Raw genomic sequence first — 56,049 nt, forward strand, 5'->3', positions numbered from 1 at the left:
TCGGCATTGCGCCGGTAGATCCACACCGCATCACCGCGCGAACGCCGATGCAGGAAGCCGTTGCGGTATTCGTAGGACGTTGGCGCATCATCCGGCGGAATCAGCGCGATCAGCCGTCCGACTTCGTCGTAGCGGTATTCGGTGACCGCACCTAACGCATCCTGCTCGGCGATCAAGCGTCCGGCAGCGTCATAGGCCTTGAGCTGCTCACCGCCGTCAGCCTCGACCTTGCGCACCAGCCGCGCGCGCTCGTCGTGGACGTAAACCTCTTCGGTGCCATCGACGTAATGCACCGCGACGCTGCCGTCGTCCGCCCAGACGTAACGGGTGTTCATCTGCGAGAACGACGCCCAGTGGCGCACACAACGAGCGGATTTCCCCGCGCGCTCCCACTCCCAGAAGAAACTCGCCCCGCCGGTGAGCTGCCGCTGAAGAATCACGTGGGCGTCGTCGTAGTCGTAACGTTCGCTGTCGCCGACCGCGTTGGTCGCTTCGATCAAACGTTGCTGCGCGTCGTAGCGATAGCTGGCGAGGGTCTGTTCGGTGAGCCAAGGCTCGGCAAGGTTCTGCGCCGGATCAAAACGCTGGTAATCAACCGTGACCAGGTGAGCCCGCTCATAGCGCAACAACAACGAGCGTCCGGCCCCGTTGTCCAGTCGCTGAATCCTGTCAGACCGATCGCGCTGCACGGTCAGACGATTGCCATACGCATCACTGATCGCAGTCAGCCGCCCGGCACGAAAGTGATAAAACCGCGGCGCTTCACCTGCCAGCGCGAGGATCAACTCCTCCGGCGCGTCCCCAAGAAAAATCGCCGCCCGCGACAGGCTGTTGTGAATCGCCGGGCGCTCGCCATTCGGCAGCGGAAACCGCGTACGGCGGTTTTCATGGTCGACCCAAACAACACAATCGCCCTCGAACTCCAGCCGATGCGCCAGCGAATGACTCCAGCCAAACCCCAGCCCGACATCGAGCTCAACCGCACTGCTGCGATACAAACGGGTGAACTCGAACGGCAACACGCCATCGAGCACCGCATCGGTCAGGGTCAGCAGTTCCTCGCCGGTGACCATCGACACCGGGCAGCCGTTGGTGCAGGTGAGGGGCACGCAATCGGCGCTGTCGCCGTTGGGGTTTTTCGCCTGATCCGGTGAGTCGTCGTGACGCTCGTCTTTCTTCAACAAGGCGTTGCGCCTGGCATCCCAGCGCAATTGCATCCGGCCCTTTTTCACCCCGGCTGCGATGCCACGGGCGGCAACGGTTTTGTACTGGTCGACGTATTTGATGAAGCCCTCGACGATGCCGAACATCGCCTTCACCAAACGCACCACAGCCGACAGCAATTGCACGGCACGGTCCGCCAGACGCAGCGTCAGATAAGCGATGCCGGCGCCACCACTGACGAAGGTTAAAACGACGCTGATCAACACATCGATGAGCAACTGCACCATCATCATCGACGCCACTTCAGCGGTTTTGCCGGCGATCTCGCTGGGCGGCAACATTTCCAGCCACAGGCTGGATGTGCGCAGCAATAAACACAGCGCAGCTTCGTCACTGACCAGCAGTTGAAGCTTTTCCATGACATCGGGAGCCGTCGCTGCCAGTTTCATCAACTGCGCGGCACCGTCACCCAATCGCTCGGCGAACGCCCCGGGATCCTTGAGAATGTCCGAGAGCAGGCCAATGCTGTCCCACACGCCCTCGATCGCCGCCCAGCTCCCGGCGAGCATGCCGTTGCCCGCCGCCGTCGCCACCGACTGCAACCACTGCGGCTTGAACCCCTGCCACTCACTGCGCAGCCAGCCATCCAGCTCGGCGCTCAGGCCGTCATAGGCTTTGAACAGATCCTCGACCTGATTGGAGGTGACCTTGCTGTGCACCAGCACCCGATAGAACTTGCCAGGTGTTCCTTTGAATGAGCCCTTGCCATGCGCATCTAGGGTAACGGGCGTGGTTTCGCCGCCGTCCATGGCGATCACATCGACCACGATGTTGCCCAGCGGAATGTCGTAGACCGATTCGAATTTGCTTTCGATCAGCATCGGGCCGTTCTTTGGGCACTGGACGACACCGGAGAAAAATTCGCTGTCGCTGCTGCTGACGGCAGTGCTATCGGAGCCGAAGCGAATGATCCGCTCCATGCCCATCAACGACGGCAGATCCGCCGCGTGACTGACTTTATCCGCCGCTCGACTGGCCCAATGCTTGAGCTGCTCGCGGTAGAGGCTGAGGGTGCCGGGAAAACTGTCGAGTGCTTGCTCGATGCGGGTGACGGCGTCCATCAGCGCACGCGGGTGTGCGAAGTGGACGGAATAAGCAGGTCAAACATGAGCGTTCCCTCGCGCAAAAATTAGGCGCGGGAACTGTGCGGGGGATCAATCAGGAAAGAAGTCAGGCAAGTAGGCGATGGCTGTAGGACTAATCTGTAAAAACCAGTTCGTAGATAAACAGGTGCGCGAAAACGCAAACGTGGCGTGAGGAAAACCTCACGCCACGTTTATTAGAGCGGACATAAATGGATTTACTGCGTTGAATCCCGAGCACTCAGTTCTTTCAATTTGAGCTCAGCCAACGGATGCCCGGCCTTGGCGGCCATGCCCCACCATCGGGAGGCCTCCGCCGGGTCTGGCGCCTTGCTCGGCGTACCGGCGAGGCTGATGACGCCGACCTGATAAGCCGCTTTGCCATCACCCGCCAAGGCGGCCAGACGCAGCAAGCGCACGCCCTCCTCGCGCGCGCCCAGGCCAACACCGCGAAAGGTCAGGATGTGCCCATAGAAGCTTTGCGCACCGACATCGCCAAGATTGGCCATGCGCGCAAACTGCCCTTCAAGCCAGCGCCAGCCACGTGGCTGACGGACAAACCATGACCAGTGAAACAACCGGCGGGCCAGCCAGTAACTGGCCCGCGCCTTGAGTCGTAAAAACACTCAGGCCTCCGCCGATTCCGGGTACTCGTATTCGAAAACTCTGACCACTTCCGAGGCATGCCAAGAGGCGGCAGCAACGCCGTCGGAAGGCCCGGAAAAACGTCCCAGGCGTTCAACACACTCAAAAAAACCGGTGCGTGGTAAACGGCTGGCACCCTGGCTGATCACCAGCGAACTGCGCAGGGGTTGTTCAGCCTTGGCGTCCAGCGCCGCCAGATGCTCGAGTGCTGCGGTCAGAGTCTGCATCGCCGGCGTCGGCAATTGCAGACGTTCGAGCAAGGCCCGATAGGTCAGCAGATGGCGCTGGCGTCGCGCCTGATCCAGTTCCCCGAGCAGTCCGTCCCAATGTTGACGACTGATGCGTACGCTCACGATTCATCCCTCCAACCTGGCACCGTCAGTTCCCAGGCCAGGCTGCGACGAATCGCGGCGTCAGGCAGACGCTCGCCACTTTCGATCATGGCCAGATAAGACGGGCTGATGCCTACCGTGCGGGCCAACGCCTCGATGGCGATGCCCTTCCCTTCGCGCAAACTGCGTAGTTGATCCAGACCTGGAAGAATCGGGTCTGATGTTGCCGCAATCGGCGCTTTAGCCGGCTGCGACGGTGTTTCGTTGATCCCTGCTGCTTTCAGTAGAGCCTGATATTGAGCCCAAGGTAGAACCGCGTATTCGGGCTCGCCATCGCGTGCAATTATCTGAATATCCATGACTACCCCGTAGGACAACAACACTTAGCGAGTCGGCACTTTTCCCTAGAAGTGTAATCCTAACAGCGGCCAAGGTCGCGGGGGGTATCTATCTACAGGAAGACTTAATGAATCAGGGCTTTTTCGGCCCCTGAAGTTGCAGTTGTTCAGGGGTATCGGGCAGGCGTTCGACCACGGCGAGTTTTTCCGGTTGCTGACGGTTGCGCCAGAGGCGGAAGGCATTGAGCTCATCGTCGAGGGTTTTCATCAGCCAGGCGAGGACGGCGATGTCATCGAGCATGCCGAACACGGGGATAAAATCCGGTATGGCGTCCACCGGGCTGAGGAAATACATCAGGCCCGCCACCACCGACACCAGCGCTTTGCCACTGATCGCACGGTACTCACCGCGCCAGTAAGCCAGGCACAGCGCCTGCAGCAAGCGCAGGTCATCCTTCAGCTTGCCGAGACGATTGCCTTGCGCCGCACCTTTGCTGGCCACCGCAAACAGCAGCATCGGCAAGCGTCCACGGGCCAGCAGGCGGCCAGCGAGGGGCAGGAATCGAGCGAAATTCCACGGAGCTTTCATCTATTCCTCCCGTTGAAATGTTATCCACACAAATTGTGGATAACCTTGTGAACAGAGCTGCATTTCAGCGCCAAGAGCCCCGTTTTATAAGGGCTGCGCTCAGATCGGGCGTTTTTTACTCACATAAAAAACCCCAAGATTTCATTGACTTGGCGGTTCAGGGCGGCTAGCGCCAGGAGCCTCAAAGCTATGACTCCCCTGACCGGCGTCGGTTCGCTCTGTTTACCCTTGCCATCCTCCAGATGCAACAACGCCCCGCATAAGCGAGGCGTTGTTGTCGAAACCGATGTGCTTACTTGGCAGCAGCGGCGTCTTCTTTGGCTGGATCCTTGATGGCCAGCAGTTCCAGGTCGAAAACCAGAACCGAGTTGGCCGGGATTGCCGGGCTTGGCGATTGAGCGCCGTAAGCCAGATCGCTAGGGATGTACAGTTTGTACTTCTCGCCAACGTGCATCAGTTGCAGACCTTCAACCCAACCCGGGATCACGCCGCTTACTGGCAGATCAATCGGGCTGCCGCGCTCGACGGAGCTGTCGAATACGGTGCCGTTGGTCAGCTTGCCGGTGTAGTGAACGGTCACTACGTCAGTCGGCTTGGGCTGTGGGCCGTCGGCTTTCTTGACCACTTCATACTGCAGGCCGGAAGCGGTAGTCGTTACACCCGCCTTCTTGCCGTTTTCTTCGAGGAATTTCTTGCCGGCAGAGGCCGACTCTTCGCTCATCTTGGCCATACGCTCTTCAGCACGCTTTTGCAGCGCGGCGAAAGCTTCGACCAGTTCTTCATCTTTCAGCTTCTGTTCTTTCTTGCCGACGGCATCTTCGATGCCCTGGGCTACTGCTTTGGAGTCCAGATCATCCATGCCTTCCTGAGCCAGGCTCTTGCCCATGTTCAGGCCGATACCGTAGGAAGCTTTTTGCGCCGGGGTTTTCAGCTCTACGCTGGTCTGCGAATCACAACCCGCGAGGACCAGGCTAACCAGGGCTACCGCCGCCGCCAACCGATGCTGTTTCATGCTATTTCCTTGTTCATGCGCCGAAAGGGCAATCGAGTAAAGCCGCGAGCTTATCAGGCCGCCACGACCAATGGCTACCGGCATGAGAGCAGTAAAGCGGCGATAAGTTCAGGGATTAAAACGCATTGGGGCAAAGGCACGATGAAGCTTCTGTCATCTTGCCTGCGAATAAATTGCCCGCCATGCCCGCAACAACTGGCGTAATGGCCACTTGCCGCACAGGGCCCGGCTCAGGCATAACAGCGGAACAATTCGACAAGGATGTTTATCTTGCGCCTCCTATTCCGTGTGCTGACCCTGATCGCGCTGCTGCTGGGCCTTATCCTCGCAGTGGTTTTGTACTACGTCGCCAACCCGAAGTTGCCGCTCTACGACCCCGTCCAACAGGTGCACTACCTGAATCAATGGACGGATGAACAACGGCAGACCTACTACTTCACGCCGCAAGGCACGCAAGTCAAAGGTTTGCGTTACGAGTGGTTTCAGGCGCTTGAACTGCCGTTCTCCGAACAACGTTTCGCCGCCCCGGACTACCTCGCACGCTTCGGCTTTTTGGTCGATCCGCAACAGAAGGCCACGCCCGAAAACCCCGGCAACCTGCCGGTTGGTTTTGCCCGGCACCAAAACCCCGGCAGCGCAGAGCAGTACCTCGATATAACGTGCGCTGCGTGCCACACCGGCGAACTGCGCTTCAAAGGCCAGGCCGTGCGCATCGACGGCGGTAGCGCGCAGCATGTATTGCCTTCAAGTGTTCCTACATTACGCGGTGGCAGTTTCGGACAGGCTTTGGTGGCAAGTCTCACCGCGACTTACTACAACCCGTGGAAATTCGAACGCTTCGCCCGAAACGTGTTGGGCAATCAATACGAGGCGCGCCATGAGCAACTGCGCAAGGACTTCAAAGACTCGCTGAACACCTTTGTGAAGGTTGCCTGGAACGACACCCATCGCGGCCTCTATCCGACCGAGGAAGGCCCGGGGCGCACCGACGCGTTCGGGCGCATCGCCAACGCCACGTTCGGCGACGCGATCTCCGCTGCCAATTACCGCGTTGCCAATGCGCCGGTGGATTACCCGCAGTTGTGGGACATGTGGACTTTCAATTGGGTGCAGTGGAACGGTTCGGCGCAACAGCCGATGGCGCGCAACATCGGCGAAGCCCTGGGTGTTGGCGCGACGTTGAATTTCTTCGACGCCAACGGCCAGCCGTTGCAGGGTGAAGAGCGTTATGCCTCAAGCGTGCGCGTGCGTGATCTGCACAAGATCGAAGAAACCCTGCAAAAACTTCAGCCTCCCGCCTGGCCGGAGGAACTGCTGGGGGCCATCGACAAACCCCTGGCAGCGAAAGGACGCTCGCTGTTCGCGGAAAACTGCGCTGGCTGCCACGTCCCGCGAAAAACCCAGGAAGGCCAGCGTTGGGTGCAACACCTGCACATGTTGCCAGTCGATGTCATCGGCACTGATCCGAACGCGGCCACCAACATCGCCAACCACCGTTTCGACCTGACAGCCTTGCAATGGGACGTCACAGAGCTGGAAAAAATGGACGTTAAACTGCACCCGAAGCCCAAGGAGCCGTTGGATTTGAGTCAGCTCTCGGTGGCCAAAGGGCTGGCTTACGTCACCGCATTCGTCGAGAACCGGGCTTATCGCGAGGCACAGGTGACGCCCGAGGAGAAACCGCAACTCGACGGCTTCGGCCTGCCCATCGGCGTTCGAGAAAAAGTCGCGTACAAGGCACGTCCATTGGCCGGCGTCTGGGCCACCGCGCCGTTCCTGCATAACGGCTCGGTGCCGAGTATTTATCAGTTACTGTCACCGCAGGATGAACGCGCCACCACCTTCTATAAAGGCACCTTCGAATACGACCCGCGCCACCTGGGTTATCGCACCGAAGCCTTTACCAATGGATTCCTGTTCGACACGCGCATCAGCGGCAATCACAACAGCGGTCACGAGTTCCGCACCGGCGAGCGCGGCAAGGGCGTGATCGGTCGCTGGTTGCAGCCCGAAGAGCGCTGGGCACTGCTCGAATACCTGAAAGTCCTCGGCGGCCCATTGGAGGCGAAATTGCCATGATCTTGCCAACCTTCAAGAGAGAACTGCCGCTGTTGGCCCGCATCTGGCTGTGGCTGGGCCGCTTGCTCGGCAAAACCCTGCTGATTTTGCTCGCTCTTGGCCTGATCGGTTGGGCCATTGCCACCGCGTGGTTTGCCTGGCAGCACCGTGGGCCGGTTTCGGCCGTAGAGCAGGTTCCACCGGGCGAAGCGGCGATGACTCAAGACGTGATTCAGACGGCCGTGCGCATTGTCGATCAACATCGCGAAGGCACGCGTTATTTACGTGATGCGCACGCCAAGGCGCATGGTTGCGTCAAAGCGCAGGTGCAAGTGTTGCCGCAACTGGCGCAATCACTGCGCCAAGGGGTCTTCGCCGAGCCTGGAAAAACCTGGCAGGCGATGATTCGTCTGTCCAATGGCAACGCCTATCCGCAGTTCGACAGCCTGCGCGATGCTCGGGGAATGGCGATCAAATTGCTCGATGTGCCGGGAAAACCCCTGCTGAACGACCGTCAGGAACAGCACGAGCAGGATTTCGTGATGTTCAGCCACCCGAACTTTTTTGTCAGCGATGTCGCCGAGTATCGGCAGAACGTGGCGGCGCAGGCTGACGGCAAAAAGGTCATGGCATTTTTTCCGGGCTGGGACCCGCGGACCTGGCAGGTGCGTCATTTGTTTATTGCACTGGCAACGCTGTCGCCGCCGCCGGACAGTCCGACCGAGACCACTTACTTTTCGGTATCGCCGTACAAATTCGGTGAGGCCAATGCAAAGTTTCGAGTGGCGCCGGATCCGGATAACTGCCCGGCCTACACATTGCCCAAACAGAATCACGATCTGCCGAACTTTCTGCGCAGCGCGTTGAATCAGCAGTTATCGACGGATCGGGTGCCAGCGTGTTTTGTCCTGCAGATCCAACGGCAGGATGCGCACAAATACATGCCGATTGAAGACACGAGCATTGAATGGCGTGAGCAGGATTCGCCGTTTGAGACGGTGGCGCGGATCACCCTGCCGCCGCAGGACTTCGATACGCCGGCGCTGAATCTGGCGTGTGACAACCTGTCGTTCAATCCGTGGTTTGGAATCGAGGCGCATCGGCCGATTGGCGGGATCAATCGTCTGCGCAAGGCGGTTTACGAAGCGGTGAGCGATTACCGGCACAGCCAGAACGCCACCCAGTAAAAAGATGCACACATAACCTGTGGCGAGGGAGCAAGCACCCTCGCCACAGGTTCAGCAAAGAATCCCGCTACTCAAATCCCAGACAGCAAAAAGCCCGCACTAGGCGGGCTTTCTGTGGAATCTGGCGTTCAGTGTTCCAGATGCCGAATATGGCGCAGCGGACGGGACTCGAACCCGCGACCCCCGGCGTGACAGGCCGGTATTCTAACCGACTGAACTACCGCTGCGCGAAACGCTTGAAACGAATGGTGGGTGATGACGGGATCGAACCGCCGACATTCTGCTTGTAAGGCAGACGCTCTCCCAGCTGAGCTAATCACCCTTCGCTTCGTTACGGGACGCATTATGCCACAAGTTTTCGTAAAGTGTTGATTTAATTGAAGTTTTTTTCAAATAAATCCGAAAACCAGTAAAACGACACATCCCGCGGGTACAACCTTGGAGCAGAAAAAAACCCGCCTTGGCGGGTTTTTCCGTGGTGACCTGGCGTTCAGTGGTCCAGGTTACCGAATATGGCGCAGCGGACGGGACTCGAACCCGCGACCCCCGGCGTGACAGGCCGGTATTCTAACCGACTGAACTACCGCTGCGCTAAACACTTGAAACGAATGGTGGGTGATGACGGGATCGAACCGCCGACATTCTGCTTGTAAGGCAGACGCTCTCCCAGCTGAGCTAATCACCCTTCGCTTCGGTGTGGCGCGCATTCTACGGAGCGACCCAACCTCTGGCAAGCACTTTTTTAAATAATTTTCTCAGGCCTTCCAAAGGCTTAGAGAAGGGTTGGCCTATGGCACGGCGAAGACAATAATGCCCCCCTTTGTATAAAGGAGAGACTCACCCCATGTGGTTCAAGAACCTGCTTATCTATCGCCTGACCCAAGACCTGCCTGTCGATGCCGAGGCGCTGGAAACTGCACTGGCCACCAAACTGGCGCGTCCATGTGCAAGCCAGGAGTTGACCACCTACGGTTTCGTCGCGCCGTTCGGCAAAGGCGAAGATGCTCCACTGGTGCACGTCAGCGGTGACTTCCTGCTGATTTCCGCGCGTAAAGAAGAACGCATTCTGCCGGGCAGCGTCGTGCGTGACGCGGTCAAGGAAAAGGTCGAAGAGATCGAAGCCGAACAGATGCGCAAGGTCTATAAAAAGGAACGCGATCAGATCAAGGATGAAATCATCCAGGCGTTCCTGCCGCGCGCCTTTATCCGTCGCTCGTCGACCTTTGCCGCCATCGCGCCGAAACAAGGCCTGATCCTGGTCAACTCGGCCAGCCCGAAACGCGCTGAAGACCTGCTGTCGACCCTGCGTGAAGTGATCGGCACCCTGCCCGTCCGTCCGCTGACCGTGAAAATGTCGCCAACCGCGACCATGACCGAATGGGTCACCACGCAAAAAGCTGCCGACGACTTCTATGTACTGGACGAGTGCGAACTGCGCGACACCCACGAAGACGGCGGTATCGTCCGTTGCAAGCGTCAGGACCTGACCAGCGAAGAAATCCAGCTGCACCTGAGCACCGGCAAAGTCGTCACTCAACTGTCGCTGGCCTGGCAGGACAAACTGTCGTTCATGCTGGATGACAAGATGACCGTCAAACGTCTGAAGTTCGAAGATCTGTTGCAGGATCAGGCGGAACAGGACGGTGGCGACGAGGCACTGGGGCAACTGGATGCCAGCTTCACCCTGATGATGCTGACTTTCGGTGATTTCCTGCCGGCGCTGGTTGAAGCGTTGGGTGGGGAAGAGACTCCGCAGGGGATCTAAACCCTTGTGATATCTCAATGTGGGAGCGAGCTGGCTCGCGAAGGTGACCTGTCAGCCAACATTTAAGTTGAATGACACACCGCTTTCGCGAGCAAGCTCGCTCCCACAGTTCGATCAGTGGTGTTCATTTAATAATAAGGAACAAGCCATGCGCGCACTGGCTGCACTCAGCCGCTTTGTCGGCAACACCTTCGCTTACTGGGTTCTGATTTTCGCCGTGATTGCGTTCCTGCAACCGGCGTGGTTCCTCGGCCTCAAAGGCGCGATCGTGCCGCTGCTGGGCCTGGTGATGTTCGGCATGGGCCTGACCCTCAAACTCGACGACTTCGCGGCTGTCGCCCGCCATCCATGGCGCGTGGCACTGGGCGTGGTCGCGCATTTCGTGATCATGCCCGGCGTGGCGTGGTTGCTCTGCCAGGTGTTTCACCTGCCGCCGGAAATCGCCGTCGGGGTGATTCTGGTCGGTTGCTGCCCGAGTGGCACGTCGTCCAACGTGATGACCTGGCTGGCCCGCGGCGACCTGGCGTTGTCGGTGGCCATCGCCGCCGTCACCACCCTCCTCGCCCCGCTACTGACCCCGGCGCTGATCTGGCTGCTGGCCTCGGCGTGGTTGCCGGTGTCGTTCATGGAGTTGTTCTGGTCGATCCTGCAAGTGGTGCTGCTGCCGATCATTCTTGGCGTGGTTGCCCAGCGCTTGCTCGGTGACAAGGTTCGCCACGCAGTCGATGTGTTGCCGCTGGTGTCGGTGGTCAGCATCGTGATTATCGTCACCGCCGTGGTCGCGGCCAGTCAGGCGAAAATCGCCGAGTCCGGACTGTTGATCATGGCTGTGGTGATGCTGCACAACAGCTTCGGTTATCTGCTGGGCTATTTCACCGGGCGCTTGTTCAAGTTGCCGTTGGCCCAGCGCAAATCGCTGGCGCTGGAAGTCGGCATGCAGAACTCGGGATTGGGCGCCGCACTGGCCAGCGCACATTTCTCGCCATTGGCGGCGGTGCCGAGTGCGCTGTTCAGCGTCTGGCACAACATTTCCGGGGCGCTGCTCTCAACCTATTTCCGACGCATGAGCGAGAAGGAAGATCGCGAGGCACTGGCGCAGCAAACGGCCGACTGAGGCGCCAACTTGATCCCCGGGTTAATGCTCGGCACACTATCGCGCAACGCGGGGACGACCCTGCGGCTCGATCGAGTTATTAATCTGGGGACGACCCCGTCAATCGATGGAGGTCTTGCATGTCCTGGATCATTCTGTTTTTCGCCGGCCTGTTTGAAGTCGGCTGGGCCGTCGGGCTGAAATACACTGACGGTTTCACCCGTCCGCTCCCCACCGTACTGACCGTTGCGGCCATGGCCATCAGCCTGGGTCTGCTGGGCCTTGCGATGAAGGAATTGCCGCTGGGCACGGCTTATGCGATCTGGACCGGTGTCGGTGCCGTGGGTACGGTGATTGCCGGGATCATCCTGTTCGGTGAATCGATGGCATTGATTCGGCTGGCCAGTGTGGCGTTGATCATTACCGGGTTGATCGGGCTTAAGGTCAGCGCTTAGGCCACTACCGCTTTCGCGAGCAGGCTCGCTCCCACATTCAACCGCGTTCCGTCAGAGGAATACGATCAAATGTAGGAGCGAGCCTGCTCGCGAAGAGGCCCTTAGAATCGCCGACTATCTGACTGCCCCGCGCAACTCCCCCACCAACCCCTGCAACTTCGCCGGCTCAGCCGCGCCAACGTCCACCGGCGAACCCGCCACCAGCGTCACCCGCGACCACAACCGGTGAAACAATCCCTTGTTCGGATCGCGACTGAAGAAACTCCCCCACAACCCCTGCAACGCCAGCGGAATCACCGGCACCGGTGTCTCCTCGAGAATCCGTGTCAGCCCACCCTTGAACTCATTGATCTCGCCATCGGCGGTCAACTTGCCTTCAGGGAAGATGCACACCAGTTCACCGTCCTTCAGATATTGAGCAATCCGGGTGAAGGCCTTTTCGTAAATCTGGATGTCCTCGTTGCGGCCGGCAATCGGAATCGTCCCCGCCGTGCGGAAGATAAAGTTCAGCACCGGCAAATTGTAGATTTTGTAGTACATGACAAAGCGAATCGGCCGACGCACCGCCCCGCCAATCAGCAAGGCATCTACAAACGACACGTGATTGCATACCAGCAGCGCGGCGCCTTCGTCAGGAATCGCCTCAAGGTTGCGGTGCTCGACGCGGTACATGGAATGGCTGAGCAGCCAGATCATGAAACGCATGCTGAACTCGGGGACGATCTTGAAGATGTAAGCGTTGACGCCGATGTTCAGCAACGACACCACAAGGAACAACTGCGGGATCGACAGCTTGGCGACGCTTAGCAGCACGATCGAAACAATCGCCGACACCACCATAAACAGTGCGTTGAGAATGTTGTTGGCAGCAATTACCCGCGCGCGCTCGTTCTCGGCGGTGCGCGACTGGATCAGTGCGTACAGCGGCACGATGTAGAAACCGCCAAAAATCCCGAGGCCAAGGATGTCGACCAACACCGCCCAGGTGTGCACGAAGCCCAGCACTTCAATCCAGCTGTGGCCGCTGACGCTGTCGGGGATTCCACCGGAATGCCACCACAGCAGCAGACCGAACACGGTCAGACCGAACGAGCCAAACGGCACCAGGCCGATCTCGACTTTGCGCCCGGAAAGCTTCTCGCAGAGCATCGAACCCAGCGCAATACCCACCGAAAACACCGTGAGGATCAGCGTGACCACGGTTTCATCACCGTGCATCCACTCTTTGGCGTAGGCCGGAATCTGCGTCAGGTAAATCGCCCCGACAAACCAGAACCACGAGTTGCCGACAATCGAGCGCGACACCGCCGGGGTCTGGCCCAGACCGAGTTTCAAAGTGGCCCAGGACTGGCTGAAGATGTTCCAGTTCAGGCGCATTTCCGGAGAGGACGCCGCCGCGCGAGGAATGCTGCGGCTGGCCAGATAACCCAGCACGGCAATGCCGACAATGGCAGTCGAGACCAGCGGCGCGTAGTGGGTCGATGACATGATCACCCCGGCACCAATTGTCCCGGCGAGAATCGCCAGAAACGTGCCCATCTCCACCAGACCGTTACCGCCGACCAGTTCATCCTCGCGTAACGCCTGCGGCAGGATCGAATATTTCACTGGCCCGAACAGCGCCGAGTGCGTGCCCATGGCAAACAGCGCCACCAGCATCAGCGACAAGTGATCAAAGAGGAAACCGACCGATCCTACGGCCATGATCGCGATTTCTGCGAGCTTGATCAGACGGATCAGCGCGTCCTTGGCGAACTTCTCCCCGAACTGCCCGGCCAATGCCGAGAACAGAAAGAACGGCAGAATAAACAGCAGCGCGCACAGATTGACCCAAATCGAGCGATCACCCTCGATGGTCAGCCGATAGAGAATGGCGAGAATCAGCGATTGCTTGAACACGTTGTCGTTGAACGCGCCAAGCGACTGCGTGATGAAAAACGGCAAGAAGCGCCGCGTGCGCAGCAGGTTGAACTGTGAGGGGTGACTCATCTTCCGTGTTTTCCTGATGTTGAAGGTAGCGAGGCCTGGGTACTGCTTATTGGAATCTCGAAGCGCGATCCAGGCCACACATTACCTAAAACTTTCAGGTTATTTCTTCAAACCTGCAATGCACGGCGAGACAAACAGCTCGCCGCGCCATGCGCCTTGCACGGTGCGTTTGCCGACAATCAGCCACATCACCGCCAGCAACAGCACCAGCGCCGTGCCGAAGACGCTGAAAAACGTCAGGTTCAGGGTGCTCGCCAGTTTCAAGGTTGCCAGCGAATACACGCCCAACGGGAAGGTGAATCCCCACCAGCCGAGGTTGAACGGAATGCCGTCGCGCAGGTAACGCACGGTGATCAGCAACGCCATCAACATCCACCACAGCCCGAAGCCCCACAGCGTGATGCCGGCGATAAGGCCCAGGCCGGCAGCAATTTCACCGATGCCCGGTAGCCCGTTCGCCGCAAAGATCGCTGGTGCATCGCCACCCAGCAACAACATGCCCAGCGCACCGGTGCCGATCGGGCCGAGGGCCAGCCAGCTCGATGCCGCCATGTTTTCGTGAGGCAGTTTGTGCAGGGCCATGCGCAGCAGCAGGATGGTCAGAATGCTGAACGCGACCGGCAGGGAAAACGCCCAGAGCACATAGCTCGTGGTCAGCACCACCAGTTGCGCGTGCGCCTCGGCCAGATGCGGGGCGAGCAGGCCACCGCTGGCCGCCGCCACTTCTGCGGCGACCACCGGCAGCAACCAGACGGCGGTCATCTGATCGATGCTGTGTTCCTGGCGGGTAAACATCATGTACGGGATCAACACACCGCAGGCCAGCGACAGGGCCACGTCAACCCACCACAACACTTCGGCGAGGTGAATCACACCGTCGCCCCAGCGTGGCAGGCCAAATACCAGAAAGCCGTTGATGATGGTCGCCAGGCCCATGGGAATGGTGCCGAAGAACATCGACACGGTGGAATGCCCGAAGATGCGCCGGGCTTCGTCGAAGAACAACACCCAGCGCGCCGCGTAGGCCACGGTAAACAGGCTGAATAACAGAATGTTGAACAACCACAGCCCTTCGGCCACGGCGTGCAGTGCGGGAATGGCCAGCGGCAATTGTGCGAGCGCCAACGCCAGCACCCCGGTGCCCATGGTGGCGGCGAACCAGTTCGGGGTGAATTGGCGAATCACTTCACGCGGGTGCTGAAGCTGACTGAACGGCTTGATGCCGGGTTTGGCGCTGTTGGGGCAAGTCATCATGAACTCCTGTCCTCTGGTGAGGTTGAGTCCATGGTAGAACCGAATCGAATATCTATATAACGGGTAATATCTCTAACTGTTATCTGTTTTACAAATAAGCAATCAGACGCTGCCTTCGCTTTCGATCACGAGAATCCGCGCCACGCCTTGAGGATGGGCAACATGTTCGGTGCCCACGCTCGCATAGAAAATGTCACCGACGTCGAGCTGCACCTGTTTTTCTTCGCCCTGCTCGCGGTAGCGCATCAGCACTTGACCATCGAGCACCACAAACACTTCCTCACCGTCGTTGACGTGCCACTTATACGGCTGATCGGTCCAGTGCAGACGCGTGGTGATGCCGTTCATGTTGGCGATGTCCAGCGCGCCCCAGGCGCGGTCCGCGGTAAAGGCCTTGCTGCGAATAATCTTCATGAATCCATCCGTGCGATAAGGGCTGGTCAAGGCTAACCGAAACTGCAGCGGTTATGGAGCACTGCAGGCCTTGGCCGGTTGTGGCCGCAGGCTGAGCAACAGCGCGCCGGTCGCCAACACAATCAAAATGACCCCGTAACCATCAGTGGTCGCCAGCAACCCGTAGTTGCGAGATAAATGCCCGGCGAGCAGCGCCGGCAGACAGAACGCCAGGTAACTCAGCGCGTAATACGCCGACATCAACCCGGCGCGTTCATGAGGTAATGCCAGCGGCACCAGACTGCGTACCGCACCAAGAAATCCCGAACCAAAACCACAACCGGCCACCAGTGTGCCGAGGAAAAACAGCGAGAGGCTGGCGCTGTGCACGCCGAGCAGAATCAGCACCAGACCGATGGGCAGCAAACTCGCGCCCCATTGCAGCGCGCGGGCGGCGGGTCGGTTGCGCATCGTGAAAATCATCAGCGCGCCGGTGACGGTCAGTGCCGCCACCGTGGCGCCGCCAATCAGATTCGACGTCGAACCGGTGGCGGTGCGCACCAGCGACGGCGCCAGCGACGCGTAAAAACCGCCGAGCGCCCAGGTCGCGGTGTTCAACGGCAGCACACGCCACAGCGTGGCGCGCGCCTGCACCGGCACGTGCAACGTCGGCCGCAACGACGCCCACGCTCCGGCTTGCCGGGTAACGCTTTCCGGCAGGCACCAGACATACAACGCCTGCAATACAAACAGGCCGAGTAACAACCAGTACGTCAGTTGCAACGGTGCCGGAGCGAACTCGGCCAGCAAGCCACAACCCATACCGCCCAGTGCCATGCCCAGCAGCGGAGCGACGCTGTTGATCAACGGGCCTTGCTGGCGATCCGTGTCGAGCAACGTTGCGCTCAACACAGCGGTGGCCATGCCGGTAGCAAAACCTTGCAGCACACGCGCACTGATCAGCCACGCGACGCTGTCGGCATAGATAAACAGCAGCATCGCCAAGGCGTTGAGCAGCACCGCGGTGAAGATCACCGGTTTACGTCCCAGGTGATCGGACAGCGAGCCAACGGTTAATAGCGCCGCCAGCAAGCTGAGGGCGTAGACGCCGAAGATCAGGGTCAGCACCGCTGCCGAGAAGTGCAGGTGATCCTGATACAGGTGATACAACGGCGTCGGCGCCGTGGACGCGGCGAGAAAACTCAGTAGCGTAATCGCCAGAAACCACAGGCTGGAACGGTTAGAAGCAAGGCTGGTCATGGGCACACTCCGCAAAAGCTAATTTTTTGCTTTTGCGGAGTGTGCTACCGCCCCGCGCTTAAAGCAAATTCTTTGTGTTAAGGTCGGCGCCATGGCTATTAAAGAAGGTTTACGCCCCGGCGGCCGCAGTGCCCGGGTGCAAGATGCAATTCATTCGGCAGTCCGCGCGCTTCTGCAGGAGCAGGAGCGCTCGAGCGTGACCGTCCCGCAGATCGCTGCGCGTGCGGGGGTGACGCCGTCGACGATTTATCGGCGCTGGGGTGATCTCGCAGCGTTGCTCGCCGATGTCGCCCTCGCGCGCATGCGCCCCGACAGTGAGCCGGCGCAAACCGGCAGCTTGCGCAGCGATATTCGGGCGTGGGCCGAGCAGTATCTCGACGAAATGAGTTCGGAGCCCGGGCGCAACATGATGCGCGACGTCCAGGCCAGTGCTACGCCGGGCTACTGCGTGACGATCATTGGTGCGCAGTTGCAGACGATCATTGAGCGGCATCCCGATGAGGTGGCGCCGAGTGTCGATCGGTTGATCAATCTGGTGGTCGCGCCGGTGGTGTTCCGGATTCTGTTTTCGGCGGCGGCGCTGGAGGTGGATGAGCTTCATCGTCTGATCGAGATTGCGCTGCGTCAGGACTGACGCCTTCGCGAGCAGGCTCGCTCCCACAGTGGAATGCATCTCAAATCTGGGAGCGAGCCTGCTCGCGAAGGGGCCCACCCGGTCACCCCAGAAACCGACGGGTTCCCCACCTGCGACACCCCGCCACGCCACGACCTTGGTCGACACTGACTAACCGCCCCGCGCATGCGAGACTGTCCGCCCGGGCAGGAGTGCCGGGGAGTCTTCTGTCGGGAGTGTTGCATGTCGTTGTCCACCGGGCTGATCGCCGCCGTCGCCCTCGCCTATATGGCCATCATGTTCGCCATCGCCTTCTACGGCGACCGTCGCAGCGCGCCATTGCCGCCGCGCATGCGTGCCTGGGTGTACAGCCTGTCGCTGGCGGTTTACTGCACCAGTTGGACGTTCTTCGGTGCGGTTGGCCAGGCGGCGGAACAACTGTGGTCATTCCTGCCGATTTACCTCGGGCCGATCCTGCTGCTGGTCGGCGCGCCGTGGGTGTTGCAGAAAATGGTGATGATCAGCAAACAGGAGAACATCACCTCCATCGCTGACTTTATCGCCGCGCGTTACGGCAAATCGCAATCGCTGGCGGTGGTCGTCGCGTTGATCTGTCTGGTCGGCGTCCTCCCCTACATCGCCCTGCAACTCAAAGGCATCGTCCTCGGTGTGAACCTGTTGATCGGCGCCGGTGCCGATGCCATGGGCACCCGCGCCCAGGACACCGCGTTGATCGTGTCGCTGGTGCTGGCGCTGTTCACCATTGTCTTCGGCACGCGCAACCTCGACGCCACCGAGCACCACCGGGGCATGGTCCTGGCGATTGCCTTCGAATCGCTGGTCAAATTGTTTGCCTTTCTTGCCGTAGGCGCCTTTGTGACGTTTGGCCTGTATGACGGTTTCGACGACCTGTTCAATCAGGCGATGCTCGCCCCGCGGCTGGAGGAGTACTGGAAAGAAACCATCAACTGGCCGTCGATGGTGGTGCAGACCGGCGTGGCGATGATGGCGATCATTTGCCTGCCACGGCAGTTCCACGTAACAGTGGTGGAAAACATCGACCCACAGGATCTGCGCCTGGCCAAATGGGTGTTTCCCGCTTATCTGGCGTTGGCCGCACTGTTCGTCGTGCCGATCGCGCTGGCCGGGCAGATGCTGCTGCCGAGTGACGTCTTGCCCGACTCGTTCGTGATCAGCCTGCCACTGGCCCAGGCGCATCCGGCCTTGGCGGTGCTGGCCTTTATCGGTGGCGCCTCGGCGGCGACCGGCATGGTGATTGTTGCCAGCGTGGCGTTGTCGACCATGGTGTCCAACGACATGCTGTTGCCATGGTTGCTGCGGCGCAACAACGCCGAGCGCCCGTTCGAGGTGTTCCGCCAGTGGATGCTGTCGGTACGGCGCGTGAGCATCGTGGTGATTTTGTTGCTGGCGTATGTCAGCTATCGCTTGCTCGGCTCGACGGCGAGCCTGGCGACCATCGGCCAGATTGCCTTTGCAGCGGTCACCCAACTGGCGCCGGCCATGCTCGGCGCCTTGTACTGGAAACAAGCGAACCGTCGCGGCGTTTTCGCAGGCTTGGCTGCGGGCACTTTCCTCTGGTTTTACACGCTGATCCTGCCGATTGCCGCGCACAGTCTCGGCTGGTCGCTGAGCAGTTTTCCGGGGCTGGCGTGGTTGCACAGCAACCCGCTGAACCTGCCGATCACCCCGCTGACCCAAGGCGTGGTGCTGTCGCTGGCGGGTAACTTCACGTTGTTTGCCTGGGTCTCGGTGCTGTCGCGCACGCGGGTGTCGGAACACTGGCAGGCCGGGCGTTTCATCGGTCAGGAGATCAGCGCGCGACCAAGTGCGCGCTCGATGCTGGCGGTGCAGATCGACGATTTGCTGCAACTGGCGGCACGTTTTGTCGGTGAAGAACGTGCGCGCCAGAGCTTTATCCGTTTCGCCTACCGTCAGGGCAAAGGCTTCAACCCGAACCAGAATGCCGACAGCGAATGGATCGCGCATACCGAGCGCTTGCTGGCCGGTGTTCTCGGCGCGTCTTCGACGCGCGCGGTAGTAAAAGCCGCCATCGAAGGTCGGGAAATGCAACTCGAGGACGTCGTGCGCATCGCCGACGAAGCCTCGGAAGTGCTGCAGTTCAACCGCGCCCTGCTGCAAGGCGCCATCGAGAACATCACCCAAGGCATCAGCGTGGTCGACCAGTCGCTGAAACTGGTGGCCTGGAACCGCCGCTATCTGGAACTGTTCAACTACCCGGACGGCTTGATCAGCGTCGGCCGGCCGATTGCCGACATTATTCGCTACAACGCCGAACGCGGTTTGTGCGGCCCCGGCGAAGCGGAAGTGCATGTCGCCCGCCGTTTGCACTGGATGCGTCAGGGCCGCGCGCACACCTCTGAACGACTGTTTCCCAATGGACGAGTGATCGAGCTGATCGGCAATCCGATGCCCGGCGGCGGCTTCGTCATGAGTTTCACTGACATCACCGCGTTCCGCGAAGCCGAGCAGGCGCTGACTGAAGCCAACGAAGGCCTGGAACAACGGGTCAGCGAGCGTACTCAGGAGCTGTCGCAGCTCAATGTTGCCTTGACCGAAGCCAAGGGCACTGCCGAAGCGGCCAACCAGTCGAAAACCCGTTTCCTCGCGGCGGTCAGCCATGACTTGATGCAACCTTTGAACGCCGCGCGTCTGTTCTCCGCCGCCCTCTCCCATCAGGACGACGGCTTGAGCAGCGAAGCGCAGAAACTGGTGCAACACCTCGACAGTTCGCTGCGCTCGGCCGAGGACTTGATCAGCGATCTGCTGGACATTTCCCGCCTGGAAAACGGCAAGATCAACCCGGATCGCAAGGCGTTTGCGGTCAACGAGCTGTTCAACACGCTGGGCGCCGAATTCAAGGCACTGGCGCAGGAACAGGGTTTGAAGTTCCGGGTGCGCGGCAGTCATCTGCGCATCGACAGCGACATCAAATTGCTGCGGCGCATTTTGCAGAACTTTCTGACTAACGCTTTCCGTTACGCCAAAGGCCCGGTGCTGTTGGGCGTGCGGCGGCGCGACGGCGAGTTGTGTCTGGAGGTATGGGATCGCGGGCCGGGCATTCCAGAAGACAAACAACAGGTGATTTTCGAGGAATTCAAACGCCTCGACAGCCATCAGACTCGCGCCGAGAAAGGACTTGGATTGGGTTTGGCGATTGCTGATGGCCTGTGTCGCGTGCTCGGTCATACGCTGCGCGTACGCTCATGGCCCGGGCGCGGCAGCGTGTTCAGCGTCAGCGTACCGCTGGCCCGCACGCAAGCCGTGCCAGCCAGCGCGGCTGTCGAATTGAATGGCAAATTGCTCAGCGGCGCGCAGGTGCTGTGCATCGATAACGAAGACAGCATCCTGATCGGCATGAATAGCCTGTTGAGTCGCTGGGGTTGTCAGGTGTGGACGGCGCGCAACCGTGAGGAATGTGCGGCGTTGTTGAGCGATGGCATGCGCCCGCAACTGGCGCTGGTCGACTATCACCTCGATCACGGCGATACCGGCACAGAATTGATGGCGTGGTTGCGCACCACGCTGGGCGAGCCGGTGCCGGGGGTGGTGATCAGTGCGGACGGGCGACCGGAGATGGTTGCGCAGGTGCATGCGGCGGGGCTGGATTATCTGGCCAAACCGGTGAAGCCGGCGGCGTTGCGGGCGTTGTTGAGCCGGTATTTGCCGCTGTAAGTGGCGATTTCACTGACGCCTTCGCGAGCAAGCTCGCTCCCACAAGGTTTCAGTGATCACTGTGGGAGCGAGCCTGCTCGCGAAGCTTTTGGGGTTATTCCGGGAGTTCGACGAGGCCATCGACATCGGTCATCGCCCGCTCCAGCAGATCCGCCGGCAAGCTCTTGCTGGCCCGCGCACCCAGCAACTTGAGTTGCTCACTGCGACTGACCAGATTGCCCCGCCCTTCGGTCAATTTGTTACGCGCCGAGCTGTAGGCCTTGTCCAGTTGTTGCAGACGATTGCCGACCTCATCCAGGTCCTGGATAAACAAAACGAACTTGTCGTACAGCCAGCCCGCACGCTCGGCGATTTCCCGGGCGTTCTGGCTCTGGCGCTCCTGCTTCCACAAACTGTCGATCACCCGCAGCGTTGCCAGCAACGTGGTCGGGCTGACGATCACGATATTGCGGTCGAAGGCCTCCTGAAACAGCGTCGGTTCCGCCTGCAAAGCCGCGGAAAAAGCCGCTTCGATCGGCACGAACAGCAAAACGAAATCGAGGCTGTGCAGCCCTTCCAGACGCTTGTAGTCCTTGCCGGCCAGGCCTTTGACGTGATTACGCAAGGACAGCACGTGCTGCTTGATCGCGATCTGCCCGAGGGTGTCGTCATCGGCAGCAACATATTGTTGATACGCGGTGAGACTGACCTTCGAGTCGACCACCACCTGCTTGTCGCCCGGCAGATAAATGATCACGTCAGGTTGAAAACGCTCACCGTCCGGGCCCTTCAGATTGACTTGGGTCTGATACTCGCGGCCCTTCTCCAACCCTGCGTGTTCGAGCACGCGCTCGAGGATCAGCTCGCCCCAGTTACCTTGGGTTTTCTGGCCTTTGAGGGCGCGGGTCAGGTTGGTCGCTTCATCACTCAGGCGCAGGTTGAGTGCCTGCAGGCGCTCCAGCTCCTTGGCCAGCGAGAAGCGCTCGCGGGCTTCGGCCTGGTAGCTTTCCTCTACGCGTTTTTCGAAAGACTGAATGCGTTCTTTCAACGGATCGAGCAACTGGCCGAGACGCTGTTGACTGGTCTCGGCGAAACGCTGTTCACGCTCATCGAAGATCTTGCCCGCCAGTTCGGCGAACTGCGCACGCAGTTCATCGCGTGAACCTTGCAGGTCGTTGAGGCGTTGTTGATGGCTGTCCTGCTGCTCGCGTAATTCTGCGTTCAGCGAGGCCGCCTGCGCGTCGAGGCGGCGCAGTTCGGCCTCCTTGTTGGCGCGTTCGAGATTCCATGCGTGAGAGGCGTCGCGGGCGTCGTCGCGCTCGATTTGCAGCAACTCGACTTCGCGGCGCAGGGCGGCAAGATCAGCCTGCTTGGCGGCATTGGCCTGAGCGAGGTCAGCGATTTCGTCGCGACTGGCGTCGAGCTGCGCGTTGAGCCCGTCCTGCGCCAGTTGTGCCATGGCCAGCCGCTCTTCGAGCAAGGCGACCTCGGCCTGGCCGTTACTGGCCCGGCGTTGCAGTTGCCAGGCCAGCGCCAGCAGCGGCAACCCCGCCCCTGCAAGCCCCAGCAATACGCTGGTCAAGTCCATAGCCATAGCCACTCCCGCCGATCTTATAAAGCCTGAAGGTTAACCAAGGCGTCAGGTCTTGGACAGCTCAGTCTTCGATCAGACCGAGTTCCTGTTGCGCACGCCGGTCACCGGCACGGGCGGCCTGGCGCAGCAGATCCTGACCGATACGGCGATCGCGGGCATTGCCGCACTCGCGGCACATCAACTGACCGAGACGGCTTTGCGCAACAACTACGCCTTCGCGCGCCGGCTGCTTGAGCAGGCGCCCGGCCAGGTGCTTGGCATTGCGGCTGTCGCCAAGACGCGGGCTGTCGAGCAGCCATTCGGCCACGCGCACGGAAAATCGCTTGGGAGAGGTAACACGAGGAGGTTCTGAGGTAACAGGGTCTGATACTGAGCGAAACTTCATAAAGCACTGTGGGACAGATCGGAAGGCGCGCCACTCTACTCTCTTTTTCTTACAGGTAAAGTCGAAAAACAACCCGGCACGCCCGTCCTAGAGCAAGCGCTCGGGACAATCCACAGAAGCTGTGGATAACTCAGTGGACAACCGCCCTTCAACCCTCGCAAAGCCTTGTGGAATGGGGCTCGCAGTCAAACTGACGATTTTTTCACCAACAAAAAAAAGCGATGTTTTTCATTGACTTAAACTTTTGATGCAGGCAGCTACCGGAGTCAGGAATGATGTGACAGCGCCGTTACAGCCTGCGCAACTAATGTGCACAAGTACCTGTTACCCGGTTATATCGATGCGCTTTTTCGGGTCGTTTTGCTGAATTTTCTGGGGATAAGCCGGTCTGGCGCGGGCTTCATGAAAATATCTTCACCGACCGACGGTCGCAAACATGAGCCAATGCAGGGCGCGCCGGCGCATCGAGCGTTGAGGCTTGCAATCGCTGCAAACTTTTTTCACGCAGGGTTTGCTTTACCCATTTCGATCCGTTAGTATCCGCGGCGTTAGTACCAAGCTGAAAGTCAATTCCGGTCGAACACATCCCCACGGTCAGCCTTCTACCAAGAAGCCCAGCCGAAAAAAGCGGGAACGACCCCTCGATGGTTTCCAGGTAAATCTTGCGCCAACACAGCCTTCGAATGATGCGAAGGGTGTTGCGAAGAACACTTACTCTGACCGAACCAACCTGCAAATTGATCAGGATCTTCACCCCGGGCCCAGAACCTTTGCCCTCGTTGTGATGCCTGCCCTCCTAAGTACCTACCTGCCAGCCCAAGCGCGCCAACTTAATAGCGCTTCAAACTGGCTGCTTTGTTCCAGTCGGGTTCTTCGTTCGATCAATGGTGATCGACGTTACTGGAACGTTTTAACGTTGCACGGTTCTTATCCGTGTCATTTGTAGGAACACCTAATAACTATGTCTACTCAAATCCATACTCAGGATGCCATTCGCACCCTAACCAACGCTTTTGCTCCGATGAACTGCCTGATCATGGCCGCTCGCAAAGGCTGCTTCAGCTTCACACTGGTCAACGAACACGGTATCGCCCGCCACAGCGAGCGTCTGTACCCCGATCAGTACTCCAGCGCCGAACCGCTGCAGGCCGTGATCGACCGGACCCGTCAGGCATTGATTGCCTGAGAGCCGAAAAGGCTGCAAAAAGCACAAGCCCCGCTTAAAACGCGGGGCTTTTTATTGCCTGATGTTTCGTTTTTTGCCCTTTGCGCTTAAGCACCATCGGATATAACGGTTATAACTCCACGCCGGAAATATTTTAAAAACAGGCCTTTACGTCGCGAATATGACACTACACTTCAACTCAAGCGGCGTGATCCGCTTCCGGCGAGCCTGAGTCGATCCACTGCTGCCAAGGCCCCTTCAGGTATCGCCGCCCAATAACAAGATCCGAGGGTTTTATGGGTATCGCTGCCAGCGAACTGTGCCGCTATGTGATCCGTCCCACGCTGATTTATCTGGGGCGTCACAGCGCAACCGCCGAGTCCCTTTTACTGGGCATCGCTGCCAGCCAGTCCGCCCTCGGGTCCGCCCTGCATGACCGCCGTGGTCACGGCCTCTACCGCATTGCCGAGCATCGTCATCAGGCGCTGTGGGATGATTATCTGGCACTCGATCCGGAGCGCGCCAGTCTGGTTCGCGGCCTCGCCAGCCAACATGCGTTTCTCAGCGGCCCGCATCTGGAACTGACCGTTAACCTGCGTTACGCCACAGCCATCGCCTGGCTGCTGGTAGAAGAACAAAACCCCACCCTCCCCGACCCCAACGACTTGCTGGGCATGGCGCGCATCTGGCGTCAGACCTTTCAACCTCAGGGTCGTCTGCGTGATTTCACATACGCCTGGCAAACCTGTGTTTCACCGCTGAATCAGGTCGCTTGCTGACCCATGAGTTTTGCAAGATCGCTCATCAGGTCGCGAATCTGGTCGGATTGTCCTACAAAACCGCTCTAACTCAAGGCATACGGACTATAGCGCTGGGACGAAAATGTTGGTAATTTTCGCCCCGGTGATCACCAGGAGTTCTAATAATGAAAAAAGTCATGCTCAAAACCACCCTTAGCCTCGCCGTTACCATGGCATCCACCCAGATCTTCGCAGCTGGCTTTGCCATCAACGAACACAGCATCAGCGGGATGGGTACTGGTTACGCAGGGCGATCTTCTTCTGCCGATGATGCAAGCACTGTTTATGGCAACCCTGCCGGCATGTCGCGCCTCAAGCGTGAACAAGTCACCGGTGGTGTTGCATTCCTCGATGCAAAAACCGATATCAGCGACGCCAGCTCCAGCCCTAACGGCGGCAGCAACAAAGGCGACATGGTGCCCTTCACCTCCGTACCTATGGGCTTCTACGTCAAACCGATCGATGATCATTGGGCATTCGGTCTCGGCGTCTACGTGCCGTTCGGTCTGATTACCGACTACGAAAAAGGCTTTGCCGGCCGCTACTTCGGCAGCAAATCCGAAGTTCAGGTCATCACCTTCCAGCCAACCGTCAGCTACGCCTTCAACGACAAGGTGTCGATCGGTTTCGGTCCGACCATCAACCGCATCGACGGTACACTGGAATCCAACCTGTCGATCACTCAGGCCGCGCCGGATGGCAAGGTCAAGATCAAGGGTGACGACACCGCGCTGGGCTACAACATTGGCGTGCTGGTACAAGCCACTGACACCACTCGCCTGGGTCTGACGTACCACTCCAAAGTCGACTACAAGCTGGAAGGCAACACCAAGGTCAACTACGGTGTGCTCGGTGCAATCGGTCTGGGCGCCAACCAGAAGTACGACGCTTCGCTGAAGATCACCACACCTGAGTCCATCGACTTCTCGGTTACTCAGGCGATCAACGATCGCTGGAACGTTTACGCCGGTTCGACCTGGACCCGCTGGAGCCAGCTGGAAAAAATCACCGTCAAGAACTCCGGTGTGCAGCCATTGCTGGCCGGTCAGTTCGGTGAAATCACCGAAGACCAGAACTGGCACGACTCCTGGGCATACGCCTTGGGTACTTCGTACCAGTTGAACAAGGAATGGGTACTGCGTACCGGTCTGACTTTCGACCAGTCGCCGACCAACAACGTCGACCGTTCGCCACGTATTCCTACCGGCGACCGGACTATCTTCAGCATCGGTGCCGGCTGGAGCCCGACCGAAGACCTGACCATCGACGTTGCTTACTCGTACCTGAAGGAAGAGTCGGTCAAGATCCGCAACGAAAACGATCGTGGCCAGACCTACGACGCCAAGTATGAAAACTCGGCAAACGGTTTCGGTGTCGGCGCGACCTACCGCTTCTGATGCTGCACGGCGGGGCTAACCCCCTCGCCAACAAAAAGCCCCGCTCTCTTTGCAGAGGCGGGGCTTTTTAATGCCTTGAGTTTGTTCTCACCCTCACAAAAAACTCAGGGTTTCAGCGGTTTCGAGGCGATTGCCTTTTCGATCGCGGCTATAAATTCCGGATCATCGGGCTTGGTCAGGCTGGAGAAATTGGCAATCACCTTGCCCTGGCGATCGACCACATATTTGTAGAAATTCCACTTCGGTGCGCTGCTCTGCGCGGCCAGCACCTGGAACATATGCGTGGCGTCATCGCCACGGACCTTTTGCGGTTCGGTCATGGCGAACGTCACGCCATAGTTGGCGTAACAGACCTTGGCGGTCTCGGCGCTGTCTTTGGATTCCTGCTTGAAGTCGTTGGAAGGCACACCGAGCATTTGCAGCCCTTGCGACTCAAAGCGCTTATGCAGCGCCTCAAGGCCTTCGAACTGCGGGGCAAAACCACAGAAGCTCGCGGTATTGACCACCACCAGTGGTTTGTCAGCGTACTGCTGGCACAGATCGATGGATTCCTTGGCCCGCAGCTTGGGCAGCGAGCCTTGCAGCAATTCGGGACAGTCAGCGGCTTGAGCCAAACCGGTCAATGCCATCAGCAACGCGGGAACAGCACACCAGCGCATCAGCATGTCGAACATCCTTGAGCAGTCGTCAGAGTTCGACGTTACTCGCCACGCCACGTTCTAGCAAATGCTCATGCCCAACTGCATCAGCGCCAGGCCGCCCTGATGCCAGCCCCACCACACCAGCGCCAGCAAGGCGGCGCCGAGTGCGGTAATGACGATACGTGGCCAGAGTCGACTCATGCGGCGCTCGCAGCGGCTTGCAGACGCGCGACCGGCCGCTCGCGCACCGGCCAGTTCAACGCGGCGGCCAAAAGGCTCAGAAGGACTGCCACTTGCCAGATCAAGTCATAACTCCCGGTGCGGTCATACACCACCCCGCCCAGCCAGCCGCCGAGGAACGAACCGAGCTGATGGAACAGGAACACGATGCCGCCGAGCATGGACAGGTTTCGCACGCCGAACAAGGTCGCCACCGTACCGTTGGTCAACGGCACCGTCGACAGCCACAAGAAGCCCATGGCCATGCCGAACAGATACGCCGACGTAGTCGTCACCGGTAGCCACAGGAACAGCACGATCACCACTGCTCGCAGCAGATACAGCGCGGTCAGCAGGCGCGGTTTGGACATGCGCCCGCCGAGCCAACCGGCGGTGTAAGTGCCGAAGATATTGAACAGCCCGATCAGCGCCAACACCGTAGTGCCGACACTGGCCGGCAAGTGTTGATCGACCAGATACGCCGGCAGATGCACGCCGATAAACACCACCTGAAAACCGCAGACGAAAAAGCCGAACGCCAGCAACCAGAAGCCGGAATGCGAGCAGGCTTCGCGCAGGGCGTCAGACAGAGTTTGTTCATGACCAAGCACCGGCAACGGCTTGTCCTTGAGCATGCTCACCAACGGCACGATCAACGCCACCAGCAGGCCCAACACCAGCAACGCGGCCGACCAGCCGAGCCAGCCGATCAACCCGAGAGTGCCCGGCAACATGGCGAACTGGCCGAACGAACCGGCGGCGCTGGCGATACCCATGCCCATGCTGCGCTTCTCCGGCGGCACGGCACGGCCAACCACGCCGAGAATCACCGAGAACGACGTGCCGGACAGACCGATGCCGATCAGCAGACCGGCGCTCAACGACAGCGTCACCGCCGAATCCGACAAGCCCATGCACACCAGGCCCAAGGCGTAGAGCACGCCGCCGACCAGCACCACTTTTGCCGCGCCGAAACGGTCGGCCAGCGCGCCGGTAAACGGCTGCGCGAGCCCCCAGATCAGGTTCTGCAAGGCGATGGCGAAAGCAAACACCTCACGCCCCCAGCCGAACTGCGCACTCATCGGTGACAGAAACAAGCCGAAACCGTGCCGCACGCCCAATGACAACGCCAGGATCAACGCACTACCGACCAACACCCAACCGCACGTACGCCACATCGATGTCATTATTGTTCTCCGCTTGCGGGTATATACCCGCTTGAGTTTGGAAAAAACCGGCCTCAGGCCAGTTCATCCAGCAATCTGAGCAAGGTTTCACGCTTCTCGGCGCCCAGTCGATCGATCAACCGCTGCTGCGCCGCTTCCCAGGCCGGCAACGCGGCTGCCAGACGCTGCACGCCGGTCTCGGTGAGCTTGACGATGCGGTTACGCATGTCCTCGCCTTCGGCCAACGCCACCAGCCCCTCGCCTTCCAGCACCCGCAGATTGCGCCCGAGGGTGCTGCGATCCAGGCCCATGGCATCGGCGAGTTCCGAGATGCTTGGCTGATCCAGACGCTGCAGATTGCACAGCAGAGAATACTGGGCAACGTTGATCCCGAAGCCGTCGAGAGCGCCGTCGTAATGCCTGCTGACGCCACGAGCGGCGCGACGCAGGTTGGTGCACAAACACTGAGAAGGAAGCATGATGCGTGTATATACCCGCGACTGTGTTAAATCAAGTTACAGATGAGTTTACCCTGAACATTTTTGGTGTCTGACACAACGCTTTCGCGAGCAGGCTCGCTCCCACATTTGCGATGCGATCCCCTGTGGGAGCGAGCCTGCTCGCGAAGAGGCCGGCACAGACAATCCAAAACTGTCAGACCAAAACCAATCCAACCAGCACCACCATCTCCAGCAATTCCAGCAATGCCCCTGCCGTATCGCCCGTCGTCCCGCCCAACCGCCGCATCATCACCCGCCGCAGCCAGACAAACACACCGATCGAAATCAGCAGTGCAACGGCGGCACTGAACCCTGCAATCAGCACGCAGGCCAACGCACTTGCGCCCAACACCCACCATCCGGCCATGCGCGGCAAATGGTCCGCCAACGCTTGCCCCAACCCACCCGCGCGCACATACGGCGTGGTCAGAAACAACCCCAACAACGCCGCCCGCCCGAGCAACGGCACGATGACCAACGCAAGACTTTGCTGTTGTTCGATCAGCGCCAGCAACGCGGCAAACTTGAGCAGCAACACCAACACCAGCGTCACCACCGCAATCGGTCCGCTGCGCGGATCTTTCATGATCAACAGCGTGCGCTCGCGATCACCAAACCCGCCGAGCCAGGCGTCGGCGCTGTCGGCCAGGCCATCGAGATGCAACGCGCCACTGAGCAACACCCACACCGTCAGCAACAGCGCCGCGTGCAGCAACAATGGCGCACCGCTCAAGGCGAAATTGAACGCCCACAGAATCCCCCCGAACAGCAGCCCCACCAGCGGATAAAACAGCAGTGATCGGCCCAGCTGTTCCGGCTCGGGCATGCCCGGCAAGCGAATCGGCAGGCTGCTGAGAAATTGCAGGGCGATCCACAGCGGCACCATGTCAGAGCCCTTCCTTCAGCGAACCGTCAGCATCGACCGACAGCGCAAACAGCGCGCCATGAGCGACTTCGACATTGAGCAATTGCTCGCGCGGCAAGCCGCGTGCCCGTGCCAGCAACAGGCGCATCACGCCGCCATGACTGATCAGCAAAACCCGCTCATCGGCATAGGCGCTGATCAGGCGCGCAACGGCCGCCAGCACGCGGGAGGAAAACTCGCTGACCGGCTCACCTTGCGGTGGCGTAAACGAGTAAGGGTCGGCCCAGAACAATCCCAAGGCCTCGGCATCGGTCTCCATCAGCGCCGCCGCGCTCTGCCCTTCCCACGCGCCGAAATGCAGTTCTTGCAGATCCTTGTCCAGATGCACCGGCAGGTTCAGTTGTTCGCCCAACTCTGCGGCAAACCGCGCGCAACGTTGCAATGGCGAACTGACGATCCGATCCCACGGCCCGCCCTCGACCACGGCCGCACGCATCTGCGCCCAGCCCTTGTCGGTCAACGCATCATCCAGGCTGCCACGCAAACCACCGCCCAATTCAGTCTCGCCATGGCGCAGCAGATCCAGTTGCAGGGTCATGCCGGACGATCCGCCACCGCCGCTTCGGCGAACGTCGCCATCTGCCCGTGCAGATCGCAGGCCAGACGCAACAGCGGCACCGCCAACGCGGCGCCACTGCCCTCACCCAGGCGCAGACCGAGTTCCAGCAGCGGTTCGGCGTTCAGGGTTTCCAGCACATGGCGATGGCCCGGCTCGGCGCCACGGTGACCGAACAACAGCCACTCGCGACAGGCCGGATTCAAGCGCACGGCGACCAGCGCGGCGACCGTACAGATAAAGCCGTCGACCAACACCGCAACGCCTTCTTGCGCCGCCGCCAGATACGCACCGACCAGCGCGGCGATTTCAAAACCACCGAGGTTGAACAGCGTCTGCAACGCATCACCCCGCTGCGCGGCGTGCAATACCAACGCACGCTCGATCACTTGCGCTTTATGGCTGACACCTTCGGCATTCAGGCCGGTGCCCGGGCCGGTCAGATGCGCCACCGGGCAATCGAGCAACGCACAGGCCAGGGCACTCGCCGCGGTGGTGTTGCCGATGCCCATTTCGCCGCCAATGAACAACTGCGCGCCTGCCGCTTTCGCCCGCAGCACACTGTCGCGACCGGCCTGCAACGCCAGCTCGCCCTGGGCCTGAGTCATCGCCGCGCCATGGACGAAATTCGCCGTACCCGCGCCGATGTTCAAGTGGCGCACACCCGACAGGTTCAGCGATGGATTCACCGTACCCAGATCGACCACTTCCAGTTGCGCATCGAGCTGGCGCGCCAGCACGCTGATCGCCGCGCCGCCGCTGACGAAGTTGAGCAGCATCTGCCCGGTGACTTCCTGCGGGAACGCCGAAACACCTTCCGCGACCACGCCGTGATCGCCGGCAAAAATCGCGATCCAGACCTGCGCCAGCGTCGGTTTGACCTGACCTTGCAGACCCGCCAGTTGCACCGCCACCGACTCCAGACGACCGAGGGAACCGGCCGGTTTGGTCAGTTGCTGCTGGCGTGCAGTCGCTTGTTCAACGACGTCGAGATCGACCGGTTTGCACGGGTTCAGCCACCAGGATTGAGTCATAACGCAGGTCCTTTCAGAGTCAGGGGCAGGCCGGCGACAGTCAGCACGACACGCTGACAGCGCTCAGCCAGAGCTTGATGCAGCCAACCGGCTTCATCGACGTAGCGGCGAGTCAATTCGCCCAGCGGCACGACACCCATTCCGGTCTCGTTGCTGACAAAAATGATTTCACCCGGCAGCACAGCCAGGCATTCGAGCAGGGCTTCGCGCTCGGCGACGAGACGTTCGGCGTCGTCGAGCATCAGCAGATTGGTCAACCACAGGGTCAGGCAGTCGACCAGCAGACAACGCTCGGCGCTGGCGGATTCGCGCAGGACGCGGGCCAGTTCCAGCGGCTCTTCAATGAGTGCCCATTCGGCGGGACGGCGCGCGCGATGGTGGGCGACGCGGTCGCTCATTTCACCGTCCAGTGGTTGGCTGGTGGCGATGTAGGTGACCGCCAGATGGCTGTCGCTGGCGAGTTTTTCCGCCAGGCGACTTTTGCCGGAGCGGGCGCCGCCGAGGATTAGTTGGAGCATGGGTTTCATCCACAAAGTTATGTGTTGAGGCAATTGGCCCCTTCGCGAGCAAGCTCGCTCCCACAGGGTTATGGGGTGCAAACTGAATTTATGACCAACCGGGCCATTGTGGGAGCGAGCTTGCTCGCGAATAGGCCGGCACAGGCAGCTCGAATCCCACAGAGACGACGCAACAGATCGGTATCCAAATGCTGCTCAACCAGATCCGCCAAGCGTTCGATATCACGCTCGCGCAAGCCGTGATAATCCACTTCCTGCACATCGCTCAACCCGGCCCAGCGCAGCAACGCCGCACTCGCCGCCGGCGATTCGAACAAGCCATGCAGGTATGTGCCAAACACTTGCCCATCGGCACTCTGAGCACCATCACAACGCCCGTCATCCAGATGCACCGCCGCATTTTCCAGCGCCGGCCCCGTGGTCACGCCGGCATGAATTTCATAGCCGCTGACCTCGGCATCTTCCAGCGCCAGCCGTCCGCGCACATTGCGCAACTGCTTCTCGGCTTCAAGCGTGGTTGCAAACGCCAGCAAGCCCAAACCGGCGCTGGAACCTGGCGCACCTTCGAGGCCGAGCGGGTCATGCACCTGCTCGCCGAGCATCTGCAGACCACCGCAAATCCCCAGTACCTTGCCGCCGTAACGCAGATGCCGATTGATCGCCGCGTCCCAACCATTGGCGCGCACATACGCCAGATCGCTGCGCACGCTTTTCGAGCCCGGCAGGATGAACAGGTCCGCCGCAGGAATCGCCTGCCCCGGACCGACAAATTGCAGGTCGACCTGCGGATGCAAACGCAGCGGATCGAAATCGGTGTGGTTGCTGATGCGCGGCAGCACCGGCACCACCACTTTCAACACCTGTTCAGCCTTGTCGGTCTGACGCTGATCGATGCCGTCCTCGGCTTCCAGATGCAAATCCATCACATACGGCAGCACGCCCACCACCGGTTTGCCGGTGCGTTGTTCGAGCCAGTCGAGACCCGGTTGCAGCAAGGCAATATCGCCACGAAAACGGTTGATGATGAAACCTTTGACCCGCGCCTGTTCGCTCGGCGAAAGCAGCTCAAGGGTGCCAACCAGATGGGCAAAAACGCCGCCACGGTTGATGTCGGCAATCAGCAAAACCGGGCAATCCACCGCTTCGGCAAAGCCCATGTTGGCGATATCGCCAGCACGCAGGTTGATCTCGGCCGGCGAGCCCGCGCCTTCGACCATCACCAGCGGGTATGCCGCACTGAGCCGTTCGTGAGAAGCCAAAACCGCTTTCATCGCGATGGCTTTGTAGTCGTGATACGCCACGGCATTCATCGACGTCACTGCGCGACCATGGATGATCACTTGCGCGCCAGTGTCGCTGTTGGGTTTAAGCAGGACCGGGTTCATGTCGGTATGCGGCTCAAGAAAAGCCGCTTGCGCCTGCACCGCTTGCGCGCGGCCGATTTCGCCACCGTCGGCAGTCACTGCGCTGTTGAGCGCCATGTTCTGCGGTTTGAACGGCACGACCGCCACGCCCTGTCGGGTCGCCCAGCGGCACAGCGCCGTCACCAGTGTGCTTTTACCGGCGTCGGAAGTGGTGCCCTGCACCATCAGGGTGGTCATGGTTGGTCCTTGGTGAAGGCGATTAACGCGTGCTCAAGACGCGCCTCTTCAGTCGCGTCGGCCGGCAAGCCAAAACGCAGACTGCTGTTGTGGCTGAAGAGGCGCAGGAGAATGCCGCGTCGGGCCATGAATTCGTATAACGCTTGCGCTTGATCGGTGATCAGCCACTGAAACAATGCGCAACCGCCCTGCGGTTTGAAGCCGTAGCGTTCGAGCAGCATGGCCAGCCGTTCGCTCGCTTCTTCGCTGCGAATTCGTTGGCGTGTGTGGTTTTCAGTATCTTGCAGGCAGGCCTGCCCCAGCACCCGCGTCGGCCCGCTCACCGCCCACGGCCCGACCTGTTCGGCGAGCAGTTTGAGCAACTTGCGCTCGGCGAGGACAAAGCCCAAGCGCACGCCGGCGAGGCCAAAAAACTTGCCGAATGAACGCAGCACAATCAGCCCGACCTGATGCGCATGGGCCGCCAGGCTCAGGTGCGGCGTGTTGTCCATGAACGCTTCATCGACCACCAGCCAGCCACCGCGCTGCGCCAGTCGCGCATGCCAGTCGAGTAGCCGCGCCGGGGTCAGACTGAGGCCGGTCGGGTTATTCGGATTGACCACCACCAACACGTCGAGACTGTCGAGAAAGAACTCGACTTCCTGCTCCAGCACTTCGCGCACGATGTAACCGCTGCGACGCCAGGCTTCGGCGTGTTCGGCATAGCACGGCGACAACACGCCGACCTTGCCGGCCCGGCGCAAACGCGGCAGCAACTGGATGGCCATTTGCGAACCGGCGACTGGCAGCACCTGCGTCGCGCCGTAGTAATCGCACGCGGCTTGTTCCAGACCGTCATCGGTTTCCGGCAAACGGGCCCAGGCGCGCAGCGGAATTTCCGGAATCGGGAACGGCCACGGCGCGAGGCCACTGGACAGGTCGAGCCAATCCGCTTCGGCGATGCCGTAATCGAGTGCCGCCTTGCGCAGTCGGCCACCGTGCTCAAGCATAGAATTCAGCCCCCACGCAGAGAATCAGCAGCCATAACCATACCCCGCGCTGGACCAATTGCCAGCCGCGGTCGATGGAATCGGCGTCAGCCGCTGCGCCCTCGCCAAGTTGCGGGCGGTCGTGAAGCTCACCGTGATAAATCGCCGGGCCGCCCAGTTCCACGCCGAGCGCACCGGCGCCGGCCGCCATCACCGGACCGGCGTTAGGGCTGTCCCACTTAGGCGCCTGTGTGCGCCAGCATTTCAAGGCGAGTCGGGTTTTGCCGAGCAACGCGTAGGTCAACGCCACCAGACGTGCAGGAATGTAGTTGAGCACGTCGTCGATTTTCGCCGCCGCCCAACCGAAACGTTCGAAGCGTTCGTTGCGATAACCCCACATCGCATCGAGCGTATTGCTCAAACGATAGAGGACCACGCCGGGCGCACCGGCGACGACAAACCAGAACAGTGCGGCGAACACCGCATCGCTGCCGTTTTCCAATACCGACTCAGTGGCGGCGCGAGCGACGGCGGTGCTGTCGAGCTCATCGGTCTGGCGGCTGACCAGATAGCCGACGCGCTTGCGCGCCTCGTCCAGATCATCCGCGCGCAACGCCGCGGCCACCGGGGCGACATGTTCACCGAGGCTACGCATGCCGAGGGCACAATACAGCGCGAGAATTTCGACAACCCAACCCACATACGGCGCCCAGGAAAACGCCGTGGCGAGCAAGGTCAGCGGCAGCACCGCGATCACCCACGCAGTGACGCCATGGCTGCGCCAGCCACGGCCACCGGCGTTGAAACGTTGCTCGATGCGCCCGGCGAAATTGCCGAACGCCACCAGCGGATGCCAGCGTTTCGGTTCACCGAGCAGCGCATCCAGCGCAACCGCGGCGACACTCAACAACGCCACACTCATTGACTCACTCCCCAATAATTCTCAAACAGCAACTCATTGAGCGGACGCGCCTGCGCCCACCCTTCGAGTACCAGCATCGGCGCCGGATAGAATTCCTTGACCGGGCCCAGGCATATAACGGCCAGCGGCTTGGCGCCTGCGGGCAACTTCAACAGATCCGCCAACGCTTGCGGCTCGAACAGTGAAACCCAGCCCATGCCGAGGCCTTCGACGCGCGCGGCCAGCCACAGATTCTGGATCGCGCAGGACAACGAAGCCATGTCCATTTCCGGCAGCGTGCGGCGACCGAAGATGTGTTTTTCGCGATCATCCATTAACGCGGCGACCAATACTTCGGCGCAGTCATGGATGCCTTCGACCTTGAGTTTCATGAACTCATCGCTGCGCTCGCCGAGGGCTTCGGCGGTGCGGACGCGTTCTTCCTCCACGAGGTTTTGAATCTGGCTGCGCAGGTCGCGATCGCTGATGCGGATGAAGCGCCACGGCTGCATCAGGCCGACACTTGGGGCCTGGTGGGCGGCTTCCAGAAGTCGGCGCAACAACTGCGGTTCGACGCTGCCACCGGTGAAGTGGCGCATGTCGCGGCGTTCGGCGATGGCTCGATAAACCGCGTCGCGCTCGGCTTCAGAGAATGCGTTGTCGGTCATGGCCTCTTCGCGAGCAAGCTCGCTCCCACATTGGACGGGGTGCTTGCTCAAGAAACGCGATCCCCTGTGGGAGCGAGCTTGCTCGCGAAGGCGGCCTCACGGTCTGGCGCAAACAATGCGGCAATCGCAGTCGGATTCGACGGAAAGTAAAAGTGGACATAAGAAGCCGTCATCCGCCCCTCACGATAAACCGCCTCAGCGCCGCGCCCGCCATTCGGACTCAACCCTCGGGCAATCGGCGTCAGTTCTGTGGTGGTCAGGGAATGGTGATACGTGTGCCCGCGCAACGACCCTTCCGGCAGATCCACCGCTTGCAACGCCAATGCCGCCAGACGCTTCTGCATCACCGCGTCGCCCTTAAGCAGCCCAACCAACTCAGCGCGAGAGCCCTCAACGTCAGTCAAAGAGTCGAGCAGATACAGCATCCCGCCACACTCAGCGAGCAACGGTTTCCCCGCCGCATGATGCGCACGGATCGCCTCCAGCATCTCGGTGTTCTGCGACAGCGCAACGTGGTGCAATTCCGGGTAACCACCGGGCAGATACAGACTGTCCGCCTCAGGTAATAGCGTGTCGCGGATCGGCGAGAAGAAGCTCAGCTCGGCGCCCATTGCGCGCAGCAGATCCAGACTCGCGCCGTAGGTGAAGGCAAACGCTTCATCACGGGCGACGGCGATTCGTACATTCTTCAGCAGCGGCTCTACCGCGATGGCGTCCGGTGCGGCGAATTCCACGGCCGGTGGCAGCGCTACCTCGCAACTGCTGGCGAGCGCTTCGGCGGCCGCATCGAGACGCACATCGAGGTCATTCAATTCGCTGGCCTGCACCAGGCCGAGATGGCGACTCGGCAGCTCGATGCCAGTCTCGCGGGACAATGCGCCGTACCAGCGCAGGCCTTCGGTGAGGCTGCCTTCGAGCAACTGCGCATGGCGCAACGTGCCGACACGATTGGCCAGCACGCCGGCAAACGGCAGATCCGGCTGATATTTGGCCAAACCGAGCGCCAACGCACCAAAGGTTTGCGCCATGGCTGTGCCGTCGATGACACCGAGCACCGGCACACCAAAATGCCGCGCCAGATCAGCGCTGGACGGCGTGCCGTCAAACAGGCCCATCACGCCTTCGATCAAAATCAGATCCGCCTCGGCGGCGGCTTCCCACAACAGACGACGACTTTCCTGCTCGCCGACCATCCACATATCGAGCTGATACACCGGCGCACCGCTGGCACGCTCGAGAATCATCGGATCAAGAAAGTCCGGGCCGCATTTGAACACGCGGACCTTGCGCCCCTGATTGCGATGCAAACGAGCGAGTGCGGCGGTGACGGTGGTCTTGCCCTGACCGGAGGCCGGCGCGGCGATGAGCACCGCCGGGCAGTGACGTGGTTGATTCAAAGTTCGACGCCTTTCTGCGCTTTGATGCCCGCCTGGAAGGCGTGTTTGAGCATGCCCATTTCAGTCACGGTGTCGCCCATTTCGATCATTTCCGGCTTGGCTGCACGACCGGTGACGATCACGTGCTGCATCGGCGGACGCGCCTGCAAATCGCTGAGCACTTGATCGAGATCGAGGTAGCCGTGCTTGAGGGCGATGTTCAATTCGTCGAGCACCACCAGACCGATCGACGGATCACGCAACAGCTCGCGGGAGACCGCCCACGCGGCTTCGGCGGCGGCGATGTCGCGCTGACGATCCTGGGTTTCCCAGGTAAAACCTTCGCCCATCACGTGGAAACGCACTTGCTCGGGAAAGCGGCGGAAAAACAACTCTTCGCCGGTGCTGTTGCGGCCCTTGATGAATTGCACCACGCCGCACTGCATGCCGTGGCCCATGGCACGGGCGAGCATGCCGAACGCCGAGCTGCTTTTGCCTTTGCCGTTGCCGGTCAGCACCAGCACCAGGCCGCACTCGTCGGGCGAGTTGGCGATGCGTTCGTCGATCACGGCTTTTTTGCGCTGCATACGCGCCAGATGGCGTTCGTCGCGCTCGGGGGAATCAGTCATGGGGGAGCTCTCCGTTGAGGCTGGATAACGGCGGGCAGGCACAAGAATAGACGGCAAAAAGCCTGGCATCGCCCACCGTGATGCCGCTGGATGGATCAGGCCGGTCTCCGGGCTCATGAGCGGCGTATGCCTGACTGCGCGCCTTCCCGCTTCTTTCGAGGCAGTGGCTCAAGGCGCAGCTTTTACTCATTTACCGTTGCGGGGGCAGCGCCGGGATCGTGGTGGCTCTTCGAGCGAAGACAACCCTCACCGGCTTCCCTGTTTCACTCTGTCGACGGGGGTCACAGAGCACCTGAAACAAGCCGCGAAGGTTAGAGGGTTGGGGGTGGAGCGTCAATTAAAGAGGGGGTCATCGGGCGAATAACTGCCGCCGATCAATTATCTGACGCCAATCTTGTGCCACACTGATACAAATGATATCAAAGAGCCATGCTTTTCCCGAAAAGCCCACCACAACAATAAAGGATGATGACGATGCAAGGCATGATCATCAGCAACCCGCGCCTGGAATTCCTGCGCCCGGTGCTTGAACGCTGGTTTGACTGTATCGACCGCTACAACGCCGTACGCGGCGACAGCGACACACCGTACTGGCATGACGAGAAAGCCAATCTCGGAGTGCTCTCGGCGGCGGCCTGGATGGCCGAGCTGGTCACGTTGAACGACACTGCCACGCGCAAACAGAATGAAGAAGGTGAGCGTAATGCCCGCGCCGACCTGTTCCTCGCCGGCGCCGAAGATCGCGCATTCATTCAAGCCACGCAGCGCTGGCCACGGGTTAATAACCTCAACTTGACCCAGGCCCTGCTGGACATCACCAATGATGCCAAACGCATCAGCTATGCCAGCGACCTCAAGCTCGGCTGCCTGTTCGTCGCACCGCAAAAAGCCCAGCACAGTGCCAGCCCCGAAGAGCTGCAGGACATGGTCGACGACCTGCAAAAGGAACACACCTGCGCCGTCGCCTGGTATTTCCCCTATGCCTACCGCAAATTGCGCAGCGAGGCCGGCAACTATCACCCGGGCATCGCCGTGCTGTTCAAGGAAGCCCGCGGCTGAGCAGTTGAACCATCGGGCTTGCGCCCTCCTCTATGATTAGGAATGCATTCATAGGGAAGATCAGCAATGCGCACGCCTCAACTCGTTTTCGTCATCGCCGTCGCTGGAGGGCTTGCCGCCTGCGGTGAATCCTCCAGCCTGCAAGTCTCCGACGGCACCGGCCCGTCGCCGAAGCTGCCCGAACCGAACAAAACCCTGATCCCGACGGTGAACATCGCCCCGGCGATCGGCTGGCCCGAAGGCGCTAAACCGACCGCCGCAGCCGGCACCCAGGTCGCGGCATTCGCCGAAGGCCTCGACCATCCGCGCTGGCTTTACGTGCTGCCCAACGGCGATGTGCTGGTAGCGGAGACCAATGCCCCGCCGAAGCCTGATGACAGCAGCGGAATCCGAGGCTGGGTGATGAAGAAGGTCATGGGCAAGGCCGGTGCTGGCGTGCCGAGCCCGAATCGCATCACCCTGCTGCGTGACGCCGATCACGATGGCGTGGCCGAGACGCGCACAGTGTTTCTGCAGAACCTCAACTCGCCATTCGGCATGACCCTGGTCGGCAATGATCTGTATGTGGCCGACACCGATCGCCTGCTGCGCTTTAACTACGAACCGGGCGCCACCGAAATCAAGTCACAGCCAATCAAGGTTGTCGATTTGCCCGGTGGGACGCTGAATCACCACTGGACCAAAAACGTCATCGCCAGCAAGGACGGCAGCAAGTTGTACGTCACCGTGGGCTCGAACAGCAACGTCGGCGAAAATGGTCTGGATAAAGAGGAAGGTCGCGCCGCGATCTGGGAAGTGGATCGGGCGACCGGCAATCATCGGATCTTCGCCTCAGGCATCCGCAACCCCAATGGCCTGGCGTGGGAGCCAAGCAGTGGTGCGCTGTGGACGGCGGTCAACGAACGCGACGAGATTGGTAGCGACCTGGTGCCGGACTACATCACGTCGGTCAAGGACGGCGCGTTCTATGGCTGGCCGTTCAGCTACTACGGTCAGCACATTGATGTCCGCGTTTCGCCGCAAAACCCGGAACTGGTGGCCAAGGCCATCGCCCCGGATTACGCGGTCGGGCCACACACCGCCTCGCTGGGCCTGAGTTTTGCCGAGGGAAACACGTTGCCGGCGCAGTTCAAGGAAGGTGCCTTCATCGGCCAGCACGGCTCGTGGAACCGCAAGCCGCACAGTGGCTACAAAGTGATTTTCGTCCCGTTTACCGGCGGCAAGCCGAGTGGCACACCGGTGGATGTGCTGACCGGGTTCCTCGACAAGGACGAGAATGCGCTAGGCCGCCCGGTGGGCGTGGTGATCGATCAGCAAGGTGGTTTGCTGGTAGCGGATGATGTTGGCAACAAAGTGTGGCGAGTGTCTTCTGCCAAATAACTTGCCGCCTGACACATAACAAATGTGGGAGCGACGGTGCGACGATTCGACTTGCTCGCGAAAGCGTCGGTTCAGTCAATATTGAATTGAATGACACACCGCCTTCGCGAGCAAGCTCGCTCCCACATGGGTTTTGCGTTGTCTTTACTACGGGTTATGCGCCAGATGCTCCGGCTGCAGCACCCGCTTGGCACTCAGGTAAGCCTTCTGCCAATACGCCTTCGACAGGCTGTCGAGCTTGACCGTGCCGCCCGTGGCCGGCGCGTGCACAAAGCGCCCTTCGCCAACGTAAATCCCCGCGTGACTGACCTGCGAGCCGCCATTGGTGGCGAAGAAGATCAGGTCGCCGGTCTGCAAGCCTTCCTTCCCGACATTCGGTGCCTGCATGACGATCATCTCGCGCGTCGAACGCGGCAATGAGATGCCCGCTGCATCGCGGTAGACAAAACCGATCAGGCCGCTGCAATCAAAACCCGAGTCCGGCGTGTTGCCGCCCCAGCGATAGGGCGTGCCCACCAGGCCGAGCGCGCGAAACAACACGTCTTCAGCGGCAGGTGAAAAAGCTTGCGAGGGGCCGAACACGACCGGCGCGCGAACCACCGGCGCAGGTGGCGGCGTGCGACTGGCGCAGGCGCTGAGCAGCGCTGCGAAGAACATCAATGCGAGGCGGGCCGACATCGTCATAAGCAGAACATCCTGATCTGGCTGCGGCTTTCTCTGCCGGATGGACAGAAAACAAAACCGCCTGCGGAGCACGCAGGCGGTTTGCCATCAATATAGATTCAGGATTCTAGCGGCTACGCGGCAAACTTCAAGTAAGACTTTAACTTCACCTTGTAAAGTCTAGGTCTACTCCGTTGCCGGGAGCCTGATTGTCGCCACGAACGCAGCGACAATGGAGGGATTACTTGCGAGCGGTGACGACCGTCGGAGCGTTGGCCAGAGCGCGTTTCGCTTCGATGAAGGTCTTGCTCCAGTAGCTGTCACCCAGGCTGTCGATGCGAACACCGCCGCTGCGACGACTGCTGGAGTGGATGAACTGGTTGTCACCCAGGTAGATCCCGGCGTGACTGACACGACCGCGACGACCGTTGGTGGCGAAGAACAGCAGATCGCCCGGCTCAAGGTTGCTGCGCGAGACCAGCGGTGCATCGACGTTGATCATTTCGCGAGTGGAACGTGGCAGGTTCATGCCGGCTTCTTCGCGGAACAGGTAACCGATGAAACCGCTGCAATCGAAACCGGCTTCAGAGGTACCACCGAAACGGTAACGGGTACCGATCAGGGACATGCCGCGTTCGAGGATGCTGTCGGCCAGAACAGGAAGCTGATAAGGCTTCTTGCCATTGAATTCGTTGAGTTCTTTTTCGGTGTCCAGCTCTTCCTGGTAAATAACGGAAGACTGAGCCGTGGCAGAATTTTTAACCTGTTGAGACTGCTCTTGAACTGGAGAATGAGCAGCGCAACCGAACAACAGGGTGACGAGTGCGAGAGGCACGAGGGGTGCGAAGCGCTTTAGCATGGGCACGACCGTGGCTGATAGTTGTAAAGAAGCCGAGACTATGCCCGCTATCAGCCTCATTTGCAAATTCAATCGATCTTTTTGTGACTTCTCGGTTTCTCGTTTACATCTAAGCGCTTAAGCCCATTTGAACCGATACGCAGCCTGCACACCGTGCAGGAAAGCGGATTTTCTGGCGCCTGAAATATGCCAAAACCCGCTGAAAGCCGCAGAACCAAAGGGATGGCTACCAGCCGAGAGTTTCTTTGAGGAAGGGAATGGTCAGCTTGCGTTGCGCCTGCAAAGAGGCCTGATCGAGCTGCTCGAGAAGGTCGAACAGCGCGCTCATGCTGCGGGTACCGCGAGTCAAAATAAAATGCCCGACTTCATCGGTCAGGTGCAGACCGCGACGCGATGCGCGCAATTGCAGGGCACGCAATTTGTCTTCATCGGAAAGCGGACGCATCTGGAAAATCAGCGCCATGGTCAGGCGAGATTTCAAGTCGGCCAGTTTGACCGGCAGTTCACGCGGAGAAGTGGATGCGGCGATCAGCAAACGCCGACCGCTGTCACGCAGACGGTTGAACAGATGAAACATCGCCTCTTCCCAGTCAGCCTTGCCAGCGATTACCTGAAGATCATCCAGGCATACCAGTTCGTACTGCTCCAGGTTGTCGAGGATCTCGACACCGCGATCCATCAACTCGGCCAGCGGCAAATAGACTGCCGGTTCGCCCATCTGCTCGAAACGCAAGCACGCGGCCTGCAACAGATGCGTACGCCCTACGCCGTGTTTACCCCACAGGTAGATCAGGCTTTCTGTCCAGCCGGCGTCGGCTTCGCATAGACGCTCGACATAGCCGAGTGCAGCGGCATTGGCGCCTGGGTAGTAGTTGATGAAGGTGGCGTCGTCACGCAGACGCACACCTAGGGGCAGCTGAATCGGTTTCATGCTGACTGAACAGTTCTCAAGGAACCGTTAGTGGCCTCTGTGTAAAGTTTGCGAAGTTTATACCCGTGAAGCTGAGCGCACAATGCGACAGAGTCCAAGCAAAATCAAAGGTTTGCGTTAACACACTGGTTTTATGACAGTTTCTCTGACGGTCTTCTGCCAGCAACGCCCGCAAGACACGGGCCAACCCGGCTCCCGCCGGGCTGTCCGCCGCGGTTACAACTGCGGATCGTCCACACCACTATAAATATCGGAATCCTTGTACAAGTCATGGACATGGCGCACCAGCACCATGATCACCGCGGCCACCGGCAACGCCAGCAACACCCCGGTAAAACCGAACAACTCGCCACCCGCCAGAATGGCGAAGATCACCGCCACCGGGTGCAGGCCGATGCGATCACCCACCAGCAACGGCGTCAGTACCATACCTTCCAGCGCCTGACCGACCATGAACACCGCGACGATCCCGACCATCGGATACAGATCGCCACCAAACTGGAACAGGCCAGCGATCAGCGCCGCGCCAATGCCGATCACGAAGCCCATATAGGGCACGATCGCTGCCAGACCAGCGATCAGGCCGATCAACAGGCCCAGTTCCAGACCGACAATCATCAGGCCGGCCGCATAAATCACGCCCAGTGCCACCATCACCAGCAACTGACCGCGAACAAACGCGCCCAGTACCTCATGACATTCACCGGCCAGCGATACGATGGTCTCTTCCCGATCACGCGGCAGCAGGCTGCGAATCTTGGCCATCATCACGTCCCAGTCACGCAGCAAGTAGAAACTCACCACCGGGATCAGCACCAGATTGGCCAACCAGCCGATCAGCGCCAGGCTCGACGCCGTGGCCTGACTCAACACCACACTGACGATGTCGGTGGTCTGCCCCATGTGTTCACTGATCGCTGCTTTGACCTTGTCGAACTTCCAGAAGCCGTCCGAAAGCCCCAGCTTCGCCTGCGCCCACGGCAGCGCCGTGTGCTGCAACCAGTCGAGCATCTGCGGCGCCAGCTCGTACAAGCGCAGCAGTTGCTTGGCGAGCATCGGCACCAACACCAGCAACAGTGCGGTGACGATCAGGGTGAACAGGGCAAACACCGCGATCACACCCCACGTTCGCGACAGACCCAGGCGCTCCAGACGATCCACCAGCGGATCAAACAGATACGCCAGCAGCAGCGCCACCAGAAACGGCGTGAGGATCGGGTGCAGCAACCAGACAAATGCGCAAAGCAGGACCACCCCACCGAGCCAGAACCAACGCCGCGTATCGGCCATGTACCACTCCTGTTGTTTCTATATAAGGAAAGACTTACCAGCGAAACCGCAACGCCGGTGCTGCCGGCGCTGCAACAGGTGCTGCCCCCGCCACTGCAGGCTGCGGCGCGGCCACCGGGGCCGCAGCCTCGGCCGGCAGTTCCTGCAACTTGGCCAGCGACAACTGCGCACGCATCTGATCGGCACTGCCGTTGACCCGATAGACGATGCGATCGCCATCAACACTTTGCAGACGCACGCCAAACGGTTCGAGTAACCGCAACAGTGCTGCGTAATGCTCAAGATTCATGCCCTGCACTTCCAGGGTCTGTTGACCCGAAGCACCGGGTTTGGCAACAAAACGTGGCGCCAGACGCTCAGCCACCGCCAGCATCACCGCGTCAGCCACGGCGGCCTGATCGGCGCCCTGCACGCTGCCCGCCTCTTTTTGATCGCCCAGCCACAGGTGCCATTTGGCTTGCCACTGTCCGCCTTCTTCACGGGCATGCACCGCCAGCAAGGCGTCAGCGTTATAGCGTTCGGAAGCACCGCGCAGTGGCGCCGGATCCGTGCCCTCAAGCGCCGGCGCGGTGGCAACCAACTGTTCACTCAGGTCTGCCAGCGGCAAACGCAACGGCAATCCGCGATGTTGCGCGGCCGTACGCAACGGCGCGGCAGCAGCCTGACCATCGCCGACCAGACTCGACCCTTCAGTCGAATCGTTCAGCCACCAGCTCAGAATCGACGGTCGACTGCCCCCCCACAACGACAACCCGGCACGCCGCAGCGCCTGCTCGGTGGTCGTCGGATCGAAATCGACCTTGAGCACCTCCGGCGGCCCGGCATCGAAACCGAACTGACTGATAATTTGCTGCGGATCCTTGCGAATCGTCGCCAGCCCCGGGTTCTGTGGAGCTTTTGGATCGCCGGTCAGACGCAATACCAGTGTATCGAGCGCCGCCTGCGTGGCGCGATCACGCTCTTGCGGCGACTGGCCGTTGACCGGCTCGCGCACCTGATAAAGGCCTTTGAGATTTTCGGCGTGACTCGCCAGGCTGATCAGCGACAAACAACCCACAAACAACAATTTACAAAAACGCATGGAAAATTCCCGTCGACAGGAGCGGCTGGAACAGGCCGCGTGAACCGGTTGAGCAAGGCTGTGACAATCTGCCAGCACCAAACATTCACCCGGCGGCGATAAGTTTTTGCACAGTGATAACGATAGACGGTTAATGGCCCCACCTTATACAGGCGTTCATACGCCTCAATTGCAAAAAATTTCCGCTGATATGGCCCTGCCCGTCGGTGCGAGGATGGCCGCTGCCCCTCAAGCCTGATAAAATCGCGCGCCTTCGCAGACCGGCAACAGCCGGGCACCTCGAAACTCGCGTGAGGCCATCGCCCTCTCGATTTCGAAGTTCCCGCTGAACTCGGTCGTTACCCCTGAATCCCCTCCCCTAAAGGCCTGGATCATGAGCAAGCAACCCTCCCTGAGCTACAAGGACGCCGGTGTAGACATCGACGCCGGTGAAGCATTGGTCGAACGCATCAAGAGCGTCGCCAAGCGCACTGCGCGCCCGGAAGTCATGGGCGGCCTGGGCGGTTTCGGCGCCCTCTGCGAAATCCCGGCCGGCTACAAGCAGCCAGTACTGGTTTCCGGCACCGACGGCGTCGGCACCAAGCTGCGTCTGGCACTGAACCTGAACAAGCACGACAGCATCGGCATCGACCTGGTTGCGATGTGCGTGAACGACCTCGTCGTGTGCGGCGCCGAGCCACTGTTCTTCCTCGACTACTACGCCACCGGCAAACTGAATGTCGAGACCGCGACTCAGGTCGTGACCGGCATCGGTGCTGGCTGCGAACTGTCGGGTTGCTCGCTGGTGGGCGGCGAAACCGCTGAAATGCCAGGCATGTACGAAGGCGAAGACTACGACCTGGCCGGCTTCTGCGTCGGCGTCGTGGAAAAGGCTGAAATCATCGACGGCTCGAAAGTCGCCACCGGTGACGCGCTGATCGCGCTGCCATCGTCCGGCCCGCACTCGAACGGCTACTCGCTGATCCGCAAGATCATCGAAGTGTCCGGTGCCGACATCGAAAACATCCAGCTCGACGGCAAACCGCTGACCGATCTGCTGATGGCCCCGACCCGCATCTACGTGAAGCCGCTGCTCAAGCTGATCAAAGACACCGGCGCTGTCAAAGCCATGGCCCACATCACCGGTGGCGGTCTGCTCGACAACATCCCGCGCGTGCTGCCAAAAGGCGCTCAAGCGGTGGTTGACGTGGCTAGCTGGACGCGCCCGGCCGTATTCGACTGGCTGCAGGAAAAAGGCAACGTTGACGAAACCGAGATGCACCGCGTACTGAACTGCGGCGTCGGCATGGTCATCTGCGTGGCTCAAGAGCACGTTGAAGTAGCCCTGAAAACCCTGCGTGACGCCGGCGAACAGCCTTGGGTCATCGGTCAGATCGCTGCCGCTGCCGAAGGCGCTGCTCAGGTTGATCTGCAGAACCTTAAGGCTCATTAATGTCCGCAACCTGTGATGTCGTGGTGCTGTTGTCCGGCACCGGCAGTAACTTGCAGGCTCTGATCGACAGCACGCGGACCGGCGACAGCCCGGTCCGCATCGCTGCAGTGATTTCCAATCGCGCCGACGCCTACGGCCTGCAACGCGCCAGTGACGCGGGTATCGCCACCCGCTCGCTGGATCACAAGGCATTCGAAGGTCGCGAGGCCTTCGATGCTGCTCTGATCGAACTGATCGACGAATTCCAACCCAAACTCGTGGTGCTGGCCGGTTTCATGCGCATTCTCAGCGCTGACTTCGTTCGCCACTACCAGGGTCGCCTGCTCAATATCCACCCCTCGCTGCTGCCCAAATACAAAGGGTTACACACTCATCAGCGTGCGCTGGAGGCCGGCGACACCGAGCACGGCTGCTCCGTGCACTTCGTCACCGAGGAACTCGATGGCGGACCACTGGTCGTACAGGCAGTATTACCGGTAGAGTTGCACGACACGCCGCAGAGTCTGGCGCAGCGAGTTCACGTTCAGGAACACCTGATCTACCCGATGGCGGTACGCTGGTTTGCCGAAGGCAGGCTGGCACTCGGTGAACACGGTGCTTTACTGGACGGGCAGTTACTCGCGGCCAGCGGCCACTTGATTCGAAACTAGGAGATTTTATGCGTCGCGCCCTGCTCTTCGCTTGCGCTCTGCTCGCCCTGCCTTTCGCGCAGGCTGCGGACCTTCAACCGTTCTCCGCCAGCTACACCGCCGACTGGAAACAGCTGCCCATGAGCGGCACCGCCGAACGCAGCCTGGTCAAGGAAGCCAACGGTGTCTGGAAACTCAGCTTCAAGGCCTCGATGATGATCGCCAGCCTGAGTGAAGAAAGCACCCTGACCCTGGACAAGGACACCCTGCTGCCGCAGTCCTACCACTTTGAACGTGGCGGCCTGGGCAAAGCGAAAAAGGCTGATCTGGATTTCGACTGGAACAGCAAAATGGTCACCGGCACTGACCGTGGCGACGCGGTGAAAATCCCGCTGAACCGTGGCATGGTCGACAAGTCCACCTATCAACTGGCGCTGCAGCATGACGTTGCTGCCGGCAAGAAGACCATGAGCTATCAAGTGGTCGATGACGGCGAAGTCGATACTTACGACTTCCGCGTGCTGGGTTCGGAAAAAGTCGAGACCAAGGCTGGCAAGATCGATGCAATCAAGGTCGAGCGCGTGCGCGACCCGACACAAAGCAAGCGCACCACCGTCCTTTGGTTCGCCAAGGATTGGGATTACCTGCTGGTCCGCCTGCAACAGGTTGAAACCGACGGCAAGGAGTACAACATCATGCTCCAGGACGGCACGGTCAACGGCAAAACCGTTAAAGGCAGCTGATCCGCCGCCACAGCAAAAAGCCCTGCGAAATGCGGGGCTTTTTTTCGTCTGCCGGATTGGAGATTGTGCCTGGCTCGCCCCTCACCCCAGCCCTCTCCCGAGGGAGAGGGGGCCGACCGAGATGTCTGACCAGCTACATCGACCTGAAAGACCGAGTCGATTATGGATTCACCAAAGAATGTTCAGGTCGGCGTAACTCTTTAATTCACACGGTCGGTCCCCTCTCCCTCTGGGAGAGGGCTAGGGTGAGGGGCTTTTGAAGGCGAACCTCAAACCGAAAACTTCGCCACCATACTGTTCAAATCCACCGCCAACCGAGACAACTCCTGACTCGCCGCACTCGTCTGATTCGCCCCTGCCGAGGTCTGCATTGCCAGATCCCGAATATTCATCAGATTGCGATCCACCTCGCGCGCCACCGCTGCCTGCTCTTCCGAGGCACTGGCGATCACCAGATTACGCTCGTTGATCAGCGTGAATGCCGAGGCGATCTCCTCAAGTGCAGTCCCGGCAGCCTTGGCCAACTCCAGTGTCGAACGCGCCCGCACATTACTCTGCTGCATCGAACTGACCGCCGAATCAGTGCCCTGCTGAATGCCGCCAATCATCTGCTCGATCTCTTGCGTCGACTGCTGCGTGCGATGCGCCAGCGCCCGTACCTCGTCCGCCACCACGGCAAACCCGCGCCCGGCATCACCGGCCCGCGCGGCCTCAATCGCCGCGTTCAGCGCCAGCAGGTTGGTCTGCTCGGCGATCGAACGAATCACATCCAGCACTTTGCTGATGCCATGAACCTTCTGCGCCAGATCTTCGACCTGCGAGGCATTGTTGGTCACGTCTTCGGCGAGGAACTCAATCGAGGAAACGGTCTGCTGCACTTGTTCTCGACCGTGCTGGGCGATGCGATCGGATTCACGCGAAGCTTCAGAAGTCGCCACCGCATTGCTGGCCACCTCCTCCACCGCCGCGGTCATCTGGTTGACCGCCGTGGCCGCCTGTTCGATTTCCAGGCTCTGCTGATGCAAACCGCGGGTGGCGTCTTCCGTGACGCAACTCAATTCTTCCGACGCCGAGGCCAATTGACTGGAGGACTCGGAGATTTGCCGAATCGTGTCGCGCAGGTTGTGCTGCATGCTCTTGAGTGCATGCAGCAGCCGCGCCGGCTCGTCGTTGCCGCTGATGTTGATATCACCGGTCAGGTCACCACCGGCAACCACCTCGGCCACGCCCAACGATTGCGCCAGCGGCAGCACGATGCTGCGGGTCAGCAGCAGGGCCAAGCCGATGGTTATCAGCGCAGTCACGCCGATCATCACCCCGACCCACACCCGTGAGTTGATAAACACCAAGCGCGCAGCCTCGGTGGCAAGGTTGGCATTGTGTTTATTCAGCTCGACCAACTCGCGCAGGATGACCGCAATTTCATCGGCCAACGGGCTCATTTCGCCGTTGAGAATCGCCGCTGCTTCCTCCACGCGATTCTGCGCCGACAACTGCATGACCTGCGCCTGGAACTCCAGATATTTGTGTTCGGCGACCTTGAAGCGATCAAACAGCTTGCGCTCTTCGGGCAGCACGATCAGCACGTCATAACGCTGCTGGGCTTCACTCAGCACACCGCGCAGATCATTGAGCTTGGCGACATTCTGCTCCAGCGCCTGCGGATCGCGATTGAGCAACAGGCGCATGGTCAGCGCGCGCAGGCGCAGCATGTCCTGACTCATCTCACCGACCGCCATGACGCTTGGCAGCCAATTGTTATCGACCTCGTCGGACTGCGCGCGCATGTTCGACATTTGCAGCAAAGCGAACGCCCCGAGCGCGAACACCATCAAGGCCAACAGACCAAAACCCAGGCCGGCGCGCGGGGCAATATTGAGACTACGGATACTCATTGCTCTGGTTCCTTCCAAAAGCGCTGCATCAACCCTGCAGCTGGTTGCTTAAGAAGGTATCGGCCCGGTGAAAATTTGCGTAAGACCAAAATGTGATATCAAAAGGCCTTAATACTCCGAACCGTCGGCATTAACGATTCAGCGTGGTTTTCCCGGACTTGAGCTCCGTTCGCGGCAAGATCGCCAGGAAGTTATCTCTAGCGACTTTTTTAGCAACACCTCCGGGCAGCGCATCAAGGAACGGCTTGAAGCTGTGCATCTCCTCACCGAGTTTGTTGAAACGTCCTACCACGTCGGAGCCGAGCATGAAGCGTTCGGGGTATTTCTCGACCAACGCCAGCCATTCCGGGCGCGGCTTGCCCTGCTCATCCAGCAGATACGGTGTGAGCGTGCTCCATGACAGGTCAATAAACAGATTCGGATAGGCTTCCAGCATGCGGGTCAGGGTTGGCAGCAGGAACTCCAGCTGTGTTTGATGGCGATGGATTTCAGCGCTGGTCCCGGCGTGAGCCCAGATGAATCGCGTGTGCGGATGATTACGCAGCGGCTCTTCGACTTCCTTCAGGTACAGCGGGTTTTTCTCACGCTTGGAGGTGATGTTGGAATGCAGCATTACCGGCAGATCGTTCTCGGCGGCCAAGTGATAGATCTTGGTCATGGCCTCGTTATTGGCGCGCGGCGTATCGCCAGACGTCAGCGCCGTGAGGTCATCATGCCGAGTGAACACCTCGCCAATGCCCTGCCACAGCCCCGGATACAAGTCGAGCATGCGCTGGATATGCGCAGCGGAGTTTTTGTCGTTGGGGTTGAAGCCCGAGAGGAAGGGATGAAAGTACGGCCGCTGCTCGGCGCTCAGCTTTTGCACGGCGTCGGCGACAATCACGTCGGTTGCGCTGTACCAATAGGCATCGGCGTCATCCCCGGCGTAATAACGCGGACGCTTGGGTTCGTCCTCGTGCCACTTTTTCGCCACCGGAATGCCAGAAATCATCACATGCTCGACGGAACCGTCCTTCATCGCCGTCAGCAGTTTCGCCATGCCTGCGCTTTCCTGGAAAAAATCCACGTAATGCAGGTGCGCATCGCTGTAGGTGTATTCGCGGGCGCTGGCGTTGCCGGCAAGCAGCAGAAGGCAGGCAAGACTCAAACGATACAGGGACACAAGTAATCTCCGGCAAGTAGGCATAGCCTAGACCCCGCCCTGACGACAAGGGTTCATCCCGCAGGAAAGTGGAACGCGTACCGGTGGGAATGCTCTATAACTGCAAGGTCTTGTTTGATCGAACGACTTTTCCTACTGCCTGTGAGGTTCCCATGACTGTTACCGTCAATACCGTCTCTGCCGAAGGTTTTCGTCACACTGTACAGATCGATGACCACGAATTGTTTGCCGACGTACCGAAGTCTGCTGGCGGCGAAGGCTCGGCACCTGAGCCGCACGACTACTTCGATGCCGCCCTTGGCGCCTGTAAAGCGCTGACTTTGAAGATGTACGCGAAGAAGAAAGACATCCCGTTGACCGGCGTCGGTGTCGACGTCAAACGTGACAACAGCGAAGAGCAGAAAGGCAAATACGTCCTGCACGTCACCCTCACCCTCAAAGGCGTACTGACCGACGCCCAGCGCGAGGAATTGCTGCGTGTCGCCGATCGCTGCCCGATTCACAAGCTGATGACCACCAGCGAAGTCACCATCGAAACCCACGCCCCGCAAGGCTTCGACAGCCAGTAATCCTCCTCACGCCAGCGGCGGGTTATGCTTCTGGCATCACCCGCTCAGCCTGGAATGCCCCATGGACACGCAACCTCTGATCATCCGCCCGCGCGCCGAAGACGTCGAAGGCCAGCCGATTCTGCGCCCGTTGCCATCAGCCAAATGCCGCAGCGTTGGGCCTTTCGTGTTTTTCGACCACATGCTCGAGACGGTTTATCCGACGGGCAAGGGCATGAATATCCGACAGCACCCGCACATCGGTCTGTCGACGTTGACGTATCTGTTTGAAGGCCAGCTCCAGCACAAGGACAGCCTGGGCTCCGATCAGGTGGTCAGTGCCGGCGATGTCAGCTGGATGACCGCTGGCAGCGCGATTGCGCACGTTGAACGCACACCGGAGCCGCTGTGGGACAAGAGCTTCACGATGCACGGCTTGCAGATCTGGCTGGCCTCGCCCAAGGATCATGAGCAAGGCCCGGGGCACTACAGCCATCACCCGGCGGCGACGTTGCCGGTCAGCGATAACCTCGGCGTACAGATCCGCATGATCGCCGGATCAGGCTTTTGCCTGGAATCGCCGGTGCCGGTGCTTTCTCCTACGTTGTATGCCGAAGTGAAGATGCAAACGGCGACCACCCTGCTGATTCCGACCGAGCATGAAGAGCGGGCGGTGTATGTGTTGAGTGGGGACGCACAGTTGAATGGCGAAGCGATTGAGCCGCACGCGCTGGTGGTGTTGCCGGCTGGCGAAGAGATGAGTCTGTTTGCCGAAAGTGATGTGCACGCGGTGGTGTTCGGTGGCGCAGCGCTGGACGGGCCTCGGCGGATCAACTGGAATTTTGTCGCGAGCGATCCGGCGGCGATCGATGAGGCGCGGCGCAAGTGGGCGGCCGGGGATTGGCCGACGGTGCCGGGGGAAGTTGAGCGGATTGAATTGCCGCGTTAAGCCTTGACCCTCACCCCAGCCCTCTCCCAGAGGGAGAGGGAGCCGACCGAGGTGTCTTGCGTCATACGCCGACCTGAAAGACCTTATCGATTATGGATTCGGTAATGCCCTGGCAGGTCGCGCATTGGTCGAGCGCCCACCATCAGCACCCTCACCCCAGCCCTCTCCCGGAGGGAGAGGGGGCCGACCGAGGTGTTTTGCGTCATACATCGACCTGAAAAATCTTGGCGATTATGGATTCAGCACAGCCCTTTCAGGTCGGCGTTACCCTCAAGCACCCCCCAATCGGTCCCCTCTCCCTCTGGGAGAGGGTTAGGGTGAGGGGCTTTTGGCTCTTCAGGCTTTTGATTTTCAGGCTTCAGCTCTTAAACACTTCATCCAGCAAATCATGCATCGACTTGAACGCGCGCTTGGCGGTTTTCTCGTCGTACATCATTTTGCCCGGCACATTGGCATGCGGATCAGTAAACGAGTGCACTGCACCGCCATAGCTCAGCAACTGCCAATCGACCTTCGCCGCATTCATCTCGTCTTCGAACGCTGGCAACTGCTCTTTCGGCACCAACGGATCGGAAGCACCGTGCAACACTAGCACCGAGCCCTTGATGTTCTGCGCATCGGCCGGGTTCGGCGAATCCAGCGTGCCGTGGAACGACACCGCCGCCTTCACCGGCGCGCCAGTACGCGCCAGGTCCAGCGCACAGCAACCGCCGAAACAGAACCCAAACACTGCCAGCTTCGACGTATCGACTGCGGCTTCGCCCTGCTTCTGCAACTGCTCGAACGCCGCCTGCATACGCGTACGCAGCAGTGCGCGGTCATTCTTCAGCGGCATCATCGCCGCGCCGGCCTGATCAGCGTTCTGCGGACGCACAGCCTGACCGTAAACGTCAGCAATCAACACCACGTAACCCTTGGCCGCCACCGATTTGGCGATCTCTTCGGCACCGGCACTGACGCCCATCCAGTTCGGCGCCATCAACAAACCCGGAAGTGCACCCTTGTGCTCGGCGTCGAACGCCAGACGACCTTCATAAGGTTGGCCGTCAATCTGATAGACCACGGAACGTACAGTGACTTGGCTCATTTCTGACTCCTGATTTGTTAAACACCAGAATGAAAAAACCCGCCGAAGCGGGTTTTTCTGCAACTTGGTTAAACCGACAGTTCAACCAGCAGCTTGTTCAGACGGCGCACATAGGCGGCCGGATCCTTCAAGCTGTCGCCGGCAGCCAAAGCTGCCTGATCGAAGAGGATGTGCGACATGTCGCCAAAACGCTCTTCGCTCTGCTCGCCATCGAGTTTCTCGATCAGCGGGTGGCTCGGGTTGAATTCGAAGATCGGCTTCGAGTCCGGCACTTTCTGCCCGCTGGCTTCGAGGATCTGACGCATTTGCAGACCCAGATCCTGTTCCCCGATGGCCAGGATGGCCGGCGAATCGGTCAGACGATGGGAGACGCGGACTTCAGCCACGGAATCGCCCAGTGCGGTTTTCAGACGTTCGACCAGACCTTCTTTGGACTTGGCGACTTCTTCTGCGGCTTTCTTGTCCTCTTCCGAGTCCAGATTGCCCAGATCGAGGTCACCGCGTGCCACGTCGACAAACGTCTTGCCGTCGAATTCGCTGAGGTAGCTCATCAGCCACTCATCGATGCGGTCGGTCAGCAGCAGCACTTCGATGCCTTTCTTGCGGAAGACTTCCAGGTGCGGGCTGTTCTTGACCTGCGCGTAGGTTTCGCCGGTGAGGTAGTAGATCTTGTCCTGACCTTCCTTGGCGCGTGCCAGGTAGTCGGCCAGACCGACGATCTGCTCGCCGTCGTCGCCATTGGTCGATGCGAAACGCAGCAGACCGGCAATTTTCTCTTTGTTGGCGAAGTCTTCTGCCGGGCCTTCTTTCATGACCTGACCGAAGTTCTTCCAGAAACCTTTGTATTGCTCAGGCTCGTTTTTCGCCAGTTTTTCCAGCATGTCGAGCACGCGCTTGGTCAGCGCGGTTTTCATCGAATCGATGATCGGGTCTTTCTGCAGGATTTCACGCGACACGTTCAGCGACAGGTCGTTGGAATCGACCACGCCTTTGATGAAGCGCAGGTACAGCGGCAGGAACGACTCGGCCTGATCCATGACGAACACGCGTTGCACGTACAGCTTCAAGCCTTTCGGCGCTTCACGCTGGTACAGGTCGAACGGCGCGCGGGCCGGCACGTACAGCAGCGAGCTGTATTCGAGCTTGCCTTCGACTTTGTTGTGGCTCCAGGCCAGCGGGTTTTCAAAGTCGTGGGCGATGTGCTTGTAGAACTCCTGGTATTCCTCGTCCTTCACCTCAGTGCGCGGACGGGTCCACAGGGCGCTGGCGCGGTTGACGGTTTCCCACTCAACGGCCGGGGCCTCTTCGCCTTCGGCAGCAGCCGCTTCTTTCGGCAGCTCGATCGGCAAAGCGATGTGGTCGGAATACTTCTTGATGATGTTGCGCAGACGCCAGCCATCAGCGAACTCGTCTTCTGCAGCCTTGAGGTGCAGGACGATACGGGTGCCGCGCTCTGGCTTGTCGATGGTGGCGACTTCGAACTCGCCCTCGCCTTTCGAAGACCAATGCACGCCTTCGCTGGCAGGGGTGCCGGCGCGACGGGAGTACACGTCAACCTGGTCAGCAACGATGAAGGCGGAGTAGAAGCCCACACCGAACTGGCCGATCAGGTGCGAATCTTTCTTCTGATCGCCCGAGAGATTCTTCATGAAATCGGCGGTACCGGATTTGGCGATGGTCCCCAGGTGGGTGATCACATCGTCACGGTTCATGCCGATACCGTTGTCTTCGAGGGTGACGGTCTTGGCGTCCTTGTCGAAGCTCACACGGATTTTCAGGTCAGCGCCACCTTCGAGCAACTCTGGCTTGGCCAGGGCTTCGAAGCGCAGCTTGTCGACAGCGTCAGAGGCGTTCGAGATCAATTCGCGAAGGAAAATTTCCTTGTTGGAATACAGCGAATGGATCATGAGGTGCAGCAGCTGCTTTACCTCGGTCTGGAAGCCCAGGGTTTCCTTTTGAGTTTCCACACTCATGGTCATCAAACTCCAATCAGATGGCAGTGGCCGCGACCCAAATGGTCGGCGGCGGGTTGTCTTGTGAGTTTGGGGCGCTGTTCAGGATTTCAAGGGCTCATCGATTTTGAAGTGCGCACGCGCGGTGGCAATCGGTTCGCTTTCGGTACTTTGCCAGGCAGTGATCGCGACGTTGGCGACGCGCCGGCCCTGGCGGCAGACCTGACACTTGGCCCAGGTATCGCGGAACTGCCCGGCGCGCAGGTAATCGAGAGAGAAGTCGATGATCTTCGGCACCCCCGGTGCACCGGTGAAGATCAACAGATGCAGGGCCGCTGCCAGCTCCATGAAGCCGGCAATCACT

Annotated in this window: 53 protein-coding genes, 4 tRNA genes, 1 pseudogene and 1 riboswitch (1 of these 59 only partly in view); of the genes and pseudogenes, 17 read left to right on the top strand and 41 right to left on the bottom strand. The window is 60.0% G+C overall.

Annotation, left to right across the window (positions count from 1 at the left end):
• The 6 genes from A8O26_RS06710 to A8O26_RS06735 form a co-directional block, all read right to left on the bottom strand.
• The coding region (locus A8O26_RS06710; RefSeq protein WP_253756723.1) for a DUF6531 domain-containing protein at positions 1-2,285 on the bottom strand (2,285 nt) is incomplete at its 3' end.
• Positions 2,286-2,524: 239 nt separating this feature from the next.
• Positions 2,525-2,932, bottom strand: a complete 408-nt coding sequence (locus A8O26_RS06715; protein WP_064117318.1) for a sel1 repeat family protein — start codon at positions 2,930-2,932, stop codon at positions 2,525-2,527.
• On the bottom strand, positions 2,933-3,304 hold the full coding sequence (locus tag A8O26_RS06720; protein ID WP_003223109.1) for a hypothetical protein: 372 nt from the start codon (positions 3,302-3,304) through the stop codon (positions 2,933-2,935).
• On the bottom strand, positions 3,301-3,642 hold the full coding sequence (locus A8O26_RS06725) for a helix-turn-helix domain-containing protein (protein WP_064117319.1): 342 nt from the start codon (positions 3,640-3,642) through the stop codon (positions 3,301-3,303). The genes A8O26_RS06720 and A8O26_RS06725 overlap by 4 nt, the downstream gene beginning before the upstream one ends.
• A gap of 112 nt (positions 3,643-3,754) precedes the next feature.
• On the bottom strand, positions 3,755-4,210 hold the full coding sequence (locus tag A8O26_RS06730) for a YkvA family protein (protein ID WP_064117320.1): 456 nt from the start codon (positions 4,208-4,210) through the stop codon (positions 3,755-3,757).
• 292 nt (positions 4,211-4,502) lie between these two features.
• Positions 4,503-5,222 (bottom strand): FKBP-type peptidyl-prolyl cis-trans isomerase, encoded by a 720-nt coding sequence (locus tag A8O26_RS06735; protein ID WP_064117321.1) that lies wholly within the window; start codon positions 5,220-5,222, stop codon positions 4,503-4,505.
• 270 nt (positions 5,223-5,492) lie between these two features.
• Between A8O26_RS06735 and A8O26_RS06740 the strand changes: the two genes are divergently transcribed.
• Both A8O26_RS06740 and A8O26_RS06745 read left to right on the top strand, forming a co-directional pair.
• The gene (locus A8O26_RS06740; RefSeq protein WP_064117322.1) at positions 5,493-7,301 is read left to right on the top strand and encodes a di-heme-cytochrome C peroxidase; all 1,809 of its coding nucleotides are present in this window, start codon (positions 5,493-5,495) and stop codon (positions 7,299-7,301) included.
• Positions 7,298-8,467, top strand: a complete 1,170-nt coding sequence (locus tag A8O26_RS06745) for a catalase family protein (protein ID WP_064117323.1) — start codon at positions 7,298-7,300, stop codon at positions 8,465-8,467. Before A8O26_RS06740 ends, A8O26_RS06745 begins: the two co-directional genes overlap by 4 nt.
• A gap of 150 nt (positions 8,468-8,617) precedes the next feature.
• Here A8O26_RS06745 and A8O26_RS06750 read toward each other — a convergent pair.
• The 4 genes from A8O26_RS06750 to A8O26_RS06765 form a co-directional block, all read right to left on the bottom strand.
• A tRNA-Asp gene (locus A8O26_RS06750) sits at positions 8,618-8,694 on the bottom strand.
• Between the two features lie 19 nt (positions 8,695-8,713).
• A tRNA-Val gene (locus A8O26_RS06755) sits at positions 8,714-8,789 on the bottom strand.
• 191 nt (positions 8,790-8,980) lie between these two features.
• Positions 8,981-9,057 (bottom strand) — tRNA-Asp (locus tag A8O26_RS06760).
• 19 nt (positions 9,058-9,076) lie between these two features.
• Positions 9,077-9,152 (bottom strand) — tRNA-Val (locus tag A8O26_RS06765).
• Between the two features lie 159 nt (positions 9,153-9,311).
• Here A8O26_RS06765 and rdgC point away from each other — a divergent pair.
• The 3 genes from rdgC (at position 9,312) to sugE (ending at position 11,780) form a co-directional block, all read left to right on the top strand.
• Positions 9,312-10,232 (top strand): recombination-associated protein RdgC, encoded by a 921-nt coding sequence (gene rdgC / locus A8O26_RS06770; protein ID WP_007919763.1) that lies wholly within the window; start codon positions 9,312-9,314, stop codon positions 10,230-10,232.
• A gap of 148 nt (positions 10,233-10,380) precedes the next feature.
• Complete coding sequence (locus tag A8O26_RS06775; RefSeq protein WP_064117324.1) at positions 10,381-11,346, top strand: bile acid:sodium symporter family protein; 966 nt, start codon at positions 10,381-10,383, stop codon at positions 11,344-11,346.
• Between the two features lie 119 nt (positions 11,347-11,465).
• The gene (gene sugE / locus A8O26_RS06780) at positions 11,466-11,780 is read left to right on the top strand and encodes a quaternary ammonium compound efflux SMR transporter SugE (RefSeq protein WP_003223093.1); all 315 of its coding nucleotides are present in this window, start codon (positions 11,466-11,468) and stop codon (positions 11,778-11,780) included.
• A 114-nt stretch (positions 11,781-11,894) separates the two neighbouring features.
• Here sugE and A8O26_RS06785 read toward each other — a convergent pair whose 3' ends face one another.
• From A8O26_RS06785 to A8O26_RS06800, 4 genes are all read right to left on the bottom strand, one after another.
• The gene (locus A8O26_RS06785; protein ID WP_064117325.1) at positions 11,895-13,769 is read right to left on the bottom strand and encodes an MFS transporter; all 1,875 of its coding nucleotides are present in this window, start codon (positions 13,767-13,769) and stop codon (positions 11,895-11,897) included.
• A 99-nt stretch (positions 13,770-13,868) separates the two neighbouring features.
• Positions 13,869-15,020 (bottom strand): TDT family transporter, encoded by a 1,152-nt coding sequence (locus A8O26_RS06790; protein WP_064117326.1) that lies wholly within the window; start codon positions 15,018-15,020, stop codon positions 13,869-13,871.
• 105 nt (positions 15,021-15,125) lie between these two features.
• Positions 15,126-15,437, bottom strand: coding sequence for a cupin domain-containing protein (locus tag A8O26_RS06795; protein WP_064117327.1), 312 nt, complete (start codon positions 15,435-15,437; stop codon positions 15,126-15,128).
• A 51-nt stretch (positions 15,438-15,488) separates the two neighbouring features.
• Positions 15,489-16,676 carry an MFS transporter gene (locus A8O26_RS06800; RefSeq protein ID WP_064117328.1) on the bottom strand — a complete coding sequence of 396 codons (1,188 nt, stop codon included), beginning with the start codon at positions 16,674-16,676 and terminating at the stop codon, positions 15,489-15,491.
• 91 nt (positions 16,677-16,767) lie between these two features.
• Here A8O26_RS06800 and A8O26_RS06805 point away from each other — a divergent pair, with 91 nt between their 5' ends.
• A complete protein-coding gene (locus A8O26_RS06805) occupies positions 16,768-17,310 on the top strand; it encodes a TetR/AcrR family transcriptional regulator (RefSeq protein ID WP_064117329.1) in 543 nt (180 codons plus the stop codon).
• A 222-nt stretch (positions 17,311-17,532) separates the two neighbouring features.
• Positions 17,533-21,003: a hybrid sensor histidine kinase/response regulator gene (locus A8O26_RS06810; RefSeq protein ID WP_064117330.1), complete on the top strand. Its 3,471-nt coding sequence runs from the start codon at positions 17,533-17,535 to the stop codon at positions 21,001-21,003.
• Positions 21,004-21,097: 94 nt separating this feature from the next.
• On the opposite strand, the gene rmuC is transcribed toward A8O26_RS06810, so the two are convergent.
• The 3 genes from rmuC to A8O26_RS29755 all read right to left on the bottom strand — a co-directional run bounded on the left by rmuC (position 21,098) and on the right by A8O26_RS29755 (position 23,715).
• A complete protein-coding gene (gene rmuC, locus A8O26_RS06815) occupies positions 21,098-22,462 on the bottom strand; it encodes a DNA recombination protein RmuC (RefSeq protein WP_172828126.1) in 1,365 nt (454 codons plus the stop codon).
• 175 nt (positions 22,463-22,637) lie between these two features.
• On the bottom strand, positions 22,638-22,961 hold the full coding sequence (locus A8O26_RS06820) for a hypothetical protein (protein WP_081265164.1): 324 nt from the start codon (positions 22,959-22,961) through the stop codon (positions 22,638-22,640).
• Between the two features lie 400 nt (positions 22,962-23,361).
• Positions 23,362-23,715 carry a hypothetical protein gene (locus A8O26_RS29755; RefSeq protein ID WP_155740644.1) on the bottom strand — a complete coding sequence of 118 codons (354 nt, stop codon included), beginning with the start codon at positions 23,713-23,715 and terminating at the stop codon, positions 23,362-23,364.
• Positions 23,716-23,922: 207 nt separating this feature from the next.
• On the opposite strand from A8O26_RS29755, the gene A8O26_RS06825 reads away from it, so the two are divergent.
• The 3 genes from A8O26_RS06825 to A8O26_RS06835 all read left to right on the top strand — a co-directional run bounded on the left by A8O26_RS06825 (position 23,923) and on the right by A8O26_RS06835 (position 26,323).
• Positions 23,923-24,147, top strand: a complete 225-nt coding sequence (locus A8O26_RS06825) for a hypothetical protein (protein WP_034156218.1) — start codon at positions 23,923-23,925, stop codon at positions 24,145-24,147.
• 275 nt (positions 24,148-24,422) lie between these two features.
• The gene (locus A8O26_RS06830; RefSeq protein WP_064117333.1) at positions 24,423-24,905 is read left to right on the top strand and encodes a hypothetical protein; all 483 of its coding nucleotides are present in this window, start codon (positions 24,423-24,425) and stop codon (positions 24,903-24,905) included.
• Between the two features lie 146 nt (positions 24,906-25,051).
• Positions 25,052-26,323: an OmpP1/FadL family transporter gene (locus A8O26_RS06835; RefSeq protein WP_064117334.1), complete on the top strand. Its 1,272-nt coding sequence runs from the start codon at positions 25,052-25,054 to the stop codon at positions 26,321-26,323.
• A gap of 104 nt (positions 26,324-26,427) precedes the next feature.
• Here A8O26_RS06835 and A8O26_RS06840 read toward each other — a convergent pair whose 3' ends face one another.
• The 14 genes and pseudogenes from A8O26_RS06840 to cobO form a co-directional block, all read right to left on the bottom strand.
• Positions 26,428-26,988 carry a glutathione peroxidase gene (locus A8O26_RS06840; protein ID WP_064117335.1) on the bottom strand — a complete coding sequence of 187 codons (561 nt, stop codon included), beginning with the start codon at positions 26,986-26,988 and terminating at the stop codon, positions 26,428-26,430.
• A gap of 54 nt (positions 26,989-27,042) precedes the next feature.
• Positions 27,043-27,165: a hypothetical protein gene (locus tag A8O26_RS30435; RefSeq protein ID WP_301336273.1), complete on the bottom strand. Its 123-nt coding sequence runs from the start codon at positions 27,163-27,165 to the stop codon at positions 27,043-27,045.
• Positions 27,162-28,370, bottom strand: a complete 1,209-nt coding sequence (locus tag A8O26_RS06845; protein ID WP_064117336.1) for an MFS transporter — start codon at positions 28,368-28,370, stop codon at positions 27,162-27,164. Before A8O26_RS06845 ends, A8O26_RS30435 begins: the two co-directional genes overlap by 4 nt.
• A gap of 53 nt (positions 28,371-28,423) precedes the next feature.
• Complete coding sequence (locus A8O26_RS06850; protein ID WP_064117337.1) at positions 28,424-28,828, bottom strand: MarR family winged helix-turn-helix transcriptional regulator; 405 nt, start codon at positions 28,826-28,828, stop codon at positions 28,424-28,426.
• A 175-nt stretch (positions 28,829-29,003) separates the two neighbouring features.
• Complete coding sequence (locus A8O26_RS06855) at positions 29,004-29,735, bottom strand: adenosylcobinamide-GDP ribazoletransferase (protein WP_064117338.1); 732 nt, start codon at positions 29,733-29,735, stop codon at positions 29,004-29,006.
• A 1-nt stretch (position 29,736) separates the two neighbouring features.
• Positions 29,737-30,312: an alpha-ribazole phosphatase family protein gene (gene cobC / locus A8O26_RS06860; RefSeq protein WP_064117339.1), complete on the bottom strand. Its 576-nt coding sequence runs from the start codon at positions 30,310-30,312 to the stop codon at positions 29,737-29,739.
• Complete coding sequence (gene cobT / locus A8O26_RS06865) at positions 30,309-31,364, bottom strand: nicotinate-nucleotide--dimethylbenzimidazole phosphoribosyltransferase (protein WP_064117340.1); 1,056 nt, start codon at positions 31,362-31,364, stop codon at positions 30,309-30,311. The genes cobC and cobT overlap by 4 nt, the downstream gene beginning before the upstream one ends.
• Complete coding sequence (cobU, locus tag A8O26_RS06870; protein WP_064117341.1) at positions 31,361-31,882, bottom strand: bifunctional adenosylcobinamide kinase/adenosylcobinamide-phosphate guanylyltransferase; 522 nt, start codon at positions 31,880-31,882, stop codon at positions 31,361-31,363. Before cobU ends, cobT begins: the two co-directional genes overlap by 4 nt.
• 155 nt (positions 31,883-32,037) lie before the next feature.
• Positions 32,038-33,483, bottom strand: a pseudogene (locus tag A8O26_RS06875) (cobyric acid synthase); the annotation flags it as partial.
• Positions 33,480-34,472, bottom strand: coding sequence for a threonine-phosphate decarboxylase CobD (cobD, locus tag A8O26_RS06880; protein ID WP_064117342.1), 993 nt, complete (start codon positions 34,470-34,472; stop codon positions 33,480-33,482). The pseudogene A8O26_RS06875 and the gene cobD, both read right to left, overlap by 4 nt.
• Complete coding sequence (gene cbiB / locus A8O26_RS06885; RefSeq protein WP_064117343.1) at positions 34,465-35,373, bottom strand: adenosylcobinamide-phosphate synthase CbiB; 909 nt, start codon at positions 35,371-35,373, stop codon at positions 34,465-34,467. Before cbiB ends, cobD begins: the two co-directional genes overlap by 8 nt.
• Positions 35,370-36,020 (bottom strand): 5,6-dimethylbenzimidazole synthase, encoded by a 651-nt coding sequence (bluB, locus tag A8O26_RS06890; protein WP_064117344.1) that lies wholly within the window; start codon positions 36,018-36,020, stop codon positions 35,370-35,372. The genes cbiB and bluB overlap by 4 nt, the downstream gene beginning before the upstream one ends.
• A gap of 47 nt (positions 36,021-36,067) precedes the next feature.
• Positions 36,068-37,417, bottom strand: coding sequence for a cobyrinate a,c-diamide synthase (locus tag A8O26_RS06895; RefSeq protein ID WP_064117345.1), 1,350 nt, complete (start codon positions 37,415-37,417; stop codon positions 36,068-36,070).
• A complete protein-coding gene (gene cobO / locus A8O26_RS06900) occupies positions 37,414-38,025 on the bottom strand; it encodes a cob(I)yrinic acid a,c-diamide adenosyltransferase (RefSeq protein ID WP_003223053.1) in 612 nt (203 codons plus the stop codon). The genes A8O26_RS06895 and cobO overlap by 4 nt, the downstream gene beginning before the upstream one ends.
• 81 nt (positions 38,026-38,106) lie before the next feature.
• Positions 38,107-38,336, bottom strand: a riboswitch (cobalamin riboswitch).
• 163 nt (positions 38,337-38,499) lie between these two features.
• Between cobO and A8O26_RS06905 the strand changes: the two genes are divergently transcribed.
• Positions 38,500-39,084, top strand: a complete 585-nt coding sequence (locus tag A8O26_RS06905; protein ID WP_064117346.1) for a hypothetical protein — start codon at positions 38,500-38,502, stop codon at positions 39,082-39,084.
• 66 nt (positions 39,085-39,150) lie between these two features.
• Complete coding sequence (locus tag A8O26_RS06910; RefSeq protein ID WP_064117347.1) at positions 39,151-40,464, top strand: PQQ-dependent sugar dehydrogenase; 1,314 nt, start codon at positions 39,151-39,153, stop codon at positions 40,462-40,464.
• A gap of 147 nt (positions 40,465-40,611) precedes the next feature.
• Here A8O26_RS06910 and A8O26_RS06915 read toward each other — a convergent pair whose 3' ends face one another.
• From A8O26_RS06915 to A8O26_RS06935, 5 genes are all read right to left on the bottom strand, one after another.
• A complete protein-coding gene (locus A8O26_RS06915; RefSeq protein WP_064117348.1) occupies positions 40,612-41,148 on the bottom strand; it encodes a C40 family peptidase in 537 nt (178 codons plus the stop codon).
• A 220-nt stretch (positions 41,149-41,368) separates the two neighbouring features.
• Entirely contained in the window at positions 41,369-41,986 is a 618-nt protein-coding gene (locus A8O26_RS06920; protein WP_064117349.1) for a C40 family peptidase, read from the bottom strand.
• Positions 41,987-42,212: 226 nt separating this feature from the next.
• Positions 42,213-42,917 carry a DnaA regulatory inactivator Hda gene (gene hda, locus A8O26_RS06925; protein ID WP_008082931.1) on the bottom strand — a complete coding sequence of 235 codons (705 nt, stop codon included), beginning with the start codon at positions 42,915-42,917 and terminating at the stop codon, positions 42,213-42,215.
• A gap of 216 nt (positions 42,918-43,133) precedes the next feature.
• The gene (locus A8O26_RS06930; RefSeq protein WP_038363975.1) at positions 43,134-44,207 is read right to left on the bottom strand and encodes an AI-2E family transporter; all 1,074 of its coding nucleotides are present in this window, start codon (positions 44,205-44,207) and stop codon (positions 43,134-43,136) included.
• Between the two features lie 34 nt (positions 44,208-44,241).
• Positions 44,242-45,288: a DUF2066 domain-containing protein gene (locus tag A8O26_RS06935; protein ID WP_064117350.1), complete on the bottom strand. Its 1,047-nt coding sequence runs from the start codon at positions 45,286-45,288 to the stop codon at positions 44,242-44,244.
• 373 nt (positions 45,289-45,661) lie between these two features.
• On the opposite strand from A8O26_RS06935, the gene purM reads away from it, so the two are divergent.
• The 3 genes from purM to A8O26_RS06950 are packed head-to-tail and all read left to right on the top strand — an operon-like array spanning position 45,662 to position 48,092.
• Complete coding sequence (purM, locus tag A8O26_RS06940; protein WP_064117351.1) at positions 45,662-46,720, top strand: phosphoribosylformylglycinamidine cyclo-ligase; 1,059 nt, start codon at positions 45,662-45,664, stop codon at positions 46,718-46,720.
• On the top strand, positions 46,720-47,370 hold the full coding sequence (gene purN, locus A8O26_RS06945) for a phosphoribosylglycinamide formyltransferase (RefSeq protein ID WP_007919841.1): 651 nt from the start codon (positions 46,720-46,722) through the stop codon (positions 47,368-47,370). The genes purM and purN overlap by 1 nt, the downstream gene beginning before the upstream one ends.
• A gap of 8 nt (positions 47,371-47,378) precedes the next feature.
• Complete coding sequence (locus tag A8O26_RS06950) at positions 47,379-48,092, top strand: DUF3108 domain-containing protein (RefSeq protein WP_064117352.1); 714 nt, start codon at positions 47,379-47,381, stop codon at positions 48,090-48,092.
• A 269-nt stretch (positions 48,093-48,361) separates the two neighbouring features.
• On the opposite strand, the gene A8O26_RS06955 is transcribed toward A8O26_RS06950, so the two are convergent.
• A complete protein-coding gene (locus A8O26_RS06955; RefSeq protein ID WP_064117353.1) occupies positions 48,362-49,987 on the bottom strand; it encodes a methyl-accepting chemotaxis protein in 1,626 nt (541 codons plus the stop codon).
• Positions 49,988-50,117: 130 nt separating this feature from the next.
• Positions 50,118-51,173, bottom strand: a complete 1,056-nt coding sequence (locus tag A8O26_RS06960) for an amidohydrolase family protein (protein WP_064117354.1) — start codon at positions 51,171-51,173, stop codon at positions 50,118-50,120.
• A gap of 128 nt (positions 51,174-51,301) precedes the next feature.
• Between A8O26_RS06960 and A8O26_RS06965 the strand changes: the two genes are divergently transcribed.
• Positions 51,302-51,718: an OsmC family protein gene (locus tag A8O26_RS06965; protein ID WP_008082948.1), complete on the top strand. Its 417-nt coding sequence runs from the start codon at positions 51,302-51,304 to the stop codon at positions 51,716-51,718.
• A gap of 61 nt (positions 51,719-51,779) precedes the next feature.
• Positions 51,780-52,646 (top strand): pirin family protein, encoded by an 867-nt coding sequence (locus A8O26_RS06970; protein WP_064117355.1) that lies wholly within the window; start codon positions 51,780-51,782, stop codon positions 52,644-52,646.
• 358 nt (positions 52,647-53,004) lie between these two features.
• Here the strand turns inward: A8O26_RS06970 and A8O26_RS06975 are convergent, their stop codons facing one another.
• The 3 genes from A8O26_RS06975 to A8O26_RS06985 all read right to left on the bottom strand — a co-directional run.
• Positions 53,005-53,733 (bottom strand): dienelactone hydrolase family protein, encoded by a 729-nt coding sequence (locus A8O26_RS06975; protein WP_064117356.1) that lies wholly within the window; start codon positions 53,731-53,733, stop codon positions 53,005-53,007.
• Between the two features lie 68 nt (positions 53,734-53,801).
• Positions 53,802-55,706: a molecular chaperone HtpG gene (gene htpG, locus A8O26_RS06980; protein ID WP_064117395.1), complete on the bottom strand. Its 1,905-nt coding sequence runs from the start codon at positions 55,704-55,706 to the stop codon at positions 53,802-53,804.
• 81 nt (positions 55,707-55,787) lie between these two features.
• Positions 55,788-56,049, bottom strand: partial view of a PaaI family thioesterase gene (locus A8O26_RS06985; RefSeq protein WP_007919863.1) — the 3' portion only. It continues 191 nt past the right edge of the window; 262 of the gene's 453 nt are visible here — the last part of the coding sequence; its start codon lies off the right edge, out of view — the gene reads right to left on this strand; it ends in the stop codon at positions 55,788-55,790.

The organism is Pseudomonas fluorescens, assembly GCF_001648775.1.
Classification (GTDB): Bacteria; Pseudomonadota; Gammaproteobacteria; order Pseudomonadales; family Pseudomonadaceae; genus Aquipseudomonas; species Aquipseudomonas fluorescens_M.

What these genes read in the sequence shown, in the direction of transcription:
- A8O26_RS06725 (WP_064117319.1), bottom strand. Translation starts at nt 3,642, where the DNA reads ATGGATATTCAGATAATTGCACGCGATGGCGAGCCCGAATACGCGGTT.
- A8O26_RS06730 (WP_064117320.1), bottom strand. Translation starts at nt 4,210, where the DNA reads ATGAAAGCTCCGTGGAATTTCGCTCGATTCCTGCCCCTCGCTGGCCGC.
- A8O26_RS06735 (WP_064117321.1), bottom strand. Translation starts at nt 5,222, where the DNA reads ATGAAACAGCATCGGTTGGCGGCGGCGGTAGCCCTGGTTAGCCTGGTC.
- A8O26_RS06745 (WP_064117323.1), top strand. Translation starts at nt 7,298, where the DNA reads ATGATCTTGCCAACCTTCAAGAGAGAACTGCCGCTGTTGGCCCGCATC.
- rdgC (WP_007919763.1), top strand. Translation starts at nt 9,312, where the DNA reads ATGTGGTTCAAGAACCTGCTTATCTATCGCCTGACCCAAGACCTGCCT.
- A8O26_RS06775 (WP_064117324.1), top strand. Translation starts at nt 10,381, where the DNA reads ATGCGCGCACTGGCTGCACTCAGCCGCTTTGTCGGCAACACCTTCGCT.
- sugE (WP_003223093.1), top strand. Translation starts at nt 11,466, where the DNA reads ATGTCCTGGATCATTCTGTTTTTCGCCGGCCTGTTTGAAGTCGGCTGG.
- A8O26_RS06785 (WP_064117325.1), bottom strand. Translation starts at nt 13,769, where the DNA reads ATGAGTCACCCCTCACAGTTCAACCTGCTGCGCACGCGGCGCTTCTTG.
- A8O26_RS06790 (WP_064117326.1), bottom strand. Translation starts at nt 15,020, where the DNA reads ATGACTTGCCCCAACAGCGCCAAACCCGGCATCAAGCCGTTCAGTCAG.
- A8O26_RS06795 (WP_064117327.1), bottom strand. Translation starts at nt 15,437, where the DNA reads ATGAAGATTATTCGCAGCAAGGCCTTTACCGCGGACCGCGCCTGGGGC.
- A8O26_RS06800 (WP_064117328.1), bottom strand. Translation starts at nt 16,676, where the DNA reads ATGACCAGCCTTGCTTCTAACCGTTCCAGCCTGTGGTTTCTGGCGATT.
- A8O26_RS06805 (WP_064117329.1), top strand. Translation starts at nt 16,768, where the DNA reads ATGGCTATTAAAGAAGGTTTACGCCCCGGCGGCCGCAGTGCCCGGGTG.
- A8O26_RS06810 (WP_064117330.1), top strand. Translation starts at nt 17,533, where the DNA reads ATGTCGTTGTCCACCGGGCTGATCGCCGCCGTCGCCCTCGCCTATATG.
- A8O26_RS06820 (WP_081265164.1), bottom strand. Translation starts at nt 22,961, where the DNA reads ATGAAGTTTCGCTCAGTATCAGACCCTGTTACCTCAGAACCTCCTCGT.
- A8O26_RS06825 (WP_034156218.1), top strand. Translation starts at nt 23,923, where the DNA reads ATGTCTACTCAAATCCATACTCAGGATGCCATTCGCACCCTAACCAAC.
- A8O26_RS06830 (WP_064117333.1), top strand. Translation starts at nt 24,423, where the DNA reads ATGGGTATCGCTGCCAGCGAACTGTGCCGCTATGTGATCCGTCCCACG.
- A8O26_RS06835 (WP_064117334.1), top strand. Translation starts at nt 25,052, where the DNA reads ATGAAAAAAGTCATGCTCAAAACCACCCTTAGCCTCGCCGTTACCATG.
- A8O26_RS06840 (WP_064117335.1), bottom strand. Translation starts at nt 26,988, where the DNA reads ATGCTGATGCGCTGGTGTGCTGTTCCCGCGTTGCTGATGGCATTGACC.
- A8O26_RS30435 (WP_301336273.1), bottom strand. Translation starts at nt 27,165, where the DNA reads ATGAGTCGACTCTGGCCACGTATCGTCATTACCGCACTCGGCGCCGCC.
- A8O26_RS06845 (WP_064117336.1), bottom strand. Translation starts at nt 28,370, where the DNA reads ATGACATCGATGTGGCGTACGTGCGGTTGGGTGTTGGTCGGTAGTGCG.
- A8O26_RS06850 (WP_064117337.1), bottom strand. Translation starts at nt 28,828, where the DNA reads ATGCTTCCTTCTCAGTGTTTGTGCACCAACCTGCGTCGCGCCGCTCGT.
- A8O26_RS06855 (WP_064117338.1), bottom strand. Translation starts at nt 29,735, where the DNA reads ATGGTGCCGCTGTGGATCGCCCTGCAATTTCTCAGCAGCCTGCCGATT.
- cobC (WP_064117339.1), bottom strand. Translation starts at nt 30,312, where the DNA reads ATGACCCTGCAACTGGATCTGCTGCGCCATGGCGAGACTGAATTGGGC.
- cobT (WP_064117340.1), bottom strand. Translation starts at nt 31,364, where the DNA reads ATGACTCAATCCTGGTGGCTGAACCCGTGCAAACCGGTCGATCTCGAC.
- cobU (WP_064117341.1), bottom strand. Translation starts at nt 31,882, where the DNA reads ATGCTCCAACTAATCCTCGGCGGCGCCCGCTCCGGCAAAAGTCGCCTG.
- cobD (WP_064117342.1), bottom strand. Translation starts at nt 34,472, where the DNA reads ATGCTTGAGCACGGTGGCCGACTGCGCAAGGCGGCACTCGATTACGGC.
- cbiB (WP_064117343.1), bottom strand. Translation starts at nt 35,373, where the DNA reads ATGAGTGTGGCGTTGTTGAGTGTCGCCGCGGTTGCGCTGGATGCGCTG.
- bluB (WP_064117344.1), bottom strand. Translation starts at nt 36,020, where the DNA reads ATGACCGACAACGCATTCTCTGAAGCCGAGCGCGACGCGGTTTATCGA.
- cobO (WP_003223053.1), bottom strand. Translation starts at nt 38,025, where the DNA reads ATGACTGATTCCCCCGAGCGCGACGAACGCCATCTGGCGCGTATGCAG.
- A8O26_RS06905 (WP_064117346.1), top strand. Translation starts at nt 38,500, where the DNA reads ATGCAAGGCATGATCATCAGCAACCCGCGCCTGGAATTCCTGCGCCCG.
- A8O26_RS06910 (WP_064117347.1), top strand. Translation starts at nt 39,151, where the DNA reads ATGCGCACGCCTCAACTCGTTTTCGTCATCGCCGTCGCTGGAGGGCTT.
- A8O26_RS06915 (WP_064117348.1), bottom strand. Translation starts at nt 41,148, where the DNA reads ATGACGATGTCGGCCCGCCTCGCATTGATGTTCTTCGCAGCGCTGCTC.
- A8O26_RS06920 (WP_064117349.1), bottom strand. Translation starts at nt 41,986, where the DNA reads ATGCTAAAGCGCTTCGCACCCCTCGTGCCTCTCGCACTCGTCACCCTG.
- hda (WP_008082931.1), bottom strand. Translation starts at nt 42,917, where the DNA reads ATGAAACCGATTCAGCTGCCCCTAGGTGTGCGTCTGCGTGACGACGCC.
- A8O26_RS06930 (WP_038363975.1), bottom strand. Translation starts at nt 44,207, where the DNA reads ATGGCCGATACGCGGCGTTGGTTCTGGCTCGGTGGGGTGGTCCTGCTT.
- A8O26_RS06935 (WP_064117350.1), bottom strand. Translation starts at nt 45,288, where the DNA reads ATGCGTTTTTGTAAATTGTTGTTTGTGGGTTGTTTGTCGCTGATCAGC.
- purM (WP_064117351.1), top strand. Translation starts at nt 45,662, where the DNA reads ATGAGCAAGCAACCCTCCCTGAGCTACAAGGACGCCGGTGTAGACATC.
- purN (WP_007919841.1), top strand. Translation starts at nt 46,720, where the DNA reads ATGTCCGCAACCTGTGATGTCGTGGTGCTGTTGTCCGGCACCGGCAGT.
- A8O26_RS06950 (WP_064117352.1), top strand. Translation starts at nt 47,379, where the DNA reads ATGCGTCGCGCCCTGCTCTTCGCTTGCGCTCTGCTCGCCCTGCCTTTC.
- A8O26_RS06955 (WP_064117353.1), bottom strand. Translation starts at nt 49,987, where the DNA reads ATGAGTATCCGTAGTCTCAATATTGCCCCGCGCGCCGGCCTGGGTTTT.
- A8O26_RS06960 (WP_064117354.1), bottom strand. Translation starts at nt 51,173, where the DNA reads ATGCCTACTTGCCGGAGATTACTTGTGTCCCTGTATCGTTTGAGTCTT.
- A8O26_RS06965 (WP_008082948.1), top strand. Translation starts at nt 51,302, where the DNA reads ATGACTGTTACCGTCAATACCGTCTCTGCCGAAGGTTTTCGTCACACT.
- A8O26_RS06970 (WP_064117355.1), top strand. Translation starts at nt 51,780, where the DNA reads ATGGACACGCAACCTCTGATCATCCGCCCGCGCGCCGAAGACGTCGAA.
- A8O26_RS06975 (WP_064117356.1), bottom strand. Translation starts at nt 53,733, where the DNA reads ATGAGCCAAGTCACTGTACGTTCCGTGGTCTATCAGATTGACGGCCAA.
- htpG (WP_064117395.1), bottom strand. Translation starts at nt 55,706, where the DNA reads ATGAGTGTGGAAACTCAAAAGGAAACCCTGGGCTTCCAGACCGAGGTA.